The 46,499-nt window shown below is 67.4% G+C and carries 41 protein-coding genes; 17 read left to right on the forward strand and 24 right to left on the reverse strand.

Annotated elements, in window-relative coordinates:
* Positions 1-311 precede the first annotated feature (311 nt).
* From FJU31_RS15035 to FJU31_RS15050, 4 genes are all read right to left on the reverse strand, one after another.
* On the reverse strand, positions 312-1,025 hold the full coding sequence (locus FJU31_RS15035) for a M15 family metallopeptidase (protein ID WP_150455461.1): 714 nt from the start codon (positions 1,023-1,025) through the stop codon (positions 312-314).
* Complete coding sequence (locus FJU31_RS15040) at positions 958-2,499, reverse strand: serine hydrolase domain-containing protein (protein WP_150455462.1); 1,542 nt, start codon at positions 2,497-2,499, stop codon at positions 958-960. The genes FJU31_RS15035 and FJU31_RS15040 overlap by 68 nt, the downstream gene beginning before the upstream one ends.
* 173 nt (positions 2,500-2,672) lie before the next feature.
* Positions 2,673-5,696, reverse strand: a complete 3,024-nt coding sequence (locus FJU31_RS15045) for a TonB-dependent receptor (RefSeq protein ID WP_150455463.1) — start codon at positions 5,694-5,696, stop codon at positions 2,673-2,675.
* Between the two features lie 51 nt (positions 5,697-5,747).
* Entirely contained in the window at positions 5,748-7,214 is a 1,467-nt protein-coding gene (locus FJU31_RS15050) for a transglutaminase-like domain-containing protein (protein WP_150455464.1), read from the reverse strand.
* 131 nt (positions 7,215-7,345) lie between these two features.
* Between FJU31_RS15050 and FJU31_RS15055 the strand changes: the two genes are divergently transcribed.
* The 7 genes from FJU31_RS15055 to FJU31_RS15085 all read left to right on the forward strand — a co-directional run bounded on the left by FJU31_RS15055 (position 7,346) and on the right by FJU31_RS15085 (position 14,706).
* Positions 7,346-8,785 carry a C40 family peptidase gene (locus FJU31_RS15055; RefSeq protein ID WP_150455465.1) on the forward strand — a complete coding sequence of 480 codons (1,440 nt, stop codon included), beginning with the start codon at positions 7,346-7,348 and terminating at the stop codon, positions 8,783-8,785.
* On the forward strand, positions 8,782-9,876 hold the full coding sequence (locus FJU31_RS15060) for a dipeptide epimerase (RefSeq protein WP_150455466.1): 1,095 nt from the start codon (positions 8,782-8,784) through the stop codon (positions 9,874-9,876). Before FJU31_RS15055 ends, FJU31_RS15060 begins: the two co-directional genes overlap by 4 nt.
* Before the next feature lie 115 nt (positions 9,877-9,991).
* A complete protein-coding gene (locus FJU31_RS15065; RefSeq protein WP_150455467.1) occupies positions 9,992-10,840 on the forward strand; it encodes a MurR/RpiR family transcriptional regulator in 849 nt (282 codons plus the stop codon).
* Between the two features lie 15 nt (positions 10,841-10,855).
* Positions 10,856-11,617 carry a L,D-transpeptidase family protein gene (locus FJU31_RS15070; RefSeq protein WP_150455468.1) on the forward strand — a complete coding sequence of 254 codons (762 nt, stop codon included), beginning with the start codon at positions 10,856-10,858 and terminating at the stop codon, positions 11,615-11,617.
* Positions 11,614-12,912: an APC family permease gene (locus tag FJU31_RS15075; protein ID WP_150455469.1), complete on the forward strand. Its 1,299-nt coding sequence runs from the start codon at positions 11,614-11,616 to the stop codon at positions 12,910-12,912. The genes FJU31_RS15070 and FJU31_RS15075 overlap by 4 nt, the downstream gene beginning before the upstream one ends.
* A gap of 76 nt (positions 12,913-12,988) precedes the next feature.
* Positions 12,989-13,333, forward strand: a complete 345-nt coding sequence (locus FJU31_RS15080) for a hypothetical protein (protein ID WP_150455470.1) — start codon at positions 12,989-12,991, stop codon at positions 13,331-13,333.
* A 194-nt stretch (positions 13,334-13,527) separates the two neighbouring features.
* Positions 13,528-14,706 (forward strand): PQQ-dependent sugar dehydrogenase, encoded by a 1,179-nt coding sequence (locus tag FJU31_RS15085; RefSeq protein WP_150455471.1) that lies wholly within the window; start codon positions 13,528-13,530, stop codon positions 14,704-14,706.
* Between the two features lie 72 nt (positions 14,707-14,778).
* On the opposite strand, the gene FJU31_RS15090 is transcribed toward FJU31_RS15085, so the two are convergent.
* The 5 genes from FJU31_RS15090 to FJU31_RS15110 all read right to left on the reverse strand — a co-directional run bounded on the left by FJU31_RS15090 (position 14,779) and on the right by FJU31_RS15110 (position 20,831).
* Complete coding sequence (locus FJU31_RS15090) at positions 14,779-15,351, reverse strand: hypothetical protein (protein WP_150455472.1); 573 nt, start codon at positions 15,349-15,351, stop codon at positions 14,779-14,781.
* Between the two features lie 106 nt (positions 15,352-15,457).
* Complete coding sequence (locus FJU31_RS15095) at positions 15,458-17,632, reverse strand: glycoside hydrolase family 3 N-terminal domain-containing protein (protein ID WP_150455473.1); 2,175 nt, start codon at positions 17,630-17,632, stop codon at positions 15,458-15,460.
* Between the two features lie 138 nt (positions 17,633-17,770).
* Entirely contained in the window at positions 17,771-19,042 is a 1,272-nt protein-coding gene (locus tag FJU31_RS15100) for a mechanosensitive ion channel family protein (RefSeq protein WP_150455474.1), read from the reverse strand.
* Between the two features lie 63 nt (positions 19,043-19,105).
* The gene (gene folB, locus FJU31_RS15105; RefSeq protein WP_150455475.1) at positions 19,106-19,459 is read right to left on the reverse strand and encodes a dihydroneopterin aldolase; all 354 of its coding nucleotides are present in this window, start codon (positions 19,457-19,459) and stop codon (positions 19,106-19,108) included.
* A 137-nt stretch (positions 19,460-19,596) separates the two neighbouring features.
* Positions 19,597-20,831, reverse strand: a protein-coding gene (locus tag FJU31_RS15110) for an IS3 family transposase (protein ID WP_246161370.1) whose coding sequence is annotated in 2 segments (ribosomal slippage) — positions 19,597-20,480 and positions 20,480-20,831 — 1,236 coding nt in all. Because the reading frame shifts where the segments join, the coding sequence is not laid out codon by codon here.
* A 629-nt stretch (positions 20,832-21,460) separates the two neighbouring features.
* Here FJU31_RS15110 and FJU31_RS15115 point away from each other — a divergent pair.
* Positions 21,461-22,114 (forward strand): hypothetical protein, encoded by a 654-nt coding sequence (locus FJU31_RS15115; RefSeq protein WP_150455498.1) that lies wholly within the window; start codon positions 21,461-21,463, stop codon positions 22,112-22,114.
* A gap of 32 nt (positions 22,115-22,146) precedes the next feature.
* Here FJU31_RS15115 and tsaD read toward each other — a convergent pair whose 3' ends face one another.
* A complete protein-coding gene (tsaD, locus tag FJU31_RS15120; RefSeq protein WP_150455476.1) occupies positions 22,147-23,172 on the reverse strand; it encodes a tRNA (adenosine(37)-N6)-threonylcarbamoyltransferase complex transferase subunit TsaD in 1,026 nt (341 codons plus the stop codon).
* A gap of 166 nt (positions 23,173-23,338) precedes the next feature.
* On the opposite strand from tsaD, the gene rpsU reads away from it, so the two are divergent.
* The 6 genes from rpsU to FJU31_RS15150 all read left to right on the forward strand — a co-directional run bounded on the left by rpsU (position 23,339) and on the right by FJU31_RS15150 (position 28,506).
* On the forward strand, positions 23,339-23,554 hold the full coding sequence (gene rpsU, locus FJU31_RS15125; protein ID WP_002808376.1) for a 30S ribosomal protein S21: 216 nt from the start codon (positions 23,339-23,341) through the stop codon (positions 23,552-23,554).
* A 133-nt stretch (positions 23,555-23,687) separates the two neighbouring features.
* A complete protein-coding gene (locus FJU31_RS15130) occupies positions 23,688-24,131 on the forward strand; it encodes a GatB/YqeY domain-containing protein (RefSeq protein ID WP_116865449.1) in 444 nt (147 codons plus the stop codon).
* A 126-nt stretch (positions 24,132-24,257) separates the two neighbouring features.
* Entirely contained in the window at positions 24,258-25,178 is a 921-nt protein-coding gene (locus tag FJU31_RS15135; protein ID WP_150455499.1) for a YihY/virulence factor BrkB family protein, read from the forward strand.
* 61 nt (positions 25,179-25,239) lie between these two features.
* Positions 25,240-26,982, forward strand: coding sequence for a DNA primase (dnaG, locus tag FJU31_RS15140; protein ID WP_150455477.1), 1,743 nt, complete (start codon positions 25,240-25,242; stop codon positions 26,980-26,982).
* Positions 26,983-27,006: 24 nt separating this feature from the next.
* Positions 27,007-27,507 (forward strand): protein tyrosine phosphatase family protein, encoded by a 501-nt coding sequence (locus FJU31_RS15145; protein ID WP_150455478.1) that lies wholly within the window; start codon positions 27,007-27,009, stop codon positions 27,505-27,507.
* Positions 27,508-27,534: 27 nt separating this feature from the next.
* On the forward strand, positions 27,535-28,506 hold the full coding sequence (locus FJU31_RS15150; protein ID WP_150455479.1) for a bile acid:sodium symporter family protein: 972 nt from the start codon (positions 27,535-27,537) through the stop codon (positions 28,504-28,506).
* 498 nt (positions 28,507-29,004) lie between these two features.
* Here the strand turns inward: FJU31_RS15150 and FJU31_RS15155 are convergent, their stop codons facing one another.
* The 5 genes from FJU31_RS15155 to FJU31_RS15175 all read right to left on the reverse strand — a co-directional run bounded on the left by FJU31_RS15155 (position 29,005) and on the right by FJU31_RS15175 (position 33,409).
* On the reverse strand, positions 29,005-29,763 hold the full coding sequence (locus FJU31_RS15155) for a calcium-binding protein (RefSeq protein ID WP_150455480.1): 759 nt from the start codon (positions 29,761-29,763) through the stop codon (positions 29,005-29,007).
* Positions 29,764-29,954: 191 nt separating this feature from the next.
* Positions 29,955-30,848: a heme o synthase gene (cyoE, locus tag FJU31_RS15160; protein ID WP_150455481.1), complete on the reverse strand. Its 894-nt coding sequence runs from the start codon at positions 30,846-30,848 to the stop codon at positions 29,955-29,957.
* Between the two features lie 4 nt (positions 30,849-30,852).
* The gene (locus FJU31_RS15165; RefSeq protein ID WP_150455482.1) at positions 30,853-32,016 is read right to left on the reverse strand and encodes a COX15/CtaA family protein; all 1,164 of its coding nucleotides are present in this window, start codon (positions 32,014-32,016) and stop codon (positions 30,853-30,855) included.
* A 10-nt stretch (positions 32,017-32,026) separates the two neighbouring features.
* Complete coding sequence (locus FJU31_RS15170; RefSeq protein ID WP_150455483.1) at positions 32,027-32,596, reverse strand: hypothetical protein; 570 nt, start codon at positions 32,594-32,596, stop codon at positions 32,027-32,029.
* Positions 32,597-32,692: 96 nt separating this feature from the next.
* Positions 32,693-33,409: an SURF1 family protein gene (locus tag FJU31_RS15175; RefSeq protein ID WP_150455484.1), complete on the reverse strand. Its 717-nt coding sequence runs from the start codon at positions 33,407-33,409 to the stop codon at positions 32,693-32,695.
* A gap of 57 nt (positions 33,410-33,466) precedes the next feature.
* On the opposite strand from FJU31_RS15175, the gene FJU31_RS15180 reads away from it, so the two are divergent.
* Complete coding sequence (locus tag FJU31_RS15180; protein ID WP_049468560.1) at positions 33,467-33,685, forward strand: twin transmembrane helix small protein; 219 nt, start codon at positions 33,467-33,469, stop codon at positions 33,683-33,685.
* 21 nt (positions 33,686-33,706) lie between these two features.
* On the opposite strand, the gene FJU31_RS15185 is transcribed toward FJU31_RS15180, so the two are convergent.
* From FJU31_RS15185 to FJU31_RS15210, 6 genes are read right to left on the reverse strand one after another with little or no spacing between them, the layout of a single operon-like run.
* Positions 33,707-34,582 (reverse strand): cytochrome c oxidase subunit 3, encoded by an 876-nt coding sequence (locus tag FJU31_RS15185; protein WP_150455485.1) that lies wholly within the window; start codon positions 34,580-34,582, stop codon positions 33,707-33,709.
* Between the two features lie 13 nt (positions 34,583-34,595).
* A complete protein-coding gene (locus FJU31_RS15190) occupies positions 34,596-35,186 on the reverse strand; it encodes a cytochrome c oxidase assembly protein (protein ID WP_150455486.1) in 591 nt (196 codons plus the stop codon).
* Positions 35,183-35,422 (reverse strand): hypothetical protein, encoded by a 240-nt coding sequence (locus tag FJU31_RS19590; RefSeq protein ID WP_150455487.1) that lies wholly within the window; start codon positions 35,420-35,422, stop codon positions 35,183-35,185. The genes FJU31_RS15190 and FJU31_RS19590 overlap by 4 nt, the downstream gene beginning before the upstream one ends.
* 8 nt (positions 35,423-35,430) lie before the next feature.
* On the reverse strand, positions 35,431-37,038 hold the full coding sequence (ctaD, locus tag FJU31_RS15200) for a cytochrome c oxidase subunit I (protein ID WP_108767495.1): 1,608 nt from the start codon (positions 37,036-37,038) through the stop codon (positions 35,431-35,433).
* 59 nt (positions 37,039-37,097) lie between these two features.
* Positions 37,098-38,054: a cytochrome c oxidase subunit II gene (gene coxB / locus FJU31_RS15205; RefSeq protein WP_150455488.1), complete on the reverse strand. Its 957-nt coding sequence runs from the start codon at positions 38,052-38,054 to the stop codon at positions 37,098-37,100.
* Between the two features lie 11 nt (positions 38,055-38,065).
* Positions 38,066-38,542 (reverse strand): DUF2244 domain-containing protein, encoded by a 477-nt coding sequence (locus FJU31_RS15210; RefSeq protein ID WP_108767493.1) that lies wholly within the window; start codon positions 38,540-38,542, stop codon positions 38,066-38,068.
* A 274-nt stretch (positions 38,543-38,816) separates the two neighbouring features.
* Between FJU31_RS15210 and putA the strand changes: the two genes are divergently transcribed.
* Complete coding sequence (gene putA, locus FJU31_RS15215) at positions 38,817-42,035, forward strand: bifunctional proline dehydrogenase/L-glutamate gamma-semialdehyde dehydrogenase PutA (RefSeq protein ID WP_150455489.1); 3,219 nt, start codon at positions 38,817-38,819, stop codon at positions 42,033-42,035.
* A 134-nt stretch (positions 42,036-42,169) separates the two neighbouring features.
* Here the strand turns inward: putA and FJU31_RS15220 are convergent, their stop codons facing one another.
* The 3 genes from FJU31_RS15220 to FJU31_RS15230 all read right to left on the reverse strand — a co-directional run bounded on the left by FJU31_RS15220 (position 42,170) and on the right by FJU31_RS15230 (position 45,475).
* Entirely contained in the window at positions 42,170-43,243 is a 1,074-nt protein-coding gene (locus tag FJU31_RS15220) for an AAA family ATPase (protein ID WP_150455490.1), read from the reverse strand.
* Positions 43,230-43,829 (reverse strand): nicotinamide riboside transporter PnuC, encoded by a 600-nt coding sequence (pnuC, locus tag FJU31_RS15225; RefSeq protein ID WP_150455491.1) that lies wholly within the window; start codon positions 43,827-43,829, stop codon positions 43,230-43,232. The genes FJU31_RS15220 and pnuC overlap by 14 nt, the downstream gene beginning before the upstream one ends.
* A gap of 218 nt (positions 43,830-44,047) precedes the next feature.
* Positions 44,048-45,475, reverse strand: a complete 1,428-nt coding sequence (locus FJU31_RS15230) for an outer membrane protein transport protein (protein WP_150455492.1) — start codon at positions 45,473-45,475, stop codon at positions 44,048-44,050.
* A 229-nt stretch (positions 45,476-45,704) separates the two neighbouring features.
* Here FJU31_RS15230 and FJU31_RS15235 point away from each other — a divergent pair, with 229 nt between their 5' ends.
* The gene (locus tag FJU31_RS15235) at positions 45,705-46,397 is read left to right on the forward strand and encodes a rhomboid family intramembrane serine protease (protein WP_150455493.1); all 693 of its coding nucleotides are present in this window, start codon (positions 45,705-45,707) and stop codon (positions 46,395-46,397) included.
* Positions 46,398-46,499: the final 102 nt, after the last annotated feature.

Here is a 46,499-nt window from a genome sequence, read left to right on the forward strand (position 1 = left end):
CGGTTGAGGGGGCGTGAGCCGCATGGATGCGGCGACCGAGCTTACATGGACGTACTTGCAGCGTCCCCCTCAACCGGGGGGGGGGGGCCCCCCCCCCCCCGCCCCCCCCCCCCCCCCGGAGCGGGGGGGGGGGGGGGGGGGGGGGGGGGGCCCCCCCCGGGGCCCCCCCCCCCCCCCCCCCCCCCCACCCCCCCCCCCCCCCCCCCCCCCCCCCCCCCCCCCCGCCCACCCTCAGGAAACCAGCTTCTGCCTCTGACGTTGACGTTGATGTGCAGCAGGTGCAGGGCTGCAAGCCCTGCAAAAGAAACCCATTACCGCACTGGAAAATCGTACGCGGTGCCGGCATCCGGTTCCGGCTGCAGCGTGTAGTGCCACCACTCCTGCGGGTAGTTGGCGAACCCACGCCGCGCCATCGCCTGCAGCAACCGCTGCCGGTTGCCGCGCTGCGCCGCCGTCAGCCCCGCCGCGTCGGTATGCGCGCGCACGCCGAAGAAATCGAAATCCGTGCCCATGTCCATCACCACGCAGGCGCCGGCCCGGCAATCGAGCAGCCCCAGGTCCACCGTCGCGCCCCGGCTGTGGCCCGAGCGCTCGGCGATGTAGCCATCGGCCAGCAGCCGCGGCTTGTCCAGGCCCGGGTACTGCAGCGCCTTGCGCGACTGCTCGTGCGGATCCTGCACCCAGGCCATGAACGCCTGTACCGAACGCACCGGGCGATAGCAGTCGTAGAGGCGCAGCGCATAGCCCTCGGCGCGCAGGTCGCCTTCCACCGCAGCCAGTGCCTTCGCCACCGGGACCAGCAGGTAGCATGATGGAGACTCGTAACCCGGCACGCGCGTGCCGGTGAAGTTGTTGGCGCCGGCGTAGCGGATGTCCAGTTCGATGCGCGGCGCCAGCGTACGGATCTCCAGCAGACCGGCGCTGGCCGCATCGGTGGCCGGCGAGATGCGCGGTGGCTCAGCGGCGCGCGTGCTGCCCGCCAGGGCAGTCGCCAATACGAGTGAAATGCAGGTCCTGGAAGTCATAACTGAAGTCGATGTCCGGATCGAGGGCACGCAGCTGCAGCGTGGGTGGTGCACCGGCGTCGGCCTGCAGCCATGCCTGCGCGGAGGCCTCCAGCGTATCCCAGTGCAGCAGCCAGCGACCCTGCAGCTGCATCACCTGCGCCTGCAGCTTGGGCGATTTGTCCACGCTGAATCGCAGGCCGTCCTTGCCCGGGCACAGCGAGGCCGGGCCCAGCCACGGATCGCGGTAGCGGCCCTGCCACTGCGGCAGGGCATCGCGCGCCACCGGCAGCGCGGCCGCCGTGGACGGACGCCCGCCTCCGCTGGCGGCACGCTCGGCCTGGTTGGCACGCAGCTCTGCCAGGTACTCCATCGCCGGCGGCGCTGCGCCCACAGCGGTGAAGCGCTTCAACATCGACTGCATCAGCACCGTGCGTGCATCCTCGCCCTCGCCGTTCACCAGCATCACCACGCCCACCCTGCGGTCCGGCAGCAGGGCCAGCGAGGAATACATGCCCGACAGCGTGCCGGTGTGCGCCACCTTCCACTGCCCGTCCATGTCCGAAACACGCCAGCCATAGCCGTAACCCATGAAGTGCGCGTTGTCCCAGCGACGCTGGCGCTCGCCCAGCGGCATCGGCATGTGCAGGGTCCACACCGTGCGCCGCTGGTCGCTGCCCAGCCAGCCGGGCACCAGCGCGGGGTCCAGCAGCACCTGCATCCAGCGCGTCATGTCGCGCAGCGAGCAACGGATGCCACCGGCCGCCATCGACGTCAGGTCGGGGCTGGTCGCGCCATCGGCGTTGATCACTACGTTGCGGCCCCCACGCCAGGCATGCGGCTGGGCGACGTTGCCCACGCGCTTCACCGACCATGCGCCCACCTGGCAGCGGTCCATGCCGAGCGGCTTGAATACCTGCTCGCGCAGCAACTGGTCATAGGGTTTGCCGCCGGCGGCGGCCGCCACTTCACCGGCCACCACGTACATCAGGTTGTCGTAGGCGTAGCCGCTGCGGAAGCTGCTGACCGGCTTCAGGTGGGCCAGGCCGGCGATGATGTCCGCGCGGGTATAGGCGTTGGGCTCCGGCCACAGCATCAGGTCGCCGGCCCCCAGGCCGAGGCCACTGTTGTGGATGAGCAGATCACGCACCTGCATGTGCTCGCCCACCCACGGGTCATGCATGGTGAAACCGGGCAGGTGCTTCCGCACCGGATCATCCCAGCGCAGCCTGCCCTGCTCCACCAGGCGCGCCAGCAGCGCGGCGGTCATGGCCTTGCTGTTGGACGCGATCTTGAACAGCGTGTCCTCGTCGATGCGGCCGCCATCCCCGCGCGCACCTTCGGCGTGCTGGTAGACCACCCTGCCCTGCTCGACCACGGCCATGGCCAGCCCGGGCAGGTGCGCGTGCTCGACCACGGCGGCGACATCGGCATCGATGGCGGCGGTGTCTGTCGATTCCGCCGCCACCGCCGCGAACACCATCACTGCAGCCATGCAGATGTAACCTCGGCAACGACGCGCGGTTGCGTGCGCGTAGAGTCGAGCTTGCTCGACTGACCGGCGTCTAACACCCCGCGAAAGGCAGTCGAGCAAGCTCGACTCTACCAAGGCGCGGGCACCTCGCGAAGCGCAGTCGAGCAGGCCCGACACCACCCGCGCGGCAGGCCTCAGAAGTTCCACGTCACCACCAGCTGCGTGTACCGCGGTGCCTGCCAGCGCGTGCCGGTGGCGAAGGTCGCTTCACGGTACTGGCCCGGCTGTGCTTCGTAGCGCTGGTGCACGTTGATGGTCTTCTGGTTGTTGGTCAGGTTGTACACCGACAGCCGGGCGCTCAGGTCGATGCCCTCCACCGGCAGGCGCCAGGTGACGTTGGCGCCCATCGTCCAGGTCCACGGCAGGCGACCGAACGCCCCGCGCGGGCTGTATTCGAACTGGCGCTGGTCATACGGCCCGGAACAGTTGGCCACGCACAGCCAGCCGGTGCCGCCGCCACTGCCTTCGCTGGAGGTGCTGCCACCGGCGATGGTGTCGTTCGGCCACATCACGCCATAGGCAGTGATCGGGCCGCCGGACTGCACCTGCAGCGTGGTGCCGAACGACCACTGCTGGTTCAGCGCATAGGCCGCGCGCAGCTTGATCTGGTGGCGGAAATCGTTGAACAGCACGCCATAGCGTTCGTTGGTAGCCGGATGATCCCAGTACTGCACCATGCCGGTGTCGCCGTAGTTGGTATCGGAGTTCACCGGGCCTTCGAAGTTGCCATCGCTGCGCGACCACAGGTAGGAGGCGTTGAACAGCCACTTCTCGTCCCAGGCGCGGTCGATCTGGAACTCCAGGCCCTTGTAGGTGCGCTTGGGCTTGGAATAGCCGATGACCTCGCCGCTGCCACCCTTGCGGTAGCCGCTGTTGGCGGTGTCGATGGTGATCCAGCCTTCGGTGGCGCAGCCGATGCTCTGGTCGCCCCACAGGGTCAGGCTTTCGCCGGGGTTGCCGATCGGCCACAGCGTGCTCGGCGTCGGGCCGCATGGGGTGTAGTTGATGCGGATGTCATCCAGCGCGCGGGTCATGCGCCGGTACGTCGCGTTGACGCCCCACGACCAGGCGGCGTTGATCATGTTCTGGAAGCCGAGGATGTACTCGTCCTGGTAGACCGCCTTCAGGTCGCGGTCCACGCTCTGCCGCAGGTCGGCGCCGCCGGTGTTCATGCGCGTATCGGTCGGCCCGATCTGCGCGCCGATGATCGGCGCCATGTACGCCGAACCGGTCGGCGAGGTCTTCTGCTCCCAGCCTTCCAGCACGTAGTAGCTGTATTCGTCGGTGAGGCCACCGGCGAAGTTGACGTTGATGTTGTTGGTGACCGGCAGGTAGTAGCGGCCGGCGTTGCCGAACAGCTTGGCGCTGCCATCGCCGCGCATGTCCCACGAGAAGCCGACGCGCGGGGCGAACAGGTCGTCCATCTTGATGAAAGCCTTGCCCTCGGCGGTGCGGTTTTCGAAGCGGTCCCAGCGGATGCCGAGGTTGAGCATCAGGTTCGGGGTGATGTTCCAGATGTCTTCCAGGTAGAAGGCATTGGCTTCGGTCTCGAACGTGCCGCCGGACTGGCGGTTGCGGGCGCGCAGCATCTCGGTGACGCCGGCTGGCACGTAGGCATTGGCGCCGTCCCACACTTCATCGCCGGGCCGCGCCACGTAGGCGGTGTAGCTCAGCGCCGTCGGCCCCGGGTAACGGGTCGACTGGTCGGTGGTCATCAGCTCGCGGTCGAGACCGAAGCGCAGCAGGTGGTCACCCAGCTGCCATTCGAAATCCAGGCGGGCGACATCACGGGTGTCATCGCGCTCGGCCACGGCCGTGCCAGTGGGATGGCAGCCGGCACGCAGGCCCTGCAGCTTGCCCAGGCGCGGGCCGTAGGTGCTGTCGGTCAACACCGGGCTGCAGGCCTGGTCCAGCGAGGAGTTGGTGAAGGCGCGCTGGTTGTTCTGGCCGACCATGGCGCGGGCGGTGAAGTTCTGCCCGAAGTGGCCGGTGTAGGTGGCCGACCAGTTGCGGCCGCCGGTTTCGGTGATCGAATCACCGCCCCAGTCGCCGATGCGGTCGTCATCCCAGTCGTAGCCATACGACGCGTTGGTGACATCGCCCTCATCTGAGAACGCCAGCAGCGCAAGGCTGTGGTTGTCGTTGATGTTCCAGTCCAGCTTGGTGCCCCAGAAGCCGTTGCCGGAGTTGTTCTTGAACCAGGTACTGCCATCGGACGAGGTGTTGTGGCCGCGGTCGTCGCGGTCCTCGTACATGGCGAACAGGAACAGCGTGTCCTTGATGATCGGGCCCGAACCCCAGACGTTGGTCTTGAAGAACGAATTGTTGTCCCGGCTGCCGTAGGCGTGCGCGGTGCCGTCGCGGTGGAAGTGGTCGCGCCCGCTGGCACGCCATGCGCTGGGCTCGGCGGTCACTTCCACGCCGCCCTCGAATTCGTTGCTGCCCGAGCGGGTGACCGCGTTGATGACACCGCCGGTGGAGCGGCCGAACTCGACCGAGTAGCCCCCGGTCTTGACCTGGAACTCGTTGAAGAAGGCGAACGGTGCGGTGCTGAAGCCACGCCGGGTATACATGTCGGTGACGTTGAGGCCGTTGATGAACACCGCGTTCTCGGCCACCGACGAACCGGCGAAGGACAGGCCACCGAACGAGGCGTTGCCACCGACTACGCCCGGTGCCATCAGTGCGACGGCGGACAGATCCTGCGCCACCGGCAACCGCGAGATTTCCTGGCGGTTGATGTTGAACGAGGTCTCGGTGGAGTAGACGTCCACGCGGTTGATCACGCGCGTGCCGGTCACCTGCAGCGCATCCAGGTTGGTGACGCCGCCGGCGCTGGCCAGGTTGACCGTGGTGGTGCCACCGACTGCCACGCTGACAGCCACCTGGTCACCCAGTTTCTGCCCCTCGCGGCTGAGCTGCAGCTGGTAATCGCCTACCGGCAGCTGGCCGAGGCGGTAGCTGCCATCGGCGCCGACGGTGACGGTACGGGTCAGGCCGGTGCTGCTGCTGACCACGGTGACCTGGTCACCGGCGGTTGCGCGGCCGGCGACGGCGCCGCTCACGGTCTGGGCCATTACGGTGCTGGGCAGCATGATGCCCAGACACGCCCCAAGGGCGACGCACAACGCCGCCCGCTTGATGCTGTAAGCCTTCATCCCCTGCTCTCTCCTGCAAGAATTGAATGGTGTGGTGGTGGAGGTAGTGCGCTAGCGTTGCCCGGCCGGCAGTACCCGCCACTGGAAGTCGTCGTCCCATTGGTCGAAGTACAGGTTGCCGCCCGCCCACTCGGCCTCGCCGCGCTGCGAGTCGACCGTTTCCGAGCGGTAATGCTGTTTGGCGGGCACGAACGGCTGGCCGAAATCATCGTTGAAGGCGATGCGGTAGCCATCCAGGCCACCGAGATAGAAATCGCGCAGTGCGGGCGTCTCGCTGGCCAGCGCACCGGTGGTCACATCCATCGGCAGCCAGCCATACGGCGCCAGATAGACCGCACCCCAGTCGTGCAGGTTGCTGTAACCGCTGCCGTCATCGGAGAACACCCGGCCCGACTGCCAGCGCGCGGGAATGCCGTTCATGCGCAGCAGGGCGATCAGCAGCAGCGTCTGCTGCCCGCAGTCGGCATGCCCGGCACGCAGGGCGTAATCGCTGATGTTGCTGAGCGTGGAATATTCGCGGGCGCCGGCCCAGGGAATGCGATCGACCGCGGCGTACAGCCTGCGCACCACTTCATACGGGCGCGTCTCACCCTGCAGCACCTGGTCGGAAAACAGCTTCAGTGCCGGGGTGAAACGCACGTGCGGCAGCTGCTCAGCGAGGAACGGCTGCAGCGCCGGATCGGCCGGGGTGGCTTGCACGCGTGCCGGGTCTACCGCCGTATGCCGCGCGAAGATCGTGGCCGCGTAGCGGATCTCGAACCGGGTCGGCTGCCCGGCCACCGCCTTCGCCTCCAGATAGGCGGTGCGCTGCAGGGTGCTGGCCGGGGCGACGCGCGCCTTGCCCGGCGTGCTGCCCAGCCACTGCACCTGCTCCTGCTGCCCGGGAATCTCGCGCGGGTACGGAATCCACGCGCGGATGGTTTCGCCGGCCGGCACGGCATCGGCCTTCACCGTCAGCGACTGGGTGAACGCAATGCGCTGCGGCAGTACCGACGTCTCGCCGCTCTGATCAGCGGCAGCGACCACGCGTGCGTGATGCGCGTTGAGCACTTCGTTCTGGCCCGCCGCCGGCAGCGGTGCATCGGCACGGCGGCGCGCGCGTGCCTCATCGCTGAGCCGGAACAGGTTGGACGGTGCGCGCTTGAAGTACCAGCGCGTACCGTCGATATCGAGGTGTTCGATCAGGTCGAGCTGATCCCAGCGCGCGAATTCGGCATCGGTCAGGTCGGGAATCCAACGGCGCACGGCGGCTATCGCGGCGGCCTCGTCCAGGCTGAAATCCAGGCGGATGCGGCGCATGCGTTCGCGCTGCCAGGCCGCGGTGACGGGCAGATCGCCGCGCGCCAGCAGGCCTTCGGCTAGCGCGAAGCGGCCACTGTCGACCAGATCGATCAATCGCGTCTCGCCTGCACCCTGCTCCCGCACATCCTGCGCCGCTGACGACGACGCCCACAACAGCAGCACGGCACACAGGCCGGCAGCGGCAGGCAGACGCAGTTTGCGAACGACGGGATCCACGGCGACACTTCCCCAGCGCGGGTGGTAACGGCTGTGTAACACGGGCCGGGTAGCCGGTCAATAATTTATTCTTGCTTTCATGGCCGAAAGGAATAAGTATTCCCGGAGGCATTGAGGAGGGTGTGCAGCGCATGATCCTGGCTTCCCGCGAACCGCGCCGGCATTGGCCGCGCCGGTTGACCCTGGCCCTGTGCCTGCTGGCGGCACCCGCCTTCGCACAGGCGGCACCGCCACCCGATCCCGGCACGCCGCTGCCCTATGTCATTGGCCTGCACGAGGCCTACCTGACCCCGCAATACTGGGCCGCGCGGCTGGACAACGCCGATGCGCCGATCCTCGACCGCGCGCAGATCGACGCGCTGAACGCGCGCATGCGCAGCGAGGATGCACACATCCAGGACATCGCCGCCCTGCCCGCACAGCTGACCGCTGCGCAGGTGCGCACCAGCATCACCGCGCTGTCGAGCTGGCCGACACGGGCGCTCCATGACGACCAGGGCCAGCCCATCGCGCCGGCGCTTCGTGCGTCCATCGAGGCCAACCTCGGCCTGCAGGCGATCGCTGCACAGGCAGCGCCGCAGTACGGCCTGGTGGTGAAGCGCGCGGGACTGCGCACCTTCCCGACCCGCCAGCGCGTCTTCAGCAGTACCGGCGATACCGATATCGACCGCTTCCAGGAATCGGCGCTGTTCCCCGGTGACAAGGTTGCGGTGGTCCATCGCAGCGCCGACGGCCGCTGGCTGTTCGTGCACAGCGAACGCTACAGCGCGTGGATCGAAGCCGAATCTGTGGCCACCGGAGAGAAAGCCAGCGTGCTCGGTTACGGCGCGCAGGGCCCGTATCGCATCATCACCGGCGCGGTGGCGCACACCGCGTTCACCCCGGAAGAGCCGCGCGTGTCGCGCCTGCAGCTGGACATGGGCGTGCGCCTGCCGGTGCTGGCCGACTGGCCCGCGGCCACGCCGGTGAACGGCCAGCAGGCGCATGCCGCGTGGGTAGTGCAGCTGCCGGTGCGCGAGGCCGATGGCCAGCTAAAGCTGGTGCCGGCGCTGCTGCCGCGCTCGCAGGACACCGCCGGCGAATACCTGGCGCTGACCCCGCGCCTGCTGCTGCAGCAGGCCTTCAAGTTCCTCGGCGAACGCTACGGCTGGGGCCACGACTACGACACCCGCGACTGCAGCGGGTTCGTCTCGGAGATCTACCGCAGCTTCGGCGTGCTGCTGCCGCGCAATACCAGTGCCCAAGCCGTCAGTCCGGCGCTCGACCGGCTGCCCTTCACCGAGAAGACCGGCAAGGCTGCGCGCGACCGCGCCGTGAACCAGCTGCAGGTGGGCGACCTGGTCTACATCCCCGGCCACGTGATGATGGCCATCGGCCACGTCGACGGCCGCACCTGGGTCATCCACGATACGGCGGGCGGCAGCTGGTTCGGTGCCGACGGCACTCGCGTGCAGGCCCACCTCAATGGTGTCTCGGTCACCCCGCTGGAGCCAATGATGGCCAGCGATACCGTCCGCTACATCGACCGCATCACCAACATCCAGCGCCTGCGGGCCAAGACTGCCGAATGAAGATCACCGCCATCGAACTGGGCATGCTGCGCGTGCCGCTGAAGACCCCCTTCAAGACCGCCCTGCGCACGGTGGAAACCGTGGAAGACGTGGTGGTGCTGATCCGCACCGACACCGGCAACACCGGCTACGGCGAAGCGCCGGCCACTGCAGTCATCACCGGCGATACCCACGGCTCGATCATCGAAGCGATCCGCCACTTCATCGCCCCGCGCCTGATCGGCCAGGACGTGGTCAACCTCAACCACCTGTGCGCGCTGGTGCAGACCGCCATGGAGCGCAACACCAGCGCCAAGGCGGCGGTGGAAATCGCTCTGTACGACCTGTGGGCGCAGCTGCACGGCGCACCGCTGTACCAGATGCTGGGGGGTGGCGATCCGGTCATCACCACCGACATCACCATCAGCGTGGACTACATCGACAAAATGGTGGCCGATTCGCTGTCGGCCATCGAGCGCGGTTTCGAGTCGCTGAAGATCAAGGTGGGCAAGGACATCGGCCTGGACATCGAGCGCGTCAAGGCGATCCATGCCGCTGTGCAGGGCCGCGCCCTGCTGCGCCTGGATGCCAACCAGGGCTGGACCGCCAAGCAGGCCGTGCATGCCATGCGCACGCTGGAAGACGCCGGCGTGGTACTGGAGCTGCTGGAGCAGCCGGTGAAGGCGGCCGACATCAGCGGCCTGAAGTACGTCACCGACCGCGTCAACACACCGGTGATGGCCGACGAAAGCGTGTTCAGCCCGAGCCAGGTGATGGACCTGATCCAGCAGCGCGCGGCCGACATCATCAACATCAAGCTGATGAAGACCGGCGGCCTGTCCAACGCGATCCGCATCGCCGATATCGCCGGCATCTACGGCGTGCCGTGCATGATCGGCTGCATGATCGAATCGAGCATCAGCGTGGCCGCCGCCGTGCACCTGGCCGTGGCCAAGAGCGATGTGATCACCAAGGTCGACCTGGACGGCCCCTCGCTGGGCCAGTTCGACCCGGTCAGCGGCGGCGTGCATTTCAACGAATCGGAGATCAGCATCAGCGACGTAGCGGGGCTGGGCATCACCGAAGTGCGCGGCCTGGAGATGCTGGGTTGATTCGCGCAGTCGAGCACGGCTCGACTCTACGAGGGCCGCACCCCAGTAGATCCACGCCATGCGTGGATGCTGTAGACCACGCCACAGAACGCCAACCCACGCCCGGACACCCCGCATGCCGCCCCTGCTGAAAATCCGGACCGAGCGCGGGCAGATGTCGGCCATCGAACGCCGCATCGCCGATTTCATCCTCGACAACGCCCACCTGCTGCGCGACTACTCTTCGCAGCAGCTGGCCAGCGCGCTGGGCATCAGCCAGTCCAGCGTGGTCAAGTTCAGCCAGAAGCTGGGCTTCAAGGGCTACCCGGACCTGAAGTATTCCATCGGCCAGGACGTGGCCCGCGCCGGTGCCGACCCGCAGCAGGCACCGGACGAACCGGACAACGCCGATCACTACCTGCGCCTGGGCGATGCCCTGCGCCGCAGCAAGGCCCAGGCCGAGGAAGAGACCCGCCAGGCCAACCCGCGCGAGGAGATCGAACGCATCGTGCAGCTGCTGGACGGTGCGCCCAAGCTGTTCGTGTACGGGCTGGGCGATGACGGCCTGTTCGCGCGCGAATTCGCCATGCGCCTGTCCCTGCTCGGCCTGCTGGTGGTGCCGCACACCGATCCGGTGCTGCTGCTGGCCAACCTGTCGGCCGCACGCCGGCGTGATGCGCTGCTGGTGTTCTCCGAATACGGCAACCTGCCGCAGCTTTCGCAGCTGTCGCGGCAGTTCCAGAACATGGGCGGCAAGGTGGTGTCGATCACCCGCCACACCGCCAACCCGCTGCGCGCGCACGCCGATGCCTCGCTGGGCGTATGCGCCTACGACCGAACGCCGCAGGTGGCGCAGCTGCTGTACCGTAGCGCCATGCATGCCCTGCTCGACTTCCTGTTCGTGCTGCTCTGCCACGCCAATCCAGATCGCCAGCGGCAACTTGCGGTGAACCTGGAACGCATTGACCACCTGCTCGATTCCTGACCGGAGCGCCTGCTGATGAAGCCGCTGTCCCGCCTTGTCACCGCCGCGCTGCTGCTGGCCGCGTCGCTGTCCCTCCACGCCGCGCCGCTGGATGGCGCGCGGCAATTGATCGTGGTCACCAGCGAGGGCTGGGACAGTACCCAGGGCCAGCTGCAGGCCTTCGTGCGCGATGGCAAGGGCTGGCGCGCGCAGGGCACGGCCTTCCCGGTGTCGCTGGGCCGCAGCGGCAGCGCCTGGGGCCTGGGCCTGCACCCGGCACAGGGTGACGGCCCGCAGAAGCAGGAAGGCGATGGCCGCAGCCCGGCCGGCGTGTTCGCGCTGGGCAGTGCGTTCGGTTATGCCGGCACGCGCCCGGGTACCGCGATGGCCTACCAGCCGATGCTCGACAGCAGCTACTGCATGGATGTGCCGGCCTCGCCGTTCTACAACCGCATTGTCGATGCGGCCAAGGTCGGCCGCGCCGCCGTGGAGGGCTCCACCGAACCGATGCGGCTGGACCTGCACGACAGCGGCGACGTGCGTTACCAGGAAGGCTTCGTGATCGCGCACAACCCGCAGAACCAGCCCGGCAAGGGCAGCTGCATCTTCGCCCACCTGTGGCGCCAGCCCGGTGAGGCGACCGCCGGCTGCACGGCCATGCCGCAGGCGCGCATGCAGGCGCTGCTGGATTGGCTGCGGCCGCAGGACACGCCGCGCTTCGTGCTGCTGCCGCGCGCCGAGTACGCGCGCCTGCAGGCGCAGTGGCAGCTGCCCGCGTTGACCGGAGCACGCTGGTGAGCGCCCAGAACGAGCCGCAGCTGCAGCGCGCGGTCAGCCGCTGGCAGATCGTCGGCCTGTCGATCAACGATGTCATCGGCAGCGGCATCTACCTGCTGCCCGCCGCCACCGTCGCCCTGCTTGGCCCCTTCAGCCTGTGGGGCGTGGTCGCCGCTGGCATCGTCGTGGCGCTGCTGGTGCTGTGCTACGCGCAGGCCGCCAGCTACTTCGATGAGCCCGGCGGCAGCTACCTGTATGCGCGCGAGGCGTTCGGCCGCTTCGCCGGCTTCGAGATCGGCTGGATGATCTGGCTGACCCGCATCAGCTCGGCCGCCGCGCTCAGCAATGCGCTGGCCGATGCAGTCGCGCGCTTCTGGCCGTGGGCCGGCGCCGGCCTGGGCCGCATCGCGGTGACCGTGGTCTCGCTGGGCTTCCTCACCGGGGTCAACGTCCTCGGCGTGCGCTCGGCGGCGCGTACCGGCATCGTGCTGGTCATCGGCAAGATGCTGCCGCTGCTGCTGTTCGTGGCCATCGGCGCGTTCTACATCGACCCGCAGCTGGCGTTCTCCGGCCAGCGCCCGGACCCGCACGACCTGCAACGCATGGGCGAGGCCGCGCTTCTGCTGCTGTACGCCTATGCCGGTTTCGAGAACATCCCGGCCGCCGCAGGTGAATACCGCAACCCGCGCCGCGACATCCCGTTCGCGCTGATCACCATGATCGTCACCGTCACCGTCATCTACGGTGCGGTGCAGCTGGTGGCGCAGGGCACGCTGGCAGGCCTGGCCGGTTCGGCCACGCCGCTGGCCGATGCCGCCGCCGGTTTCGGTGGCGAAGCCCTGGCACTGATCCTCACCGTCGGCGCCACCATCTCCATCCTCGGCACCAACAGCAACACGATGATGATGGGCCCGCGCTTCCTGTTCGCCCTGGCCCGCGATGGCTACGGCCCGAAGGTGCTGGCGCAGGTGCATCCGCGCTTCCGCACGCCGGCCGCGGCGATCTTCTGCCAAGGGCTGATCGCGCTGGGGCTGGCCCTGTCCGGTTCGTTCGTGCAGCTGGCCCTGCTCTCGATGACCACACGCCTGTTCGCCTACATCGGCACGGCGGCGGCGGTGCTGGTGCTGGCCAAGCGCTACGCCGACCGGCCGGGCGCACTGAAGCTGCCCGGTGGCCCGCTCATTCCGGTGCTGGCCCTGCTGCTGTGCGTGGGCCTGTTCGCCAGTGCCAGCTGGCAGAACATTGCCGCCGCGCTGGTCGCCTTCGCCATTGGCGCGGTGATCTACAAGCTGCCGCGCAAGGCCGACGCGACCTGATCTTCACGCAACCGGCCCGGGCGTTTAACCGCTGCACGGGCACGATCAAGCCTCGTCCCCACACGGAGCCTGACCGATGCCCGACTACCAGATTCCCGGCCGCGTGCCGGATGACAGCACCCAGCGCGACACCTTCACCGACTACTGGCGCGATCGCTATACCGCTGAGCCCTACTACGACGACACCCTGCTCTTTGACGATTACGAGCCCGCCTACCGCATCGGCCATGCCGCGCGTGCGCAGGAAACGCGGGCTGACCAGATCATCCGCGCCTACGAGCAGGTCGAAGCCGAGCTGCAGGGCCGCTGGGTCAGTGAACGCGGTACGAGCCGGCTGGAATGGGAGCAGGCCCGCGCGGCCGTGCGCCGTGGCTGGGATGACGCCCACGTGGCCGATCCGCGTCTCGTACGCGGCAGCTGATGACTGCCGCGGTTGATCGTGGAGAGCCGAGCCCATGCTCGGCTCTTTTCGTATCCGGCACGCAAGGCCACCGCCTGCAGCACCGGCCCAGCGCTCGGCTGCCGCTGCGCGACAGGACCTTTGGACCACGCGTCTCTTCACTTCGGTGGTGTACAACGGGGCTTGGCCATCCGCATCCCCACCTGGAGATACCCATGACCCGTCCTGCCAAACGTGCGCCCCTGCTGCTCGCCATGGGCCTGCTGCCCATCCTCGCCACCACCGCCTGCAATGCCGCCGGTCCAGATACCGCAGCCGCTGCGCAGGACACGCCCGCAGCGACCAGCGCCGACCAGCGCCCGTTCACCGCCACCGAAGTCAGCCGTTTCGACCAGCCGTGGGCGATGACCTTCCTGCCCGATGGCAGCCTGCTGGTCACCGAAAAGCGCGGCAAGCTGCAGCACCTGGATCTGACCAGCGGCCAGAAGCACGAGATCACCGGCGTGCCGAAGGTGGCCTACGGCGGCCAGGGCGGCTTCGGCGATGTCATCCTGCATCCTGATTTCGCCCGCAACAACGTGGTCTACGTCAGCTACGCCGAAGAAGGCACGCTCGACACCCGCGGCGCGGCCGTGGCGCGCGCCACCCTGGCACTGAATGCCGATGGCAGCGGTGCGCTGAAGGATCTGAAGGTGATCTGGCGGCAGACGCCCAAGGTCAGTGGGCAGGGCCACTACGGCCACCGCCTCGCCTTCGGCCCGGACGGCAAACTGTGGATCAGCTCGAGCGAGCGCCAGAAATTCGATCCGGCCCAGGACATGAGCGGCAACCTCGGCAAGATCATCCGCCTCAACGACGATGGCAGCGTGCCGGCGGACAATCCCTTCGCCTCGCAGGGCGGCGTCGCCGCCCAGGTGTGGTCGCTGGGCCATCGCAATGTGCTGGGCATCGCCTTCGACGCCAACGGCAAGCTGTGGGCGCAGGAAATGGGCCCGGCCGGCGGCGACGAACTGAACCTGATCCAGCGCGGCGCCAACTATGGCTACCCGATCGTCTCCAACGGCGACCACTACGATGGCCGCCCGATTCCCGACCACGACACCCGTCCGGAATTCGCCGCACCGAAGGTGACCTGGAACCCGGTGATCTCGCCGGCCGGCCTGATGTTCTACAGCGGCAGCCTGTTCCCGCAGTGGAAGGGCAGCGCCTTCATCGGTGGCCTGTCCTCCACCTCGCTGGTGCGGGTGGCCTTCGATGGCGAGAACGCACGCGAAGCCGAGCGCTTCAACATGGGCGAGCGCATCCGCGAAGTGGAACAGGGCCCCGATGGCGCACTGTGGCTGCTGGAAGACGGCAGCAAGGCCCGCCTGCTGAAGCTGACCCCGAAAGCCTGACCCCGGTAGTGCCGACCGCTGGCCGGCATCGCCCTTACCCGACGGCCCCGCATCACGCGGGGCCGTCTGCATTTACTGGATGGTGCCGACCTTCACCTCGGTACGGGCGCAGGCCTTGTCCAGGCACTCGCCGGTCAGCCAGACCTGGCCATCGCCGATCATCACGCCCTGCTGGTTGACGAAGACCTTGTCGAACGCCTGCTCGGACATCGCCTTGATCACCGCCGGGGTGATGATCTTTTCGTAGTTGCGCTGGAACTCGCCCGGGCCGGTGATCTTCTTGCCACCGGCGATGTTCAGCGGGAAGCGCACTTCTTCGACCACTGCGGCGCGGTCACCGCCAACCACGGCGGTCTTGAATGCGTTGAACACCTTCTCGTACTGCGCGGCATCGCCCAGCACGCTGTCGATGCGCGCGCGCGCATCGCCTTCATCGGCGGCTGCGGCGGGCGCAGGGGCTTCGCTGGCGTGCTCGGCCGCGGCCTGCGGCGCAGCGGCCGGGTCAGGCGTGCTGCTGGCGGCAGCTTCAGCCGGCGTGGAACCGGTCATCGGCGGCGGCGCATCGGCGGCAGGCTCGGCCGGCGGTGCCGGCTGCGAACACGCAGCCAGCAGCAGGGCCGGAATCAGGAAAGCAATCTTGCGCATGCGCGGGCTCCATCGAATGAATGCCCCGATGGTAGCGCCGGGCCATGCCCGGCGTGTTTGCCATGGGTGAGGACGCCGGGCATGGCCCGGCGCCACCACTCCGCGGTCAGGCCTTCAGCAGCTCGAACTGCACCGCTTCGCCAGACGCCGACGAAGCACACACCCACACGTCGAACTGGCCCGGCTCGGCACGCAGCACGCCGTCGCGGCCGGTGAAGGCCAGCTGCTCGCGGGTCAGGCTGAAGCTCACCTCGGTCGACTCACCCGGCTGCAGGGCGACCTTGCGGAAGTCCTTCAGCTCGCGCACCGGCCGCACGCGGCTGGCCACACGGTCGTGGATGTACAGCTGCACCACTTCCTCACCGGCCACGGCGCTGGTGTTGGTCAGCGTGGTGGTCACGGTCAGGGTGTCGTCCCAGCCCAGCTGGGCCGCGCTCAGCTGCGGCACGCCGTAGGCGAACGTAGCGTAGCCGATGCCGTGGCCGAACGGATACAGCGGCTCGTTCGGAATCTCGCGCCAGCGTGCCTTGAACTCCGACATGGTCGGCAGTTCCGGGCGGCCGGTGCGCGGGTGGTTGTAGAAGTACGGCTGCTGGCCGGACACCTGCGGGAAGCTGACCGGCAGGCGGCCGGACGGGCTGTAATCGCCGAACAGCACATCCGCCACCGCGTGGCCGGTCTGCGTGCCCAGGTACCAGGTGACCGCCACGGCATGCGCATTGCGCACCGCACCCTGCAGCGCCAGCGCGCGACCATTGCGCAGCAGCACCACCAGCGGCTTGCCGGTCATCGCCACGGCCTCGGCCAGCGCCTGCTGTGCCGGCGGCAGGGTGATTTCCACGCGCGACTGCGCTTCACCGCTGTAACGCTGCGGTTCGCCCAGTGCCAGCACCACCACGTCGGCGCGCAGTGCAGCGGCCACGGCCGCTTCGGTGCCACCCGGAATCGCCGCTTCCAGCTCGCTGCCCGGCACGATCTCCAGCAGCGCTTCATCGCCGATGGCGGCGCGCACACCGGTTTCCAGATCCACGTAGCGCTGCTTGTCGCCGAACAGGGTCCAGCAGCCTTCGATGTTCTCGCGGTCCTGCACGAACGGGCCGATCAGGGCGATCTTCTGCCCGGTCTTCTGCAGCGGCAGCACGTTGTCGCGGTTGTTCAGCAGCACGATCGAGCGGCGCGCGGCATCGCGCGACAGCTCGTCATGGGCGGCAATGTACGAGGTATCTGCTTCGCGCGCCGGGTCCAGCGAACGGTACGGATCGTCGAACAGGCCGATGGTTTCCTTCAGCCACAGGATGCGGCGCACGCCTTCATCCAGCACGGCCATCGGCACTTCGCCGCTCTCGACCAGGCCCGGCAGGTGCTCGGCGTAGAAGCCGCTCTGCATGCTCAGGTCCAGGCCGGCGGTGAAGGCCTTGGCGGTGGCGTCACGGTCGTCGGCGGCATAGCCGTGGGCGACCAGTTCCATGTCGGCGGTGTAATCGGAGATCACCACGCCCGGGAACTTCCACTCACCGCGCAGGATGTCGGTCAGCAGTTCGGCATTGGCGCTGGCCGGCACGCCGTTGATGTCGTTGAACGAGGACATCACGGTGATCGCGCCGGCGTCGAAAGCGGCCTTGAACGGCGGCAGGTGCACGTCGCGCAGGGTCTGCGGCGAGATGTCCACCATGTTGTATTCCATGCCGGCCATCACCGCGCCATAGGCGGCGAAGTGCTTGGGCGTGGCCAGCAGCGAATCGGCGGCGCGCAGGTCGCCGCCCTGGAAACCGCGCACGCGGGCGGCGGCGAAGGCGCAGCCCAGCACCACGTCCTCACCGGCACCCTCGGCGCCACGGCCCCAGCGCTGGTCGCGGGCGATGTCCACGGCCGGTGCGTAGGTCCAGTGCAGGCCGGCGGCGGTGGCCTCGACGGCGGTGGCACGGGCGGTGCGCTCGGCCAGGTCCGGTTCGAAGCTGGCGGCTTCGCCCAGCGGGATCGGGAACACGGTGCGCATGCCGTGGATGACGTCGGCGGCCAGGATCACCGGGATGCCCAGGCGGCTCTCCTCGGTGGCGACCTGCTGGATGCGCCGGCCCAGTTCGGCGCCCACGCCGTTGAACAGCGAGCCGACCTTGCCTTCGCGCACCTGCTGCAGCACCTGGTCGGCGTTGCGCACGTTGGCTTCCGGGTTCACGTCCGGGGCGAACGGGCGGACCATGTCCGCGAAGACACCCAGCTGGCCGACCTTTTCCTCGACGGTCATCTGGGCAATGAGGGATTCGATGCGATCGGAGGCCACCAGCTGTCCTTATGAAAACGTTTACAAGCCCGGCATTCTAGCGTTCCCGGGCCATTTGGCGAGAGGTTTCGTCATTCAGTTTCGTGCGCCCGCCCACAGTCTGGGCGGCCCATACGGGGGCGGACGCGAGGGTGGAGCTTACTCCGACCCGGCCAGTGCGCGCTGCCCCGCCATCAACATGGCATCGCTGGAGGCCTGGAACACCCGCAGCCCAAAGGCCGGAAGGATCGCGAGCAGGTGGTCGAAGATGTCCGCCTGCACCGCCTCGTATTCGCCCCAGGCGGTGCTGCGGGTGAAGCAGTACAGCTCCAGCGGCAGGCCCTCGGTGGTCGGCTGCAGCTGGCGCACCAGCAGGGTCATGTCCTGATGGATGCCAGGGTGGTTGCGCAGATAGCGCTCCACATACGCGCGGAAGGTGCCCAGGTTGGTCACCCGGCGGCTGTTCACCTCGGCCACGCCCTGCTCGCGCAGGCGCCCGTTCCACTGCTCCAGCTCCTGCGCCTTGTCACGCAGGTAATCGCCGAGCAGGGCGAACTGGCCCAGCTGCTGCAGCGCGTCCGCGCCCAGGAAGCCGACGCTGTGCTGGTCCAGGTACAGCGCGCGCTTGATCCGGCGGCCGCCAGCCTCCTGCATGCCGCGCCAGTTCTTGAACGACTCGGTCACCAGCTTCTTGGTCGGGATGGTGGTGATGGTCTTGTCGAAGTTCTGCACGGTGATGGTGTGCAGGGCGATATCGATGACATCACCGTCGGCGTTCTGGCTGGGCATCTCGATCCAGTCGCCAAGGCGCACGCGGCCGTCGCCACTGATCTGCACGCTGGCCACCAGCGACAGGATGGTGTCCTGGAAGATCAGCATCAGCACCGCGGTGGCCGCGCCCAGGCCGGTGACCAGCGGCCCGATCTTCACCCCCAGCAGGGTAGCGATGATGGACAGGCCTGCGGCCACATAGACCACGATCTTGACCACCTGCAGGTAGCCCTTGATCGGCTTGTTGCGCGCGTCGGGCTTGCGTTCGTACAGGCTGTTGGCTGCATCGAGGGCGTGCGAGAACGCCATGGCAAGGGTAAGCACGGCCCACACGATGCACAGCTTGACGATGACGTTGACCAGGCCGGGCGGCAAATCAGGAATGAGGGCGACGCCGGAGGCGATCACCTGGCTGGGCACTACATTCGACAGCCGGGAGATCACCCGCATCAGGTGGCTGCCACGCCCGGATTCGGCGCCCGGCAGACGCTGCAACAGGCGCCGCAGGCCGCGCACCAGGATGCGCTTGGTGACCCAGTTGGCCAAGCTGGCGGCAACCAGCAGCGCCGTGATCATCAACGCCAGATAGGCGCCGGGATAGGGTTCCAGTGTCTTCTGCAGCTGTTCCAGCCACTGTACCGCCACCACCGCGTCCACCATCAGTTGTCTCCTTCGTTGTTTCTGTTGGGATTGAGGTTGCCGGCCAGCGGCCGGCACGACCGGTCAGTCGCGCGAGCGCTCGATGATCACGCCGACCGCGCGCGCGCCGCGCACCGCACCGGGCTTGCTCAGCTTCAGGCGCAGCCACTTCACGTCGAATTCGTCCAGCACGATCTCCGCGCAGCGCTCGGCCAGGGTCTCGACCAAACCGAATTCCGATTCGCGCACGAACTGCTCCAGGCGCTTGCTCACCGCCTTGTAGTTCAGGGTGTGGGCGATGTCATCGGAGGCGGCCGGGCGGCGGTTGTCGAAGCCCATTTCCAGGTCGAACACCAGGTCCTGCCGGATCCGCCGTTCCCAGTCGTAGATGCCGATCAGGGCGTCGATCGTCAGCCCTTCGATGAAAACCTTGTCCATTGCGGGTACCAGCCGGATACAGACGGCCATGGTAACGGCACGGCGGTGAGCCTGCCCGGAACGGGGGGTGGCATCGATGGGGCGGTGACCCGTCCTGCCATAGGTTGACACCTATGGGGTGGATGATCCGGCCGCCGTCAGGCGGCCAAGGACGCCCGATGCATCGCATCGGGCGTCTGCATTTTAAGGGACAGGTGGGGTCGCTCGGCGTTGTAGATCTCCACTGCCTCAGCCACCATCTGGCGGGCCTGTCCAAGGTCCCGCGGGCGATGGAGCAGAAACTCGCATTTCAGGATCCCGTTGACTCGTTCTGCCAGAGCATTCTGATAGCAGTCATAGCCATCGGTCATCGAGCAGGTCAGGCCATGCTTGGCATGGATATGCTGGTAGTTGTCCGAGCAGTACTGGATGCCTCGATCCGAATGGTGGATCAGTCGCTGCTTCGTTTTCCGGGCTTTCAGGGCCATTTCCAGGGCTTGCGCGGTATGTTCGGTCTGCAGCGTCTCATTCACGCTCCAGCCCACGATCTTGCGTGACCAGGCATCGGTAACCAGGCTCAGGTAAACGAATTTTCCATCCGTAGGCAGATAGGTGATGTCCGCCACCCACACCTGTTCGCAGCCAGTAGGAACTACGCATTTCTCACCCGGCTTGAGCAGGTTGGGATGCTTGCGGAAGCGATGATGGCTATCGGTCGTCTTGTGATACGCACGGCGCTGCGGCACCAGCAGGCGTGCTTCCCGGAGCACGTCAAATAGACGGTCGCGCCCCAGATCGATTCCCACCGCCTGCAATTTCGGCTCAATCAGATGGTGCAGCTTGCGCGTACCCACTCGAGGTTGGCGCGCGCGGCAATCGCTCACAAGCGCCAGTGCGGTGGCATCGGCAGCGTCTCGCCGCCCCTGACGGTGCCCGGCCTGGTAGAACGCCTGCCGACTGATGCCGAAATGGCGACAAGCCCTTGCCACGCTTACGCCTTTGAGGCGCCTTTGCGTGAGGACTTGCCGGAAGGCTTTTTTACGATTTTCACCCCGTAATCCTGTTTGAGGACGTCCACGATGGCCTCGAACAGCTGCGCCTTCTCGTTTGCCTCCCGCAACTGGACCTGCAGGGCCTTGATCTGTTGTTCCGGCGTAAGCGGCTTGGCCGCCCCGGCTTTGGGGACAGTGCTCATGGGAGGGAATGATGCCCCAGCTGACCAATCTTGCCGACCATGACGGCGAAGCCAGGAGAGCACCGTGCTGCGGCCTTGGATCCCGTACCGCTCCTGGGCTTTTTTGTAGGTCAGTTCCCCGCGCTCGACCTGATCGACCACCGACAACTTGAAGGCCAGCGAGTAATCCCGCTGGCTGCGCCTGATTGTTGATTTCATTGAACATTCCTTTTCCAGAGGGAAAAGGTGTCAACCCAATTCAGGACGGGTCACGGGAAAAACAAAGGGCCCTGCTAGCGGGGCCCTTTGGTACCTCTCAACGTCCCCAGGGGAAGCTGGAATCCAGCCGCGAGTCCCGGAGCACACGCTGGCGAAGGTATCCCATCGATCCTGCTCGATGCGAGAGGCGATTGCGGCAATTGCTGATGACGGAAAAAACAAAGGGCCCCGCTAGCAGGGCCCTCTGGTACTACCGTTTGTCCCCGGGGGGGAGCTGTTGAACAGCCGCGAATCCCGGTGGCACAGGCTTTGAAATTGAAGCAGGTCAGGCCAGCTGATCGAGAGGCAATTACGACTGCTTCCGAGCCTCAAAAGACAAAGGGCCCTGCTAGCGGGGCCCTTTGGTACCTCTCAACGTCCTCGGGGGGAGCTGGTAACCAGCCGCGAGTCCCGAAGCACACGCTGCAGATATTGAAGAATGATCGCCATGCTGTCCAGAGGCATTCACGACACACCGGATAACCCCGAACGCCCTTGGGAATTGCGCTGTGCAACAGCGTGGAGTTGCCTGATATCACCAGGCCGATATGCGGCGCAGGCTGGTGATCCACAACGTGATCCCGCCACCAATGAAAGAGCAACGGATTCTGCAAGCAGCACTCTCCCGGCCCCGCTGGGCGACCTACAAACGTCTCGCAGACCGGCATTCTCTGGATGCCGCCTCGCTCTACGTCTGGAACATGCAGATGTGTGGCGCGCTTCTTTCGCCACTGCATGTCTGCGAGATCGTCATCCGCAACGCGGTCGCCGCGGCGCTGGCGCATGCCTTTGGGCCGCGCTGGCCCTGGCATCCTGCACTACTGCAGCGGATGCCCGCAGATGGCGCATTGTCTGCCTTGCAGGATCTCCATCGGCGGGCGGATCGTCGGATGGACACTCCAGAGATCATCGCCAGCCTTCGCTTCGCGTTCTGGCAGCAACTTTTCACGCGGCGCTTCGAGGGTGCCATCTGGGCGCGGGGCTTGAAGATCGCGTTGCCGAACGCGCCACAGTGTGCCCTCAGCGTCGTCCGCACAAACATCCATGCCGACCTCGACCGCATCCGCCACCTGCGCAACCGCATCGCCCACCACGAACCCGTCCTCGAGCGCGACATCGGTGCCGACCTGGCCGCGATCGGCCGGCTGATCCATGCGCGCTGCCCGCACACCCTGGGGTGGCTGCAGCGCCATGAGCGGGCGACGACGGTATTGGCTGCGTCGCCGCTGGGTGCACGCCCATGATGCGTCCGCCGGGCGTGGCCCGGCGTTACGGCTCAGACCGCCGGCAGGGTCGCCATGTCCCAGCGCGGGGTGACTTCCACCTTCGGCGGGTTGTGCTGGCCGGCCTGCAGGCGCAACGCGCCAGCGAAGGCGATCATGGCGCCGTTGTCGGTGCACAGCGCCGGGCGCGGGAAGCAGGCGCGGCCGCCCAGGCGCTCGGCCATCTGCTGCAGGCGGGCACGCAGGCGCTTGTTCGCGCCCACGCCGCCGGCCACCACGATCACGTTGGTGCCTGCCGCTTCCAGCGCGCGCTCGCACTTGATCGACAGGGTCTCCACCACCGCATCCTCAAAGCCACGGGCGATATCGGCGCGGGTCTGTTCGCTCTGGTCGCTGTCGCGCCAGGCCATCAGGACCTGGGTCTTCAGCCCGGAGAAGCTGAAATCCAGCCCCGGGCGGTCGGTCATCGGCCGCGCGAAGCGGTAGACGCCCGGCGAGCCCTGCTCGGCCAGCCTGGCCAGCTGCGGGCCACCCGGGTACGGCAGGCCCATCATCTTGGCGGTCTTGTCGAAGGCCTCGCCGGCCGCATCGTCCAGCGTTTCACCCAGCAGCCGGTACTGGCCGATGGCGTCCACCGCCACCAGCTGGGTATGGCCGCCGGACACCAGCAGGGCCACGAACGGGGCTTCCGGCGGGTCGTCTTCCATCAACGGGGCCAGCAGGTGGCCTTCCATATGGTGGACGCCCACCGCCGGCACCTCCAGCGCCCACGCCAGCGAACGGGCCACGCCCGCGCCGACCAGCAGGGCGCCGACCAGGCCAGGTCCGGCCGTGTACGCCACGCCGTCGATGTCGCCCACGCCCAGGCCAGCCTCGGCCAGGGTCTGGCGCACCAGCGGCAGCAGCTTGCGGACGTGGTCGCGGCTGGCCAGTTCGGGCACCACACCGCCGTACTCGGCGTGCAGGGCGATCTGGCTGTAGACCGCATGGGCGCGCAGGGCCGCGCTGCCGGCCAGGTCGGTGTCATACACCGCCACGCCGGTCTCATCACAGGAAGATTCGATGCCAAGGACTCGCATGCCTGCTATTATGACGCCCCTGCCGCCCCCTCGGGGGACAGGCAGAATCCATAGCACGCAGACGACTTGCCCGTATTCAGGGTTGGCCGCTTGCAGTTTGTCCATTCGCCGCTATAATGTGCGGCTCGCCGGGCGTGACCCGGTTCTACTGTGTCCCGGAGATTCCATGCCCAGCGTCAAAGTCCGCGAGAACGAACCCTTCGAGTTTGCTCTTCGCCGCTTCAAGCGCACTTGCGAAAAGGCCGGTGTGCTGGCCGAAACCCGCAAGCGCGAGTTCTACGAAAAGCCGACCCAGGAGCGCAAGCGCAAGGCCGCCGCTGCTGTGAAGCGTCAGCTGCGCCGTTCCTCGCGCGACGTCACCAAGCGTCAGCGCCTGTACTGATCGGACGCATCTTCATTGCGATGGGCTTGCCTGTCGCAGTGGAGCCGAAGCCGGCACGCGCAAGCGTCGCCGGCTTTTTGCGTTTCCGGGCTCGGGCATCCGCCCCTGCCCCACCACCACCACGAGGTTCCTCATGAGCATGAAGCAGCAGCTCACCGACGACATGAAGGCCGCCATGAAGGCGGGCGAGAAGCACAAGCTGGGCGTGATCCGCCTGATCAATGCCGCCATCAAGCAGAAGGAAGTGGACGAACGTGTCGAGCTGGATGACACCGCCGTCATCGCCGTGCTGGACAAGATGGTCAAGCAGCGCAAGGACTCGGTCAGCCAGTACGAAGCGGCAAACCGCGAAGACCTGGCCGAGATCGAGCGCGCCGAGATCGTAGTGATCGAAGCCTACCTGCCGGCCAAGATGGGCGAAGCCGAGATCGTGGCCGCCATCCAGGCCGCCATTGCCGAAACCGGTGCCACCGGTGCGGCCGACATGGGCAAGCTGATGGGCGCACTGAAGCCCAAGCTGGCCGGCCAGGCCGACATGGGCCTGGTGTCCAAGCTGGTCAAGCAGCAGCTGTCGTAAGCCTGCGTTTCTTCCGGTAGCGCCGGGCCATGCCCGGCGTTTCCGAGGGTCGCCGGGCATGGCCCGGCGCTACCTGTGTCTGCCTGCTTCACCACGCCTTCGACTCCCGGCTGCTACAACACCGGCATGGTCGAACACGCGCCCCATGTCCCTGTGAATCTACGCAAATACGTCCAGCGCCTGCAGGACAGCTTCCCCGTGGCCGTCGGCAAGCGCTTCGTCGACATCGACGTGCTCACCCAGGCCGCCTCGGTCTCCTTCTACGCCCTGCTCTCGATGGCACCGCTGCTGGTGCTGCTGCTGTGGCTGACCGCTTCGCTGTACCCGCCCGCGCAGCAGGCCCTGGTCGAGCAGATCAGCGCCGCCGCCGGCAGCAGCGCGGCCACCGTGGCCGAAACCGTGCTGAAGAACGCCGACAACCAGCCGGATGTCGGTTCGCTGGCGGGGCTGTGGAGCACCCTGCTGCTGTTCGTCGGCGCCACTGCGGTGTTTGCCCAGCTGCAGAACGCACTCAACCTGATCTTCCGCACCAGCGGCGAGCGGCTGGAGGGCATCAAGGCCTGGCTGCGCAAGCGCGTGTTCTCCTTCGGCGTGGTGCTGGCGCTGGGCTTCCTGCTGATCCTGTCGATGACCGCCACCACCATGCTGCAGGTGGCCTTCGCTCAACTGCCTTCGGTCCTGCCGGCCATCGGCTACCTCACCAGCCTGCTGCTGTACGCGGTCGGCTTTGCCTTCATGTACCACTATCTGCCGGACCGCCGCGTGGCCTGGCGGCAGGCCTTCATCGGCGGCGTCATCACCTCGGCGCTGTTCGCGCTGGGCCGCTATGGCATCGGCGTCTACATCGCCACCGTGGCCCCGGGCAGTGCCTACGGTTCGATGGGCGCACTGGTCATCTCGCTGGTCTGGATCTACTACGCCACCGTGGTGTTCTTCGTCGGCGCACTGATGACCGCGGTGATCGACGAGCGCCTGCGCGCCCGCAACCACCTGGCCGCTGCCGGCATCGACCCGGCCGAGGCCGGTCCGGTCACCGCCAGGGAGTAAACTAGGCGGATTGATCGTTCCGCCTTGCGTGGCCACCGGCCGCGCCCCTGCCCTGTTGCCCATGGCCCGTATCCCCGACGCATTCATCGACGACCTGCTGGCCCGCTCCGACATCGTCGAGGTGGTGGGCAGCCGCGTTCCGCTGAAGCGCCAAGGCAAGGAGTACGCGGCGCGCTGCCCGTTCCATGACGAGCGCTCGGCCTCGTTCACGGTCTCGCCCACCAAGCAGTTCTATCACTGCTTCGGCTGCGGCGCGCACGGCACCGCCATCAGCTTCCTGATGAACTACGACCGCCTCGAATTCCTCGATGCGGTGGATGAACTGGCCAAGCGCGCCGGCATGGAAGTGCCGCGCAGCGAGAACCCGCGCAACGCCCAGCAGCAGGACGACAGCCGCGAGCTGTACTCGGCGCTGGATGCGGCGGCGAAGTTCTTCCAGAAGAACCTGGAAGGCAGCGAGAAGGCGCGTACCTACCTGGACGGCCGCGGCGTGGACGAGGAAAACCGCGCGCGCTTCCAGATCGGTTATGCACTGGATGGCTACAGCGGCCTGCGCGACGCGCTGGGCAAGGACGAGCGGCGGATGAAGCTGCTCGACCGCGCCGGGCTGTTTTCCAAGAACGACCGCGGCCACGTCTACGACAAGTTCCGCGACCGGGTGATGTTCCCGATCTTCGACCGCCGTGGCCGCGTCATCGCCTTCGGTGGTCGCGTGTTCGAGAAGGACGACGGCCCCAAGTACCTCAACTCGCCGGAAACCGCGCTGTTCCACAAGGGCCGCGAGCTGTACGGCCTGTGGCAGGTGCGCCAGGCCAACCAGAAGATCGAGCGGTTGATCGTCGTCGAGGGCTACATGGACGTGGTCTCGCTGTTCCAGTTCGGGGTCACCCAGGCGGTGGCCACGCTGGGCACGGCCACCACGCCGGACCATGCCGAGCTGCTGTTCCGCAATGCGCCGGACGTGTTCTTCTGCTTCGACGGCGACGCCGCCGGCCGCCGTGCCGGCTGGAAGGCGCTGGAATCGGTGCTGCCGCGCATGAAGGACGGTCGCCAGGCGTTCTTCCTGTTCCTGCCCGATGGCGAGGATCCGGACACCATCGTGCGCAAGGAGGGCGCCGAGATCTTCAACGACCGCCTGAAGCAGGCCACGCCGCTGTCGCAGTTCTTCTTCGATGAACTGACCCGCGAGATCAACCTCGGTACCCTGGACGGCAAGGCGCGCCTGGCCGAGCGGGCCAAGCCGATGCTGGCGCAGATTCCCGATGGCGCCTTCGGCGACCTGATGAAGCAGCAGCTGGCGCAGCTGACCGGCCTCGCGGGTGGCAACGCCGCAGCCGCGCGCGGCCCCATGCCGCAGCGCGCGCCGGCGCGGCAGATCCAGCCCATCGCCAAGCGCAGCCTGGTGCGTGGTGCCATCGCCGTGCTGCTGCAGCAGCCCTCGCTGGCGATGAGCCTGGGCGGCAAGCACCACTTCCAGGGCCTGCGCCTGCCCGGCGTGGAACTGCTGCTGGAATTGCTGGGGCTGGTCGAACAGCGCCCGGACATCAGCACCGGCGCCCTGCTGGAACATTTCGACGGCCGCGAAGAGCAGGCCTCGCTGCACACGCTGGCCGCGCAGACCATGCCCGGCGACGAAGCGATGTGGACCCAGGAACTGCACGACGCCGTGGCCCAGCTGGAGAAACAACTGCTGGTGCAACGTCTGGACGAGCTGTTGGCAAAGCAGCGCCAGCAGGGCCTGGACGATACTGACAAGTACGAACTGCGCGAACTGCTGAAGGCCCGCGCCACCCTGCGCCTGTAGCGGCAGCCCGACCACGGAGAGACCATGCTGCTGCGCCTGACCTGCCTGCTGTTGCTGTCACTCTGCACGACCCTGTCCGCCTGGGCCGGGAACACACCGCTCAAGGAAGTCCGCCCCGGCCTGCATGCCGGCGGCCAGCCCAGTGCCGCACAGCTGCAGGCGCTGGCCGCGCAGGGCGTGCGCACCGTCATCGACCTGCGCCAGTCCGGCGAAGACCGTGGTTTCGACGAGACTGCCCAGGCCGAGGCCTTGGGCCTGCGCTACGTGCGCATTCCAGTGGCCGGCGCCGAGGGCCTGGATGCGGCCAACGTGCGCGCCGTGCACCAGGCGCTGCAGCAGAGTCAGGGCCCGGTGCTGCTGCACTGCGCCTCGGGCAACCGCGCCGGCGCCGTGCTCGGCCTGGTCAACGCCCGCTACGAACAGGCCAGCCCCGAGCAGGCCCTGCAGCTGGGCCGGCGCGCTGGCCTGACCTCACTGGAAGCGGCCACGCGGCAACGCCTGGCCGCACCCACCGCCCATCCCTGACCCCCTGTAACGAGGAGCCTGCCCACCATGACCCGCTGGTGGTCGCGCCTGCGACCGGACAACTTCACTCTCGCCCTGCTGTGCACCGTCGGCCTGGCCTCGCTGCTGCCGATGAAGGGCGCCGCCGCCATCGTGCTGGACGACGTCACCACCGTGGCCATCGCCGCGCTGTTCTTCCTGCATGGCGCGCGCCTGCCGCGCGAATCGATCATCGGCGGCATGCTGCACTGGCGGCTGCACCTGACCATCCTCGCCTGCACCTTCATCCTGTTCCCGCTGCTGGGCCTGCTGTTCAAGCCGCTGTCGGGCTGGCTGCTGACGCCGGAGCTGTACCTGGGCGTGCTGTTCCTGTGCACCCTGCCCTCCACCGTGCAGTCGTCCATCGCGTTCACGTCGATGGCGCGCGGCAACGTGCCGGCGGCGGTATGCAGCGCTTCGCTGTCGAGCATCCTCGGCGTGTTCCTCACGCCCCTGCTGCTGACCGCGCTGGCCGGTACCTCCGGTGGCGTGCACGATCCGCTGCATGCCATCGGCGGCATCATGCTGCAGCTGCTGGTGCCGTTCGTGGCCGGCCACCTGCTGCGGCCGTGGATTGCCGGCTGGGTGGAAAAGCAGCGCGCGCTGCTGCGCTACACCGACCAGGCCACCATCCTGCTGGTGGTGTATTCGGCGTTTGGCGAAGCGGTGACCGAAGGGCTGTGGAGCAAGACGCCGCTGCTGTCCCTGTTCGCCGTGGCCGTGGTGGCCGCCGTGCTGCTGGGCATCGCGATGCCGCTCATCACCTTCCTGGCCCGCCGCCTGCACTTCAACCGCGAGGACGAGATCGCCATCGTGTTCTGCGGCTCGAAGAAGAGCCTGGCCACCGGCGTGCCGATCGCCAAGGTGCTGTTCGCCGGTGGCAGCCTGGGCGCCATCGTGCTGCCGGTGATGATCTACCACCAGATCCAGCTGATCGTCTGCGGCGTGATCGCGCAGCGGTATGCGAAGCGCGCGCCCTGATTGGGCGCCCGGTTTTTTGTGCGGAGCCCATCCACGCGTGGCGTGGATCTACTGTAGAGCCGAGCCCATGCTCGGCTGATTGCCGCCGCTGATCCACGATCGCCGCTGCGATATCGTGCAGCACCCGGGCATTGCGCTCCACGTCACTCCCCGACTCGCCGATGGCAGTCAGGCTGCAGGTCTTGCTGCCGCCCGTCCAGGCAAGTTCGACGCGGGTGCGACCGCCGCTGTCCACGGTCTTGCCCATCTGTGCGGGAGTGCCGTTCACCCTGGTGTCGCCTCCGCGATCGCCTCGATCTGCGTGCCTGCAGCGATGGAATTGTTCTCGCTGAACTCCACAATGCCGACACCCTCCAGCCGGTAGAAGCGGCTCAGGCCCGAAGAGGTTCCTCTATCCAGCCTGCCACTGGGCTCCCTGCCGATCAGCTCCGCCGGTCCCGGCAGACTGCCTTCCAGCGTACTGGGTGGCCACGCATGGCGTGGATAAGCTACCCGACGCTACTGCTCCACCAGCGTGCCGACACTCAGCGCCGGCATCCACAGCCGCAGGTCGTACTGGCGCCTGGCATCGGTATCGACCTCAGGCGCCCGCGCCGACTGCTCGCGTATCGGCAACGCCTTGCAGCGATCCAGGCAGGCCCATAAACCGCCGCGCTGCGCGTCCAGCCGCACGCTGTAGATATCCAGGTCGCGAAGCAGTGATGCCATCGGCTGAGTCTGCATCTCCGGCGGCGCATCGGCCGGCCGCTGCAGCATGGCGTGCACATTGCCGGTCAGCACCAGCATGCGCGCGCCAGCCGGCAGGCGTTGGTACAGCCGCCGCAACTCGGCCGCCATGCGGTCGTCGCGTGCCTGATTGCCGCCATCGCTTTTGTCGACGTCATAGCCGACCACGTCGATGGCACGTCCCTGTGCCTTCAGCGCGCGCAGGTCTTCGATCATCGCCAGCATGTCGCGGCTGCGACGGCCATCGTGCTGGTCATCGCGCACGTTCCAGAACGCACGGCCGCGCAGGCGCTGGCGGGCCGCCGCCCCGCCATCGGAAGCCAGGTAATCGCGCAGCGTGGGGTTTTCGCCGCGTGGCAGTTCCAGTGCCAGCAGCGGCGTCTCGCGTGTGCCGTGGAATTTGCCCAGCACCAGCATGCGGTGGTCAGCGGCGTGCTGGCGGATCTCCGCGGCAGTGTCATCGGCATGCGCGGTCACGGCCATGCCCAGCGCCAGGATCAGCGCGGTGGTCCAACGGAAGATCGAATGCATCCCTGCGGCTTCCTTTCCCTGGGGGCAGGAACAGCAATGGCGACGCCGCTGGAAGAGATCAAGTGTAGCGCCGAGCCCACGCTCGGCTGCGCTTCCAACCAACCCTCAGCCGAGCATGGGCTCGGCTCTACAGGACCACGCCCGACTCAGCGTTCCAGTGGATCCACGCCATGCGTGAGTGCACCACCGCCTCACATCCAGGGCAAAATCCAGTGGTCCACCAGCAGGAAGGCGAACAGCGCCATCAGGTACACGATGGAGTACTGGAACATCTTCATCGAGAACAGCTCATCCGGCGGGTTCAGCATGCGCCAGGCGTACCAGAGGAACACGGCATTGAGCACGATCGCGCCGCCCAGGTAGAACGGGCCGCTCATGCCCACCAGGTACGGCACCACGCACACCAGCGCCAGCACCACCGAATACACCAGAATCTGCTTGCGCGTGTGCACCACGCCGTGGGTGACCGGCAGCATCGGGATCTTCGCCTTGGCGTAGTCCTCGCGGCGGAAGATCGCCAGCGCCCAGAAGTGCGGCGGCGTCCAGATGAAGATGATCAGCACCAGCAGCGACGAATACGCCCAGTCCGACGAACCCTGCATGCCGGTGATCGCCGCCCAGCCCAGCATCGGCGGCATCGCGCCGGCCAGGCCGCCGATGACGATGTTCTGCGAGGTCGCGCGCTTCAGGTACACGGTGTAGATCACCGCATAGCCGATCAGCGAGGCGAAGGTCAGCACCGCGGTGATCCAGTTCACCCACAGCAGCAGGATCGCCATCGACAGCACGATCAGCACGCCGGCAAACACCAGCACCTGCCACGGCTTGACCTTGCCCACCACCAGCGGGCGCCACGAGGTACGCGCCATCTGCGCATCGATGTGCGCATCCAGCAGCTGGTTGATGGCCGCGGCAGCCGAGGCAGCCAGCCAGATGCCGAGGAAGCCGAGTGCACCGGCGCGCACCTGTTCCCAGCTGGGCACGCCCGGAATGGCCAGGACCATGCCGACCAGGGCGGTGAAAACGATCAGGGCCACGACCTTGGGTTTGGTCAGGTCCCAGTACTGGCGATATCTGGAAAACATGGAATCAGTCCGGGGCACGCAGGCGGGCCAGCAGGCTGACCAGTACGAACAACAAAGCAACGGCCACGCCGTTGTGGGCCACGGCCACTTCCAGCGGCAGGGCCAGCTTCACGTTGAGGATGCCCAGGGTGACCTGCAGCACCAGCAGCGCCACCAGCGCGCTGGCCCAGCCACGCATGCTGGGCACGCGGAACAGGCGCAGGCCCAGCCACAGCAGGTAGGCAGCCACGACGATCGCGAACAGGCGGTGCGCCATCTGGATGGCGATGCGCGAGGCGCCGTCCAGCACGCCCCCTTCGTAATCCACGCCGATGCCGCGCCACAGGGTGAAGCCCTCGGCGAAGTTGTGCTGCGGCCACCACTGGTTGGCGCAGCGCGGGAAGTTGTCCAGCGAAGCACTGCCGCCGCCGCAGGCCAGCGCGGCATAGTTGGCGCTGACCCAGCCGCCGAGGGCGATCTGGGTGACCAGCACCGCCACGCCGATGCGCAGCAGCCACTTCAGCTTGGGCGCTTCGGCCAGGGTGATCGGCAGGTGGGTGGCACGCCAGGCCATCCACACCAGCAGGGCGAACATCAGCATGCCGCCCAGCAGGTGACCCATCACCACGATAGGTTTCAGCAGCAGGGTCACCGTCCACATGCCCAGCAGGGCCTGGAAGATCACCACTGCCAGGGTGAGCAGCGCAGCGCGTGCCAGGTCGATGTTGCTCCAGCGCAGCGCGGCGATCAGCAGGATCGCCTCGCCGGTCAGGGCCAGGATGCTGGCGGTGCCATGCCAGCCCATCATGTACAGCGGTATGCCGGCGGCCACCAGTACGCAGGCGGTCACCACCGCCGTGCTGCCGAAGCGCCGCCTGCGGGTGGTCAGCAGGGCCAGGGTGAGGATCTCGATACCCAGCGCGCCGGCCAGGAAGCGGTGCACCTGCTCGCGCCAGGCCTTGTGGGTTTCCAGCGGGCGGATCTCGGCGGCCGGGTGGCCAATGGTCTCTTCCACGTGCTGCGGCCAGGTGGCCTGGCCATAGCAGGTTGGCCAGTCCGGGCAGCTCAGGCCGGCATCGGACAGGCGGACGAAGGCACCGAACATGATCGTACTGGCGGTCATGATCATGGCGAACCACGCCAGGCGGTGGAAGTTGCGATGCAGCGCCGGACGCGCGGAAAGGCTCATCAAACAGGACTCACTTCAGTTTCAGCAACGTGGCCATGTCCTTGCGCAGGCCACCCAGGTCGGAACCGGGGGCATGGCGCATGATCACGAAGCCGTTCGGATCGATCACGTAGACCGGCAGTCCCGCCGGATCATCGACGCCCGGCAATGCCGCGCGCAGGGCTGGCGACGGGGCCAGCGGCCGCAGCGCGGGCAGCGAGGCGATCGACGCCGGTGGCGTACCCAGCCACAGGATCTCGACATTATCGGCGTTATGGCCGAACAGCTGCCACACCTTGCCCAGTCCCTGCGACAAAGTGACGCACTGCGCATCGCAGGCGCCGGCGGGGGCCACCAGCAACCGCCAGGTCCGCGCTTCGGGGTTCCAGGGGTAGGCCTGGCCGTTGGCCAGGGTGGGCGCCTGCTGGCGCAGATCCACCGGCGGCTGCAGCAGCTGCCCGGCATTGCGGTGCCCGGTGGGCTGCCAGCCGGTGAAGCGCAGCACGGCGGCCAGCGCCATCGCCCCGAAGAACACGGCGAACAGCAGCACCAGGGTCCGGCGGCCGGAACCGCGCGCCTGCGGGGAGGTGGCAGTGTTCATGCGGGGCATTTTCTCATGGTTGGGAAAGGGATGCCGGTGGTGCCGGCCGCTGGCCGGCATCCAGGAAACCGGGGGATTGCCAGCCAGCGGCCGGCACTAGCGGGCAACGGGGCGCTTCCGGCGCCGTTCGAGCACCAGCGCGACCACCAGCACGGTCAGCGCCAGGCCGAACCACTGCACGGCGTAGCCCAGGTGGCGCTGCGGCGGCAGCGTGTTCGGCAGCAGGTCGAGGTCACGCGCATCGCCGAACGGCAGGGCCGGGTCCAGGCGCAGCACCCGGTCGGGCAGCGCGGCCAACCCCAGCGCGCGGGCCACGCCCTCGGCAGGCAGGCGGCTGGCCAACCAGCGTCCGGGCTCGCCGGTGCTGGAGAAGGCCGGCCCCAGCGCCAGGCCGGCCGCAGGCGGCGGTGCAAGCAACCCGCGCACCGTCACCGGCGATGGCGGCGGGGGCACCTGCGGCAAGGTGCGATCCGGCGGCAGCGCGCGCCAGCCCAGGTCGACCAGCAGCACGCTGCCGCCGTCACTGCGGAAGGGTCGATAGATCTTCACCCCGGCACGGCCCTGCCGGGTCTGGTTGTCCAGCAGCACCACCCCCGGCAGGAAGCGGCCATGGTCGGCCACGCCGTGCAACGCCCCCGGTGCCGCCAGCGCCTGCGCCAGCGGCAGCGACTGCGCCACCGCCGGCCCCTGCGCATCGAGCAGCGCCTGTTTGGCGTGCATGCGCTGCAGCTGCCAGAACCCCAGCGCGGTGAACGCGGCCATCGCCAGCACCGCCATCAGCCAGCCGATCGCGCGTGTGTGCTGGCGCATCATGACAAGTCCACGCAAACGCGGTCAGATAGGCACATCCACCCTGCCCTCGAGCCGCGCATGAGTGATTCGCTGAAGACCCTGCTGGTAATCGCGTTTCTGATCGTCATCGTCTGGAATCTGGGCGCCGGCCTGTATTACCTGCTGGTCGACCGCGGCCAGACCAAGCGCACGGTCAACGCGCTGACCCGGCGTATCGGCGTGTCAGTCGCACTGATCGTACTGGTGATCGTGTGCATCTACATGGGCTGGATCAAACCGCACGGTATCGGTGGCTGAGGCCACCGGCGCCGGTGCCGGTCAAAGCACGTAGACGAACATGAAGAGCATCAGCCACACCACGTCGACGAAGTGCCAGTACCACGCGGCGGCTTCGAACGCGAAGTGGTTGTCGCGGGTGAAGTGTCCCTTGGCCGAACGCAGCCACATCACGATCAGCATGATCGTGCCCAGCAGCACGTGCGCGCCGTGGAAGCCGGTCAGCATGAAGAACGTCGAACCGTAGATGCCCGACCCCAGGGTCAGGTTGAGTTCCTTGTAGGCGTGGATGTACTCCTCCGCCTGCAGCGTCAGGAAGCCGAGGCCGAGCAGCACGGTGGCGCCCAGCCAGAGCAGCAGCTGGCGGCGGTTGCCGGCCTTCAGCGCGTGGTGGGCGATGGTCAGGGTCACGCCGGAGGTCAGCAGGATCAGCGTGTTGATCAGCGGCAGGCCCCAGGCCGGAATGGTCTGGAAGGCACCCCCGATCGCCGCCGGTCCGTTGGTCGGCCAGCCCGCCGAGTAGCCCTGCCACAGCAATTCGTTGGTCATCACCCCGCGGCCTTCGCCGCTGAGCCATGACAGGCCCAGGTTGCGGGTGTAGAACAGCGCGCCGAAGAAGGCACCGAAGAACATCACTTCGGAAAAGATGAACCAGACCATGCCCATGCGGAACGAGCCGTCGACCTGGCGGTTGTAGCTGCCGGCCTGCGATTCGCGCACCACGTCGCTGAACCACCAGAACAGGGTCAGCACCAGCATCGCGATGCCGATGTAGAAGGTCCAGCGCCCCCAGCTGGCATCGTTGAGCCAGCTGGCCACGCCGACCATGGTCACCATCATCGCGATGGACCCCACGAACGGCCATTTGCTCTGGGCCGGGACGAAGTACACGTTGGCGTCGGTCGGTGTCTGGGCCATGTCGGTATCCGGGTCAGGGAGCGGCGTGCGCGCCTTCCGATGTGCCGGCAGGTGCCAGCTGGTCGGACAGCGCGTCGTTGCGGTAGAAGGTGTAGGACAAGGTGATCGTCTTGATCTCCGGCGGCAGGTCCGGATCGACGATGAAGCGCACCGGCATGTCGCGCTTCTCGCCGGCCTGCAGCGTCTGCGCGGTGAAACAGAAGCATTCGGTCTTGCTGAAGAAGCCTGACGCGCGCGCCGGCGCGACCGAAGGCACGGCGCTGCCGACCACGGCATTGGCGCTGTCGTTGCGGGCGAAATACAGCGCTTCGTTAAGCTCACCGGGCACCACGTCCATGGTCAGCTGCTCGGGATGGAAGGACCACGGCAACCGCGAATTGACCCCGCCATCGAATTCCACGCGCACCGTGCGCTTGCCGGTGGCGGCGCCGGTGCTGGCCTCGCTGCCGGGGCCGCGCTCTAGGCGCACCCCGAACACCTTTTCGCAGGCGATGCGGTACAGCGGCACCAGCGAGAACGTCAGCAGGAACACCGCCACCGCCACGCCGACCAGGCGCGGCAGCCCGGCGCTGCGTGACGGGGTGGCGGCCGGCGTCCCGCTCATCGGCCGATCACCCCGCTGAGGATGAAGCCGACGTAGACCAGTACGGCGACGGCGCCGACCCACATCGCGGTCCGCTTGGCGCGCTGGCGCTGCAACTCGACGCCGTTGCTCGCGCTGTTGTAGAGCCGAGCCATGCTCGGCTGCTTCTCTTCAGTCGACCAACGGTCGACTCTACCCATGTCGTCAGCCGAGCATGACTCGGCTCTACACGGGGCAAGCGGGCTCTCGTTATGCATGCCCCACCTCAATGCGTGATGTCGTCATGCGCCAGGTCGCCCGGGCGGATGGTCGGCGGCGTGGTGAAGGTATGCGCCGGTGCCGGCGACGGCAGCGTCCACTCCAGGCCGCGCGCGCCTTCCCAGGAACGGGCCTCGGCCTTCTCGCCATTGCGCAGCGAGGACAGCAGGATCGCGGCCATCATGAAGGGCGTGGCGAACATGCCGAACGCACCGATGGAGCTGATCAGGTTCCAGTCGGCAAAGGCCACGCTGTAATCGGGAATACGCCGCGGCATGCCGGCCAGGCCGAGGAAGTGCTGCGGGAAGAACAGCAGGTTGACGAACACGATCGACCACCAGAAGTGCACCTTGGCCCACTTCTCGCTGTACATGCGCCCGGTCCACTTCGGCCACCAGTAGTACACCGCGGCGATCAGCGCGAACACCGCACCGGTCACCAGCACGTAGTGGAAGTGGGCGACCACGAAGTAGGTGTCGTGGTACTGGAAGTCGGCGGCCACAATCGCCAGCATCAGGCCGGAGAAGCCACCGATGGTGAACAGGATGACGAAGGCCACCGACCACAGCATCGGTGCTTCGAAGGTGAGCGAGCCGCGCCACATGGTGCTGACCCAGTTGAACACCTTCACGCCGGTCGGGATCGAGATCAGCATCGTGGCGAACATGAAGTAGATCTCGCCACCCAGCGGCATGCCCACGGTGAACATGTGGTGGGCCCAGACGATGAACGACAGGAAGGCGATCGCGGCGGTGGCGTACACCATCGCCTGGTAGCCGAACAGCGGCTTGCGGCTGAAGGTCGGGATGATCTCGCTGACCACGCCGAAGGCGGGCAGGATCATGATGTAGACCTCGGGGTGCCCGAAGAACCAGAAGATGTGCTGGAACATCACCGGGTCACCGCCACCGGCGGCATTGAAGAAGCTGGTGCCGAAGAACTTGTCGGTCAGCAGCATGGTCACCGCACCGGCCAGCACCGGCATCACCGCGATCAGCAGGAAGGCGGTGATCAGCCACGCCCAGCAGAAGATCGGCATCTTCAGCAGGTCGATGCCCGGCGCACGCATGTTGAGCACGGTGGCGATGATGTTGATCGCGCCCATGATCGAACTGATGCCGGCCACGTGGATCGCGAACACGGTGAAGGCGACGTTGTAGCCGCCCTGCAGCGACAGCGGCGGGTACAGCGTCCAGCCACCGGCCGGTGCACCGCCCGGCAGCAGGAAGGTCAACAGCAGCAGGCTGAAGGCCACCGGCAGCAGCCAGAACGACCAGTTGTTCATGCGCGGCAGCGCCATGTCCGGCGCGCCGATCTGCAGCGGGATCATCCAGTTGGCCAGGCCGACGAAGGCCGGCATCACGCCACCGAAGATCATCACCAGCGCATGCACGGTGGTGAGCTGGTTGAACACCTCCGGGCGGATGAACTGGATGCCGGGTTGGGCGAGCTCAAGCCGGATCAGCACGCTCATGAAGGCGCCGATGACGAACATGATGAAGCTGAAACCCAGGTACAGCGTGCCGATGTCCTTGTGGTTGGTCGAGAAGAACCAACGCTCGAAGAAGCTCTGGTGGTGGTGGTGATCGTCGTGCCCAACTGCCGAGTGCGCCATCGCAAAACACCTCTCAGAATCGGTTGTCGCCACGGCCGCGAACGGCCGCGGGCTTTACATCACGCGCCGCTGGCCGCGGTGGCAGGGGTACCGGCTTCAGCCGCCGCGGGTGCGGCCGGCGCTGCCGGTGCCTCGCCCGCAGGCGCTGCCGGTTCGGCCGGTGCCGCAGGCGTGGCAGGCGCAGCCGGCGGCGGCTTGCGCTGCGCCAGCCACTGCCTGAAGTCTTCCTTGGACACCGCCTCGACCACGATCGGCATGAAGCCATGGTCCTTGCCGCACAGTTCGGCGCACTGCCCGCGGTACACGCCGGGCTGCTCGATGCTGGTCCAGGCCTCATTGATGAAGCCGGGGATGGCGTCCTGCTTCCAGCCCAGGGCCGGCACCCACCAGGCGTGGATCACGTCATCAGACGTGATGACGAAGCGCACCTTGGTATCGACCGGCAGCACCAGGCGGTTGTCCACGTCCAGCAGGTAGTGCGGGTGGCTTTCGCGGGTCGGCACCTTGCCACTCTGCCGCATGCGGTCGGACTCGCGGTCCAGGCGGCTGGTGAAGGTAACGTTCTCGCCCAGGTATTCGTACTTCCACATCCACTGGTAGCCGGTGACCTTCACGGTCATCTCGGCATCGCGGGTGTCGTACATCTTGATCAGGTTGGCCGTGGCCGGCCACGCCATCACGATCAGGATGATCACCGGGATCACCGTCCAGATCACCTCGGCCTTGGTGTTGTGGCTGAAGGTGGCGGCGACGGCGCCCTTGGATTTGCGGAACTTGAAGATGGCGTAGGCCATCGCCCCGAACACGATGACGCCGATCACCGTGCAGATGATCAACGACAGGTTGTTCGACTCCCAGGCCAGGCGCGAGGTCTGGGTGACCCCCTTGCCCATGTTCAGCTGCCACGGCTTGGGATCGGCCGCCTGCGCCCACGCCCATGCCGGAACCAGTCCCCCGGCCACCAGGCTGGCGACCGCTGCAACGCACTTCGTGCCCCACCTGCTGCTTTGCTTCATTGCCTAGACCCTTAGCGTCGTCGGTTGCCGCCATCGCTGGCGGCGAGCAAGCCTTCAAGCATTTCAGCGAGCGTCTGGCGTTCGGCCGGCGCGAGGAAACTCCCCACCTCCACCTGCCGTCCGCTGGATGCCAGCCGGACCCTCTCGTCGTCGGTGAGCAGGCGCACCCAATGGGGGTGGGCCCGGAACACCGGCGATCCACCGGGTACGGGGATGACCTCCACGTACGCCGGCACGACCCGGATCTCCTCCTGCCGTTCACCGCTGCGCCACAAGGCACGCAGGGCGGCTGCCAGCAACAGGCTGTACAGCAGCGCGAACAGGGGGGCGAATGCGTTGCCAGCCACCCACCCGAGGGCGGAGACCAGCCACATCGCTCCCGACAACACGGCAAACAACAGGACGAACTGCCGGGCATCGAGCGCCCGTGGGGGACGCAGCCGCAGCTGCGTACCTGACCCATCCGGAGCTGGAAGCACCTCGATCATGTCGCAACCGCGTTCCTGCCGCGGGAAACGTCTCGATGGTAGCCCCGCCCTCTCACCGGTAGCAAGGGTGCATTCACACTTTTTCCCATGTTGCAATACAGCATGAGCCCGGCGGCGCCAATGACGAATTCGGCACAAATATGGTCGAGCTTGCTGAACACGCTGAATCCACCACTGTCAGGGGCTATCAGCCCTCTACAAAGGTGCCTGCGGGGCACTTCCGCAGGGCGCAAAAATGATTAAAATCGCCAAGTTTTCCACTGGCCGGATCGGCATGAACGCACCCTCCTCCTCCCCTCCCGCCCACGACGCCCCGCGTCCGGGCGCGCTGCTGTCGCCGCAACTGCCGGCGTCCCCCAACCCGTTCCGCCAGGCCATCACCGACGCCTGGTTGAAGGACGAGGCCAGCCACGTGCGCGAGCTGCTGGCGCAGGCCCGCCTGCCCGCCGAGGAGCAGGCCAGGGTGCAGGCGCTGGCCGCCGACCTGGTCGGCCGGGTGCGCGTGCGCGCCAAGGACCAGGGTGCGATCGAAGCCTTCATGCGCCAGTACGACCTGGGCAGCGAGGAAGGCGTGCTGCTGATGTGCGTGGCCGAGGCGCTGCTGCGCATTCCGGACCAGGACACCGCCGACAAGCTGATCCGCGACAAGCTGGCCGATGCCGACTGGGAAAAGCACCTGGGCGGCAGCGACTCGGTGCTGGTCAACGCCTCCACCTGGGGCCTGATGCTTACCGGCAAGCTGGTGCAGATGAACGACGCCACCCGCGCCGATGCCCCCAGCGCCTTCAAGCGCCTGGTCGGCCGCGTCGGTGAGCCGGTAGTGCGCCTGGCCGTGCGCCAGGCCATGAAGATCATGGGCCACCAGTTCGTCATGGGCCGCACCATCAGCGAAGCGCTGTCGCGTTCGCACAAGGGCGACAACGCCAGCTACCGCTATTCGTTCGACATGCTGGGCGAAGGCGCGCTGACCATGAAGGACGCGCTGCGCTACCTCGAGGACTACCGCCGTGCGATCCACGCCATCGGCGGCGACCACAAGGCACGCGGCGGCCGCCCCGACGGCGACGTCAACAATGCACCGGGCATCTCCATCAAGCTGTCGGCGCTGTACCCGCGCTACGAGCACGCCAAGCGCGAGCGCGTGCTGACCGACCTGGTGCCGGGCGTGCTGGAACTGGCGCAGCTGGCCAAGAGCTACGGCATCGGCTGCACCGTCGACGCCGAAGAGTCCGACCGCCTGGAACTGTCGCTGGACATCATCGAGCAGGTGTTCGGCGATGCCTCGCTGGCCGGCTGGGATGGCTTCGGCGTGGTCGTGCAGGCCTACCAGAAGCGCACCCCGTACACGATCGACCACCTGGCCGACATGGCGCGCCGCGCCGGTCGCCGCCTGCAGGTGCGCCTGGTCAAGGGCGCCTACTGGGATGCCGAGATCAAGCGCGCGCAGATCGAAGGCTATCCGGGCTACCCGGTGTTCACCCGCAAGCAGAACACCGACGTGTCCTACCTGGCCTGCGCCAAGCGTCTGTTCACCCATGCCGACGCGATCTACCCGATGTTCGCCACGCACAACGCGCACACCATCGCCGCGGTGCGCAGCATCGCCAACGGCGGCGTGTACGAGCACCAGAAGCTGCACGGCATGGGCGATGACCTGTACGCCGAAGTGGTGCCGGCCGACCGCCTGGGCCTGCCGTGCCGCGTGTATGCGCCGGTCGGTTCGCATGAAGACCTGCTGCCGTACCTGGTGCGCCGCCTGCTGGAAAACGGCGCCAACTCCAGCTTCGTCAACCGCATCACCGACGAACGCGTGCCGATCGCCGACCTGATCCGCGATCCGGTCGAGATGGTCGCCTCGTTCGCCTCGATCCCCCACCCGAAGATCCCGCTGCCCGTTGACCTGCTGCGCAGCCAGAACCACGACAGGAAGAACTCCATGGGCGCCAACCTCGCCAACGACAACGAACTGCGCGCCCTGGCCGAGCAGATCAACGCGGCTGTGAAGCCTTGGCAGGCCACCCCGCTGGTGCCAGGTGCGAACCCGGCCGGCGCCGCGCTGCCGGTGGCCAACCCGGCCGACACCCGCGAAGTGATCGGCCAGTGGCTGGCCGCCGATGCCGCCACCGTGCAGAAGGCCCTGGCCAATGCCGTGGCCGCGCAGCCGGCCTGGAACCGCACCCCGGCCGCCAGCCGCGCCGCCATCCTCGAGCACGCCGCCGACCAGCTGGAAGCGCGCATGCCGGAGTTCATGGCGCTGTGCGTGAAGGAAGCCGGCAAGAGCCTGCCCGACAGCATCGCCGAAGTGCGCGAAGCCGTGGATTTCCTGCGCTACTACGCCAAGCAGGCGCGCGAGCAGTTCAGCCACGCCGAGAAGCTGCCCAGCCCGACCGGTGAATCCAACGAGCTGCAGCTGCACGGCCGCGGCGTGTTCGTCTGCATCAGCCCGTGGAACTTCCCGCTGGCGATCTTCCTGGGCCAGGTGGCCGCTGCACTGGCCGCCGGCAACAGCGTCATCGCCAAGCCGGCCGAGCAGACCAACCTGATCGGCTACTACGCCGTGAAGCTGCTGCACGACGCCGGCGTGCCGGCCGAGGTGGTGCAGTTCCTGCCGGGCGACGGTGCCACGGTCGGTGCCGCGCTGACCGCCGACCCGCGCGTGGCCGGCGTGGCCTTCACCGGCTCCACCGACACCGCCCGTGCGATCAACCGCGCGATGGCCGCGCGTGATGCCGCCATCGGTGTGCTGATCGCCGAAACCGGCGGCCAGAACGCCTTCATCGCAGATTCCTCTGCGCTGCCGGAACAGCTGGTCAAGGATGCGATCGGTTCGGCCTTCACCTCCGCCGGCCAGCGCTGCTCGGCCGCGCGCGTGCTGTTCGTGCAGGACGACATCGCCGACAAGGTGATGACCATGCTGGCCGGTGCGATGAAGGAGCTGAAGGTCGGCAACCCCGGCGTGCTGTCCACCGACGTCGGCCCGGTGATCGACGCCGATGCGCTGAAGATCCTGCAGGACCACGCCGAGCGCATGGACCGCGAGGCGCGTCTGATCGCCGCTGCCGAACTGTCCAGCGAAGCCGCCAACGGCACCTTCTTCGCACCGCGTGCGTATGAACTGAAGGACCTGGCCCAGCTGCAGAAGGAAGTGTTCGGTCCGGTCCTGCACGTCATCCGCTGGAAGGGCAACCAGCTCGACGCGGTGATCGACCAGATCAACGCCACCGGCTACGGCCTGACCCTGGGCGTGCATTCGCGCATCGACGAGACCGTCGACCGCATCAGCAACGGCGTCCACGTCGGCAACGTCTACGTCAACCGCAACCAGATCGGTGCGGTGGTCGGCGTGCAGCCGTTCGGCGGCCAGGGCCTGTCCGGCACCGGCCCGAAAGCCGGCGGCCCGCACTACCTGCTGCGCTTCGCCACCGAAAAGACGGTGACGGTGAACACCACCGCCGCCGGTGGCAACGCCTCGCTGCTGACCCTGGGCGACTGAAACACCCCTCCCCTTCCACGGGTGTGATGGATGCACGAAAAACCCCGCGAAAGCGGGGTTTTTTGTGCTTTTTGCTTCCTGTAGAGCCGAGCCCATGCTCGGCTGCACCGTGCAAGCCGAGCATGGGCTCGGCTCTACAGAGGCGGGACGACACTGAACCGATTGTCGGCCTGCTTCCTCAGCACGCTTTGAATGTGCGCGATGCGCGTTTCCAGATCGCCTTCCAGCAGCACGAACGGCAGCCCCCGCGCATGCAGCTCCTGCAGGTACCAGGCATGCTGCTGCGCGCGGAAGGCCTCGCCCACCCGCGTGCCATCCTGGTCGAACGCGATGTCAGGCGCACACAGGAACAGCAGGTCATACGGCCGCCATGCGGCCTTCAGCAGCGCGTCCGGTGCGCTGCCGAACATCCAGCCGCTGTAGCCCAGGGTCACCAGTGGCGTGGTATCGCAGAAAAGCCAGCGCTGCGCCGTCAGCGCTGCCGCATCCTCGCGCCGGGGCTGCTCTTCGGCGATGCGCAGCAGGTCCGTTTCGCGCAGGTCACCGCCCTGCATTTCCCACAGCGTGCGCCCGTATTCCGCGACCCACGTCGTGCCCATGCGCTCGGCCAGTATGCGCGCCAGCGTGGTTTTGCCGGTGGATTCGCCACCGATGAAGGCCACGCGCTGCACGTAGTCCGCGTACACCTGCGGCGACAGGCCATGGCGAAGCGCATGCGGATCGGCGCGCAGCTGGGTGCCGCTGGGCTGGCCGACATTGAGGCTGCGCTCCAGCCGCTGGTGCTGCACCGGTGCATGGAAATGCGCAGCCATCGCTGCGGCAAAGCCATCGCCGTAGTCCTCGCCGGTGAACACCGCCTGCACCGGCCCGCCGAACAGGTGCAGGCACAGCCAGGCGGTGAAATCTCGCTGCGCCTGCTCGCTGTCACTGTCGCGCGGCAGCGCGCGCGGTGGCAGGCCGTGCTGTTCGCACAGCGCCGCCAGGCGCGCATTGTCGAGCACCGCCACCGTCGCCTGCGGGAAGCGCGCACGCAGCCAGCGTTCGCGGCGGGCGGCGCTGTAGCCGGCAAATCCCGGTTGCGACCAGCCGATCACCAGCAGTTGCCGGCAGCGCGCGGCGGCGAATTCGATCAGCCGTTCGTGGCCACGGTGCAGCGGGCAGAACTTGCCCACCACCAGACCGCGCTTGACGCGCTCAGGCAGCGGCATCGGCGGTCTTTGCCTCGGCACGCATCAGCGTGCGCCAATGGCGCAGCGCTACCAGCGCGTTGATCCAGAAGCCGATGTAGAGGATCGACGTCAGATGCAGGCCACGGCTGTAGTACAGCGGCACCGCGATGGTGTTGACCAGCAGCCACACCCACCATGATTCCAGCTTGCGCCGCATCATCAGGATCTGCGCGATCACGCTCAGCACCAGCACCGCCGAATCGATGTACGGCGCATAGGCATGGGTCAGCCGGGTCAGCATCCAGCCGTAACCAAAGGTCGCCAGCACCGCCAGCGGCAGCAGCCAAGCCCACGCCCGCGGGCGCACCGGGGTGATCGGCAGGGGCGCGCCATGGTCGCCGCGCAGCCACTGCCACCAGCCCAGCACGCTGATGGCGATGAAGAAGAACTGCAGGACCATGTCCGCAAACAGGTGCGAACGCTCGAAGACGGCGGCAAACAGCGCGCAGCCGACGATGCCCAGCCACCAGGTGTGCACGTTGTTGCGGCCGGCCAACAGGATCGAGCCGGCGACGGCGATGTTGGCAGCCAGCTCCAGCTGGAAGTTCGGGTCGGCAAGGTTCATGGCGCCATTGTCGTTGATCCGCGCGCCGAACGTGGATGGCGCCTACGCATTGGGGTCGGAGCCCTTTCCTGTGGAAAGGAAACCGACCCCGTCACACCGTGGATGGCCGCCGCTCAGTAGATCCACGCCATGCGTGGATGGCCTGGCTCCCACGCCCCAAAAAAGAAAGCCCCGCTTGCGCGGGGCCTTCCTCGTGCTGCTTCAGGCCAGGGCCCGAATCAGAACTTGTACTGCATCGAAGCGGCCAGCACATCGCCCGACACCTTGTACTTGCCGGTCACGGTGTTGCCGGTGGCCGAGGTCGAGGTGATGTTCGGGTCCTTGGTGAACAGATGGGTGTAGCCCACGCTGTATTCGGTCTTCTCCGACGGAGCCCAGGTCAGGCCCAGCGACAGCCACTTGCGGGTGGTGTCCGGCACGCGCACGTCGCGGTGCGCGTCGGTGGTCGGGGTCTGGTCATATGCCAGGCCGCCACGCAGGGTCAGCTGGTCGCTTACGCGGTATTCGGTACCGATCGAAGCGAAGGTGGTGTCGCGGTAGTTGAACGGCAGCACGCTGTCCGGCTGGTTGGAGTCATAGTCGACGGTGACCTGGTCGAACTTGCTCCACGCCGTGCGCGAAACGTCGGCCATGATCTTCCACTGGTCGTTCACCCGGTGGCTGACGCTGACCGTGGCGCTGGCCGGCAGGGTGATGGTGGCGCGACCGTTGCTGTCGATGAAGGTGCCCGGGGCAGCCTGTGCCAGGAACGCGGCAGCAGCCGGGGTCATGGTGAAGTCGGCCTTGCCGTCGGTGATCTTGTGTTCGACTTCCGAGCGGTAGCTGAAGGCGATGTTGGTGCCTTCCACCGGGCTGACGGTCATGCCCAGGGTGTAACCCACGGACACTTCGTCACCCTTGATGCGCAGGTAGCCATCGGCCGAACCCGGCGAGAAGCCGAGCTGGGCGGCCTGCACGGCGGCCTGGCGGGCAGCAGCTGCAGCCTGCGCCGGGGTGCCACCGGCAGCCAGCACGGCGGCCGAAGCGCGCTGCTGGGCGCTGGCGTTGATGGCGGTACCAGCATCGACGGCGCTGGTCAGGTCGACGTTCAGGCGCTCGGCGAACACGCCGACACCGAACGACAGGTACGGGTTGACGTCATAGGAGAACGCCACGCCCAGGTCGATCGCCTTCAGGTCGGTCTTGACGCCGTTGTAGCGGCCGACCCAGTCGGTGTCGTACTCGGTCTTGAAGCCGAACGGCACGGTCAGCGAGGCACCGAAGTGCATGTTGTCATTCGCGCCGAACGGGACGTGGAAGTACGCCGCCGGAACCGGAGCGATCATGCCGGCGTCGCCGCCGTTGCCGCCGGAAATCGGCGCACCGTTTCCGTACCGGCCTTCGCCGCGGAACTTGGCACCGAAGCTGATGGCGCTGACGTCACCCTGGAACTGGGTGCCGTCGAGCAGGCGCATCGAGGCCGGGTTGGTGGCGACCACCGAGGCATCGCCTTCGGCGGAGGTGGAGCCGGCGAAGGCACGGCCCAGGCCCTTGGCGCTGTTTTCCTTCAGCTGGAAGGCGGCGGCGTTGGCATCGGCGGCGGCCAGCGCACCGGCAACGCCGACGGCCAGCAGGGTCAGTCGGGCAATGGTAGAAGCGGTTTGCATCGTAGTTCTCTCTCCGGTAAGCGGTGATGGTGCTCTGCGTGCGCCTGCGCCCACCGGACCCGCAAAGGCCCGCCAGAACGCGCCGGATTCCCCTCCCGACATACGACGCCGTATGCGAGTATTACCCAGAGCGGTTAATGAAACAATAACAGCGACGGCCGTCTTTCCGCTGCGGAAACTGAACAGGCGCCTCGCCCGCGGAAAGCCCCGGCACGCTAGGCTAGCGTCCATGTTCGTGTCTCTCCCCTCCCGCAAGAAGGCCACGCTGCGCTGGGCCACACCCGTGCTGTTTGCGGCATTGTGGCTGGCATTCCTCTGGTCGATCTCGCGTCCGGGCGACGCCCGCAACAGCCTCTGGCTGGACTGGGGCGCCCTGTCGACCGGCCTGACCCAGCCCCAGGACTGGTGGGCGACCCTGCAGGACGGCAGCGTGCTGCGGTTGTTCACCGCCCTGTTCCTGCACGCGGACTGGTCGCACCTGCTGGGCAACCTGGTGTTCCTGCTGATTTTCGGCCTGCCCGCCGAACGGGTGCTGGGGCCGTGGCGGCTGATGCTGCTGTTCCTGGTCGGCGGCGCGATGTCCAACCTGGTGGCGATCTACACCATGGGCAGCCCGGACCAGATCATCATCGGCGCCAGCGGCGCGGTGTCGGCGCTGATCGGTGCCTACCTGGCGCTGTTCCCGGCGGCGCGCCTGGGCGTGGTCATCCCGCTGGGCCTGTTCCTGGAATTCGTGCGTGCCCCGGCCTACCTGCTGATCGGCGTCTGGGCCGCACTGCAGGTAGTGTTCGCCCACATCGGCCCAAGCTTCGGCATGGTGGCCTGGTGGGCGCACATCGGCGGCTTCGTGTTCGGCGTGGTGTACGGGGTCTACGTTCGGGCGGCCATCGCCCGCCGCCTGCGCAAGCGCCACGGCTTCTGAGCACCTGAAAGGCAGTCGAGCAAGCTCGACTCTACGACGCCGGTAGAGTCGAGCTTGCGCGCCCGCAGCGCGGCGCCGGGGCGCGCCCGGCGCGAACACCGG

Origin of the sequence: Stenotrophomonas cyclobalanopsidis, from assembly GCF_008710035.1 — a bacterium.
GTDB classification, from domain to species: Bacteria; Pseudomonadota; Gammaproteobacteria; order Xanthomonadales; family Xanthomonadaceae; genus Stenotrophomonas; species Stenotrophomonas cyclobalanopsidis.

Excerpts from the sequence above, each read along its gene's own strand:
- FJU31_RS15235 (WP_150455493.1), top strand. The coding sequence starts at position 45,705 with ATGTTCGTGTCTCTCCCCTCCCGCAAGAAGGCCACGCTGCGCTGGGCC.
- ctaD (WP_108767495.1), bottom strand. The coding sequence starts at position 37,038 with ATGGCGCACTCGGCAGTTGGGCACGACGATCACCACCACCACCAGAGC.
- dnaG (WP_150455477.1), top strand. The coding sequence starts at position 25,240 with ATGGCCCGTATCCCCGACGCATTCATCGACGACCTGCTGGCCCGCTCC.
- FJU31_RS15210 (WP_108767493.1), bottom strand. The coding sequence starts at position 38,542 with ATGATCGAGGTGCTTCCAGCTCCGGATGGGTCAGGTACGCAGCTGCGG.
- coxB (WP_150455488.1), bottom strand. The coding sequence starts at position 38,054 with ATGAAGCAAAGCAGCAGGTGGGGCACGAAGTGCGTTGCAGCGGTCGCC.
- FJU31_RS15065 (WP_150455467.1), top strand. The coding sequence starts at position 9,992 with ATGCCGCCCCTGCTGAAAATCCGGACCGAGCGCGGGCAGATGTCGGCC.
- FJU31_RS15165 (WP_150455482.1), bottom strand. The coding sequence starts at position 32,016 with ATGAGCCTTTCCGCGCGTCCGGCGCTGCATCGCAACTTCCACCGCCTG.
- FJU31_RS15130 (WP_116865449.1), top strand. The coding sequence starts at position 23,688 with ATGAGCATGAAGCAGCAGCTCACCGACGACATGAAGGCCGCCATGAAG.
- FJU31_RS15190 (WP_150455486.1), bottom strand. The coding sequence starts at position 35,186 with ATGAGCGGGACGCCGGCCGCCACCCCGTCACGCAGCGCCGGGCTGCCG.
- FJU31_RS15060 (WP_150455466.1), top strand. The coding sequence starts at position 8,782 with ATGAAGATCACCGCCATCGAACTGGGCATGCTGCGCGTGCCGCTGAAG.
- FJU31_RS15175 (WP_150455484.1), bottom strand. The coding sequence starts at position 33,409 with ATGATGCGCCAGCACACACGCGCGATCGGCTGGCTGATGGCGGTGCTG.
- FJU31_RS15135 (WP_150455499.1), top strand. The coding sequence starts at position 24,258 with ATGGTCGAACACGCGCCCCATGTCCCTGTGAATCTACGCAAATACGTC.
- FJU31_RS15045 (WP_150455463.1), bottom strand. The coding sequence starts at position 5,696 with ATGAAGGCTTACAGCATCAAGCGGGCGGCGTTGTGCGTCGCCCTTGGG.
- FJU31_RS15085 (WP_150455471.1), top strand. The coding sequence starts at position 13,528 with ATGACCCGTCCTGCCAAACGTGCGCCCCTGCTGCTCGCCATGGGCCTG.
- cyoE (WP_150455481.1), bottom strand. The coding sequence starts at position 30,848 with ATGTTTTCCAGATATCGCCAGTACTGGGACCTGACCAAACCCAAGGTC.
- FJU31_RS15100 (WP_150455474.1), bottom strand. The coding sequence starts at position 19,042 with ATGGTGGACGCGGTGGTGGCGGTACAGTGGCTGGAACAGCTGCAGAAG.
- FJU31_RS15230 (WP_150455492.1), bottom strand. The coding sequence starts at position 45,475 with ATGCAAACCGCTTCTACCATTGCCCGACTGACCCTGCTGGCCGTCGGC.
- FJU31_RS15040 (WP_150455462.1), bottom strand. The coding sequence starts at position 2,499 with ATGGCTGCAGTGATGGTGTTCGCGGCGGTGGCGGCGGAATCGACAGAC.
- pnuC (WP_150455491.1), bottom strand. The coding sequence starts at position 43,829 with ATGAACCTTGCCGACCCGAACTTCCAGCTGGAGCTGGCTGCCAACATC.
- FJU31_RS19590 (WP_150455487.1), bottom strand. The coding sequence starts at position 35,422 with ATGCATAACGAGAGCCCGCTTGCCCCGTGTAGAGCCGAGTCATGCTCG.
- FJU31_RS15090 (WP_150455472.1), bottom strand. The coding sequence starts at position 15,351 with ATGCGCAAGATTGCTTTCCTGATTCCGGCCCTGCTGCTGGCTGCGTGT.
- FJU31_RS15055 (WP_150455465.1), top strand. The coding sequence starts at position 7,346 with ATGATCCTGGCTTCCCGCGAACCGCGCCGGCATTGGCCGCGCCGGTTG.
- FJU31_RS15185 (WP_150455485.1), bottom strand. The coding sequence starts at position 34,582 with ATGGCCCAGACACCGACCGACGCCAACGTGTACTTCGTCCCGGCCCAG.
- FJU31_RS15180 (WP_049468560.1), top strand. The coding sequence starts at position 33,467 with ATGAGTGATTCGCTGAAGACCCTGCTGGTAATCGCGTTTCTGATCGTC.
- FJU31_RS15080 (WP_150455470.1), top strand. The coding sequence starts at position 12,989 with ATGCCCGACTACCAGATTCCCGGCCGCGTGCCGGATGACAGCACCCAG.
- FJU31_RS15145 (WP_150455478.1), top strand. The coding sequence starts at position 27,007 with ATGCTGCTGCGCCTGACCTGCCTGCTGTTGCTGTCACTCTGCACGACC.
- putA (WP_150455489.1), top strand. The coding sequence starts at position 38,817 with ATGAACGCACCCTCCTCCTCCCCTCCCGCCCACGACGCCCCGCGTCCG.
- FJU31_RS15220 (WP_150455490.1), bottom strand. The coding sequence starts at position 43,243 with ATGCCGCTGCCTGAGCGCGTCAAGCGCGGTCTGGTGGTGGGCAAGTTC.
- FJU31_RS15150 (WP_150455479.1), top strand. The coding sequence starts at position 27,535 with ATGACCCGCTGGTGGTCGCGCCTGCGACCGGACAACTTCACTCTCGCC.
- FJU31_RS15155 (WP_150455480.1), bottom strand. The coding sequence starts at position 29,763 with ATGCATTCGATCTTCCGTTGGACCACCGCGCTGATCCTGGCGCTGGGC.
- FJU31_RS15170 (WP_150455483.1), bottom strand. The coding sequence starts at position 32,596 with ATGAACACTGCCACCTCCCCGCAGGCGCGCGGTTCCGGCCGCCGGACC.
- FJU31_RS15070 (WP_150455468.1), top strand. The coding sequence starts at position 10,856 with ATGAAGCCGCTGTCCCGCCTTGTCACCGCCGCGCTGCTGCTGGCCGCG.
- folB (WP_150455475.1), bottom strand. The coding sequence starts at position 19,459 with ATGGACAAGGTTTTCATCGAAGGGCTGACGATCGACGCCCTGATCGGC.
- FJU31_RS15035 (WP_150455461.1), bottom strand. The coding sequence starts at position 1,025 with ATGACTTCCAGGACCTGCATTTCACTCGTATTGGCGACTGCCCTGGCG.
- tsaD (WP_150455476.1), bottom strand. The coding sequence starts at position 23,172 with ATGCGAGTCCTTGGCATCGAATCTTCCTGTGATGAGACCGGCGTGGCG.
- FJU31_RS15115 (WP_150455498.1), top strand. The coding sequence starts at position 21,461 with ATGAAAGAGCAACGGATTCTGCAAGCAGCACTCTCCCGGCCCCGCTGG.
- rpsU (WP_002808376.1), top strand. The coding sequence starts at position 23,339 with ATGCCCAGCGTCAAAGTCCGCGAGAACGAACCCTTCGAGTTTGCTCTT.